61 protein-coding genes, 2 tRNA genes and 2 pseudogenes (2 of these 65 only partly in view) are annotated in these 57,671 nt (G+C 39.4%); 49 read left to right on the top strand and 16 right to left on the bottom strand.

The window, feature by feature from the left end:
• The 3 genes in view from mnmE to rsmG are tightly spaced (at most 24 nt apart) and all read left to right on the top strand, a layout consistent with a single transcriptional unit that may run on beyond the window.
• Window positions 1-927: the 3' portion of a tRNA uridine-5-carboxymethylaminomethyl(34) synthesis GTPase MnmE gene (gene mnmE / locus C805_RS23390; RefSeq protein WP_016216521.1), read on the top strand. The gene continues 465 nt to the left of window position 1, outside the view; the window shows 927 of its 1,392 coding nt (coding positions 466-1,392); its start codon lies beyond the left edge, outside the window; the stop codon is at window positions 925-927.
• Window positions 928-951: 24 nt separating this feature from the next.
• A complete protein-coding gene (mnmG, locus tag C805_RS23385; protein WP_016216520.1) occupies window positions 952-2,868 on the top strand; it encodes a tRNA uridine-5-carboxymethylaminomethyl(34) synthesis enzyme MnmG in 1,917 nt (638 codons plus the stop codon).
• Window positions 2,843-3,565, top strand: coding sequence for a 16S rRNA (guanine(527)-N(7))-methyltransferase RsmG (rsmG, locus tag C805_RS23380; protein ID WP_016216519.1), 723 nt, complete (start codon window positions 2,843-2,845; stop codon window positions 3,563-3,565). The genes mnmG and rsmG overlap by 26 nt, the downstream gene beginning before the upstream one ends.
• Window positions 3,566-3,616: 51 nt before the next feature.
• Here the strand turns inward: rsmG and C805_RS23375 are convergent, their stop codons facing one another.
• Entirely contained in the window at window positions 3,617-4,573 is a 957-nt protein-coding gene (locus C805_RS23375) for an alpha/beta fold hydrolase (RefSeq protein WP_016216518.1), read from the bottom strand.
• 281 nt (window positions 4,574-4,854) lie between these two features.
• Here C805_RS23375 and C805_RS23370 point away from each other — a divergent pair, with 281 nt between their 5' ends.
• The 8 genes from C805_RS23370 (at window position 4,855) to C805_RS23335 (ending at window position 11,361) form a co-directional block, all read left to right on the top strand.
• Entirely contained in the window at window positions 4,855-5,868 is a 1,014-nt protein-coding gene (locus C805_RS23370) for a sensor histidine kinase (RefSeq protein ID WP_016216517.1), read from the top strand.
• Window positions 5,869-5,883: 15 nt separating this feature from the next.
• Complete coding sequence (locus C805_RS23365; protein ID WP_016216516.1) at window positions 5,884-6,528, top strand: response regulator; 645 nt, start codon at window positions 5,884-5,886, stop codon at window positions 6,526-6,528.
• Window positions 6,529-6,774: 246 nt separating this feature from the next.
• A complete protein-coding gene (locus C805_RS23360) occupies window positions 6,775-7,542 on the top strand; it encodes a ParA family protein (RefSeq protein WP_016216515.1) in 768 nt (255 codons plus the stop codon).
• The gene (locus C805_RS23355; RefSeq protein WP_016216514.1) at window positions 7,543-8,454 is read left to right on the top strand and encodes a ParB/RepB/Spo0J family partition protein; all 912 of its coding nucleotides are present in this window, start codon (window positions 7,543-7,545) and stop codon (window positions 8,452-8,454) included.
• Window positions 8,455-8,542: 88 nt separating this feature from the next.
• Entirely contained in the window at window positions 8,543-9,076 is a 534-nt protein-coding gene (locus C805_RS23350; RefSeq protein WP_016216513.1) for a DUF4446 family protein, read from the top strand.
• A gap of 78 nt (window positions 9,077-9,154) precedes the next feature.
• Window positions 9,155-10,183, top strand: coding sequence for an HD-GYP domain-containing protein (locus tag C805_RS23345; protein WP_016216512.1), 1,029 nt, complete (start codon window positions 9,155-9,157; stop codon window positions 10,181-10,183).
• Window positions 10,184-10,354: 171 nt separating this feature from the next.
• Entirely contained in the window at window positions 10,355-11,233 is an 879-nt protein-coding gene (locus tag C805_RS23340) for a DUF3881 family protein (protein ID WP_016216511.1), read from the top strand.
• Between the two features lie 54 nt (window positions 11,234-11,287).
• Window positions 11,288-11,361, top strand: a tRNA-Arg gene (locus C805_RS23335).
• 341 nt (window positions 11,362-11,702) lie between these two features.
• On the opposite strand, the gene C805_RS0106865 is transcribed toward C805_RS23335, so the two are convergent.
• Window positions 11,703-12,065 carry a hypothetical protein gene (locus C805_RS0106865; RefSeq protein ID WP_051135853.1) on the bottom strand — a complete coding sequence of 121 codons (363 nt, stop codon included), beginning with the start codon at window positions 12,063-12,065 and terminating at the stop codon, window positions 11,703-11,705.
• Window positions 12,066-12,371: 306 nt separating this feature from the next.
• On the opposite strand from C805_RS0106865, the gene C805_RS26575 reads away from it, so the two are divergent.
• The 5 genes from C805_RS26575 (at window position 12,372) to C805_RS27390 (ending at window position 17,785) form a co-directional block, all read left to right on the top strand.
• On the top strand, window positions 12,372-14,312 hold the full coding sequence (locus tag C805_RS26575) for a hypothetical protein (protein WP_016216510.1): 1,941 nt from the start codon (window positions 12,372-12,374) through the stop codon (window positions 14,310-14,312).
• Window positions 14,313-14,479: 167 nt separating this feature from the next.
• The gene (locus tag C805_RS25550) at window positions 14,480-15,484 is read left to right on the top strand and encodes an adenine nucleotide alpha hydrolase family protein (protein WP_016216509.1); all 1,005 of its coding nucleotides are present in this window, start codon (window positions 14,480-14,482) and stop codon (window positions 15,482-15,484) included.
• Window positions 15,481-16,170: a response regulator transcription factor gene (locus C805_RS23320; RefSeq protein ID WP_016216508.1), complete on the top strand. Its 690-nt coding sequence runs from the start codon at window positions 15,481-15,483 to the stop codon at window positions 16,168-16,170. Before C805_RS25550 ends, C805_RS23320 begins: the two co-directional genes overlap by 4 nt.
• Complete coding sequence (locus tag C805_RS23315) at window positions 16,154-17,605, top strand: sensor histidine kinase (RefSeq protein ID WP_016216507.1); 1,452 nt, start codon at window positions 16,154-16,156, stop codon at window positions 17,603-17,605. Before C805_RS23320 ends, C805_RS23315 begins: the two co-directional genes overlap by 17 nt.
• 48 nt (window positions 17,606-17,653) lie before the next feature.
• Window positions 17,654-17,785 carry a hypothetical protein gene (locus C805_RS27390; protein WP_016216506.1) on the top strand — a complete coding sequence of 44 codons (132 nt, stop codon included), beginning with the start codon at window positions 17,654-17,656 and terminating at the stop codon, window positions 17,783-17,785.
• A 116-nt stretch (window positions 17,786-17,901) separates the two neighbouring features.
• On the opposite strand, the gene C805_RS26090 is transcribed toward C805_RS27390, so the two are convergent.
• The 5 genes from C805_RS26090 to C805_RS23295 form a co-directional block, all read right to left on the bottom strand.
• Window positions 17,902-18,945 carry a helix-turn-helix domain-containing protein gene (locus C805_RS26090; RefSeq protein WP_016216505.1) on the bottom strand — a complete coding sequence of 348 codons (1,044 nt, stop codon included), beginning with the start codon at window positions 18,943-18,945 and terminating at the stop codon, window positions 17,902-17,904.
• A 521-nt stretch (window positions 18,946-19,466) separates the two neighbouring features.
• The gene (locus C805_RS23305; protein ID WP_016216504.1) at window positions 19,467-19,835 is read right to left on the bottom strand and encodes a hypothetical protein; all 369 of its coding nucleotides are present in this window, start codon (window positions 19,833-19,835) and stop codon (window positions 19,467-19,469) included.
• A 246-nt stretch (window positions 19,836-20,081) separates the two neighbouring features.
• Window positions 20,082-21,080 carry a DUF6630 family protein gene (locus tag C805_RS23300; RefSeq protein WP_155957671.1) on the bottom strand — a complete coding sequence of 333 codons (999 nt, stop codon included), beginning with the start codon at window positions 21,078-21,080 and terminating at the stop codon, window positions 20,082-20,084.
• A gap of 47 nt (window positions 21,081-21,127) precedes the next feature.
• A complete protein-coding gene (locus C805_RS0106855) occupies window positions 21,128-21,349 on the bottom strand; it encodes a DUF1643 domain-containing protein (protein WP_022751459.1) in 222 nt (73 codons plus the stop codon).
• A gap of 184 nt (window positions 21,350-21,533) precedes the next feature.
• Window positions 21,534-21,830, bottom strand: a complete 297-nt coding sequence (locus tag C805_RS23295; RefSeq protein WP_016216502.1) for a hypothetical protein — start codon at window positions 21,828-21,830, stop codon at window positions 21,534-21,536.
• Window positions 21,831-21,987: 157 nt separating this feature from the next.
• Between C805_RS23295 and C805_RS26085 the strand changes: the two are divergent.
• The 4 genes and pseudogenes from C805_RS26085 (at window position 21,988) to C805_RS23280 (ending at window position 25,113) form a co-directional block, all read left to right on the top strand.
• Window positions 21,988-22,359 (top strand): annotated as a pseudogene (locus C805_RS26085) (TnpV protein).
• A 167-nt stretch (window positions 22,360-22,526) separates the two neighbouring features.
• Window positions 22,527-23,294 (top strand): DUF6414 family protein, encoded by a 768-nt coding sequence (locus tag C805_RS23290; RefSeq protein WP_016216501.1) that lies wholly within the window; start codon window positions 22,527-22,529, stop codon window positions 23,292-23,294.
• Window positions 23,287-24,438 carry an AAA family ATPase gene (locus tag C805_RS23285; RefSeq protein ID WP_016216500.1) on the top strand — a complete coding sequence of 384 codons (1,152 nt, stop codon included), beginning with the start codon at window positions 23,287-23,289 and terminating at the stop codon, window positions 24,436-24,438. Before C805_RS23290 ends, C805_RS23285 begins: the two co-directional genes overlap by 8 nt.
• A gap of 30 nt (window positions 24,439-24,468) precedes the next feature.
• Window positions 24,469-25,113 carry a hypothetical protein gene (locus C805_RS23280; protein WP_016216499.1) on the top strand — a complete coding sequence of 215 codons (645 nt, stop codon included), beginning with the start codon at window positions 24,469-24,471 and terminating at the stop codon, window positions 25,111-25,113.
• Between the two features lie 182 nt (window positions 25,114-25,295).
• Here C805_RS23280 and C805_RS23275 read toward each other — a convergent pair whose 3' ends face one another.
• Complete coding sequence (locus C805_RS23275) at window positions 25,296-25,832, bottom strand: PadR family transcriptional regulator (protein ID WP_016216498.1); 537 nt, start codon at window positions 25,830-25,832, stop codon at window positions 25,296-25,298.
• A gap of 120 nt (window positions 25,833-25,952) precedes the next feature.
• Between C805_RS23275 and C805_RS23270 the strand changes: the two genes are divergently transcribed.
• From C805_RS23270 to C805_RS23235, 8 genes are all read left to right on the top strand, one after another.
• Window positions 25,953-26,420, top strand: coding sequence for a hypothetical protein (locus tag C805_RS23270; protein ID WP_016216497.1), 468 nt, complete (start codon window positions 25,953-25,955; stop codon window positions 26,418-26,420).
• Window positions 26,421-26,432: 12 nt separating this feature from the next.
• Entirely contained in the window at window positions 26,433-27,071 is a 639-nt protein-coding gene (locus C805_RS23265) for a DUF998 domain-containing protein (RefSeq protein ID WP_016216496.1), read from the top strand.
• 20 nt (window positions 27,072-27,091) lie between these two features.
• On the top strand, window positions 27,092-27,286 hold the full coding sequence (locus tag C805_RS23260; protein ID WP_016216495.1) for a cysteine-rich KTR domain-containing protein: 195 nt from the start codon (window positions 27,092-27,094) through the stop codon (window positions 27,284-27,286).
• Window positions 27,283-28,002 (top strand): CPBP family intramembrane glutamic endopeptidase, encoded by a 720-nt coding sequence (locus C805_RS23255; RefSeq protein WP_016216494.1) that lies wholly within the window; start codon window positions 27,283-27,285, stop codon window positions 28,000-28,002. The genes C805_RS23260 and C805_RS23255 overlap by 4 nt, the downstream gene beginning before the upstream one ends.
• Before the next feature lie 11 nt (window positions 28,003-28,013).
• Window positions 28,014-28,652 carry a HEAT repeat domain-containing protein gene (locus C805_RS23250; RefSeq protein WP_016216493.1) on the top strand — a complete coding sequence of 213 codons (639 nt, stop codon included), beginning with the start codon at window positions 28,014-28,016 and terminating at the stop codon, window positions 28,650-28,652.
• Between the two features lie 450 nt (window positions 28,653-29,102).
• On the top strand, window positions 29,103-29,531 hold the full coding sequence (locus tag C805_RS23245; protein WP_016216492.1) for an RNA polymerase sigma factor: 429 nt from the start codon (window positions 29,103-29,105) through the stop codon (window positions 29,529-29,531).
• 82 nt (window positions 29,532-29,613) lie between these two features.
• Window positions 29,614-29,880 carry a hypothetical protein gene (locus C805_RS23240; protein ID WP_016216491.1) on the top strand — a complete coding sequence of 89 codons (267 nt, stop codon included), beginning with the start codon at window positions 29,614-29,616 and terminating at the stop codon, window positions 29,878-29,880.
• A 103-nt stretch (window positions 29,881-29,983) separates the two neighbouring features.
• Window positions 29,984-31,657 carry a recombinase family protein gene (locus C805_RS23235; protein ID WP_016216490.1) on the top strand — a complete coding sequence of 558 codons (1,674 nt, stop codon included), beginning with the start codon at window positions 29,984-29,986 and terminating at the stop codon, window positions 31,655-31,657.
• Between the two features lie 1,398 nt (window positions 31,658-33,055).
• Here C805_RS23235 and C805_RS23230 read toward each other — a convergent pair.
• Both C805_RS23230 and C805_RS27630 read right to left on the bottom strand, forming a co-directional pair.
• The gene (locus C805_RS23230; protein ID WP_016216489.1) at window positions 33,056-33,919 is read right to left on the bottom strand and encodes a hypothetical protein; all 864 of its coding nucleotides are present in this window, start codon (window positions 33,917-33,919) and stop codon (window positions 33,056-33,058) included.
• Window positions 33,920-34,238: 319 nt separating this feature from the next.
• Complete coding sequence (locus C805_RS27630; protein ID WP_081640374.1) at window positions 34,239-34,508, bottom strand: tyrosine-type recombinase/integrase; 270 nt, start codon at window positions 34,506-34,508, stop codon at window positions 34,239-34,241.
• Between the two features lie 345 nt (window positions 34,509-34,853).
• Here C805_RS27630 and C805_RS23225 point away from each other — a divergent pair, with 345 nt between their 5' ends.
• The 9 genes from C805_RS23225 to C805_RS23185 all read left to right on the top strand — a co-directional run bounded on the left by C805_RS23225 (window position 34,854) and on the right by C805_RS23185 (window position 42,370).
• Window positions 34,854-35,231 (top strand): TnpV protein, encoded by a 378-nt coding sequence (locus tag C805_RS23225; protein ID WP_016216487.1) that lies wholly within the window; start codon window positions 34,854-34,856, stop codon window positions 35,229-35,231.
• 20 nt (window positions 35,232-35,251) lie between these two features.
• The gene (locus C805_RS23220; RefSeq protein ID WP_016216486.1) at window positions 35,252-35,620 is read left to right on the top strand and encodes a hypothetical protein; all 369 of its coding nucleotides are present in this window, start codon (window positions 35,252-35,254) and stop codon (window positions 35,618-35,620) included.
• A gap of 423 nt (window positions 35,621-36,043) precedes the next feature.
• A complete protein-coding gene (locus tag C805_RS23215) occupies window positions 36,044-36,850 on the top strand; it encodes a phosphate ABC transporter substrate-binding protein (RefSeq protein ID WP_016216485.1) in 807 nt (268 codons plus the stop codon).
• Window positions 36,851-36,872: 22 nt separating this feature from the next.
• On the top strand, window positions 36,873-37,745 hold the full coding sequence (gene pstC, locus C805_RS23210; RefSeq protein WP_016216484.1) for a phosphate ABC transporter permease subunit PstC: 873 nt from the start codon (window positions 36,873-36,875) through the stop codon (window positions 37,743-37,745).
• A 6-nt stretch (window positions 37,746-37,751) separates the two neighbouring features.
• Window positions 37,752-38,615: a phosphate ABC transporter permease PstA gene (gene pstA / locus C805_RS23205; RefSeq protein WP_016216483.1), complete on the top strand. Its 864-nt coding sequence runs from the start codon at window positions 37,752-37,754 to the stop codon at window positions 38,613-38,615.
• The gene (gene pstB / locus C805_RS23200) at window positions 38,612-39,367 is read left to right on the top strand and encodes a phosphate ABC transporter ATP-binding protein PstB (RefSeq protein WP_016216482.1); all 756 of its coding nucleotides are present in this window, start codon (window positions 38,612-38,614) and stop codon (window positions 39,365-39,367) included. Before pstA ends, pstB begins: the two co-directional genes overlap by 4 nt.
• Window positions 39,367-40,020 carry a phosphate signaling complex protein PhoU gene (gene phoU, locus C805_RS23195; RefSeq protein WP_016216481.1) on the top strand — a complete coding sequence of 218 codons (654 nt, stop codon included), beginning with the start codon at window positions 39,367-39,369 and terminating at the stop codon, window positions 40,018-40,020. Before pstB ends, phoU begins: the two co-directional genes overlap by 1 nt.
• Window positions 40,017-40,694, top strand: coding sequence for a winged helix-turn-helix domain-containing protein (locus C805_RS23190; RefSeq protein ID WP_016216480.1), 678 nt, complete (start codon window positions 40,017-40,019; stop codon window positions 40,692-40,694). The genes phoU and C805_RS23190 overlap by 4 nt, the downstream gene beginning before the upstream one ends.
• Complete coding sequence (locus C805_RS23185; RefSeq protein ID WP_016216479.1) at window positions 40,691-42,370, top strand: sensor histidine kinase; 1,680 nt, start codon at window positions 40,691-40,693, stop codon at window positions 42,368-42,370. Before C805_RS23190 ends, C805_RS23185 begins: the two co-directional genes overlap by 4 nt.
• A 425-nt stretch (window positions 42,371-42,795) precedes the next feature.
• On the opposite strand, the gene mobC is transcribed toward C805_RS23185, so the two are convergent.
• Window positions 42,796-43,137 carry a plasmid mobilization protein gene (mobC, locus tag C805_RS23180; protein WP_016216478.1) on the bottom strand — a complete coding sequence of 114 codons (342 nt, stop codon included), beginning with the start codon at window positions 43,135-43,137 and terminating at the stop codon, window positions 42,796-42,798.
• 424 nt (window positions 43,138-43,561) lie between these two features.
• Between mobC and C805_RS23175 the strand changes: the two genes are divergently transcribed.
• The 8 genes from C805_RS23175 to C805_RS23145 all read left to right on the top strand — a co-directional run bounded on the left by C805_RS23175 (window position 43,562) and on the right by C805_RS23145 (window position 49,647).
• A complete protein-coding gene (locus C805_RS23175) occupies window positions 43,562-43,900 on the top strand; it encodes an HTH domain-containing protein (RefSeq protein WP_016216477.1) in 339 nt (112 codons plus the stop codon).
• Window positions 43,901-43,920: 20 nt separating this feature from the next.
• Window positions 43,921-44,250, top strand: coding sequence for a helix-turn-helix transcriptional regulator (locus C805_RS23170; RefSeq protein ID WP_016216476.1), 330 nt, complete (start codon window positions 43,921-43,923; stop codon window positions 44,248-44,250).
• Between the two features lie 189 nt (window positions 44,251-44,439).
• Complete coding sequence (locus C805_RS26570; protein WP_016216475.1) at window positions 44,440-44,697, top strand: phage replisome organizer N-terminal domain-containing protein; 258 nt, start codon at window positions 44,440-44,442, stop codon at window positions 44,695-44,697.
• A 38-nt stretch (window positions 44,698-44,735) separates the two neighbouring features.
• On the top strand, window positions 44,736-45,218 hold the full coding sequence (locus C805_RS26565) for a hypothetical protein (RefSeq protein ID WP_016216474.1): 483 nt from the start codon (window positions 44,736-44,738) through the stop codon (window positions 45,216-45,218).
• Entirely contained in the window at window positions 45,215-46,084 is an 870-nt protein-coding gene (locus tag C805_RS23160; protein ID WP_016216473.1) for an ATP-binding protein, read from the top strand. Before C805_RS26565 ends, C805_RS23160 begins: the two co-directional genes overlap by 4 nt.
• Window positions 46,081-46,284 (top strand): hypothetical protein, encoded by a 204-nt coding sequence (locus tag C805_RS23155; RefSeq protein ID WP_016216472.1) that lies wholly within the window; start codon window positions 46,081-46,083, stop codon window positions 46,282-46,284. The genes C805_RS23160 and C805_RS23155 overlap by 4 nt, the downstream gene beginning before the upstream one ends.
• A 62-nt stretch (window positions 46,285-46,346) precedes the next feature.
• Window positions 46,347-47,993 (top strand): recombinase family protein, encoded by a 1,647-nt coding sequence (locus C805_RS23150; RefSeq protein WP_016216471.1) that lies wholly within the window; start codon window positions 46,347-46,349, stop codon window positions 47,991-47,993.
• 511 nt (window positions 47,994-48,504) lie between these two features.
• Window positions 48,505-49,647, top strand: a complete 1,143-nt coding sequence (locus C805_RS23145) for an ATP-binding response regulator (RefSeq protein ID WP_196811099.1) — start codon at window positions 48,505-48,507, stop codon at window positions 49,645-49,647.
• A gap of 486 nt (window positions 49,648-50,133) precedes the next feature.
• Here C805_RS23145 and C805_RS23140 read toward each other — a convergent pair.
• Window positions 50,134-51,340, bottom strand: a pseudogene (locus C805_RS23140) (IS110 family transposase).
• A gap of 540 nt (window positions 51,341-51,880) precedes the next feature.
• Window positions 51,881-51,953 (bottom strand) — tRNA-Lys (locus tag C805_RS23135).
• Between the two features lie 276 nt (window positions 51,954-52,229).
• Here C805_RS23135 and C805_RS23130 point away from each other — a divergent pair.
• The 4 genes from C805_RS23130 to C805_RS23115 all read left to right on the top strand — a co-directional run bounded on the left by C805_RS23130 (window position 52,230) and on the right by C805_RS23115 (window position 56,916).
• Complete coding sequence (locus C805_RS23130) at window positions 52,230-53,867, top strand: hypothetical protein (protein ID WP_016216467.1); 1,638 nt, start codon at window positions 52,230-52,232, stop codon at window positions 53,865-53,867.
• A gap of 19 nt (window positions 53,868-53,886) precedes the next feature.
• A complete protein-coding gene (locus C805_RS23125; RefSeq protein ID WP_016216466.1) occupies window positions 53,887-54,534 on the top strand; it encodes an HAD family hydrolase in 648 nt (215 codons plus the stop codon).
• Between the two features lie 32 nt (window positions 54,535-54,566).
• Entirely contained in the window at window positions 54,567-55,793 is a 1,227-nt protein-coding gene (gene pepT / locus C805_RS23120) for a peptidase T (RefSeq protein ID WP_016216465.1), read from the top strand.
• Window positions 55,794-55,863: 70 nt separating this feature from the next.
• On the top strand, window positions 55,864-56,916 hold the full coding sequence (locus tag C805_RS23115) for a S66 family peptidase (protein WP_016216464.1): 1,053 nt from the start codon (window positions 55,864-55,866) through the stop codon (window positions 56,914-56,916).
• Window positions 56,917-57,032: 116 nt separating this feature from the next.
• Here C805_RS23115 and C805_RS23110 read toward each other — a convergent pair whose 3' ends face one another.
• The 3 genes in view from C805_RS23110 to trmB are tightly spaced (at most 35 nt apart) and all read right to left on the bottom strand, a layout consistent with a single transcriptional unit that may run on beyond the window.
• Complete coding sequence (locus tag C805_RS23110) at window positions 57,033-57,347, bottom strand: YbjQ family protein (protein ID WP_016216463.1); 315 nt, start codon at window positions 57,345-57,347, stop codon at window positions 57,033-57,035.
• On the bottom strand, window positions 57,328-57,552 hold the full coding sequence (locus tag C805_RS23105) for a hypothetical protein (RefSeq protein ID WP_034775842.1): 225 nt from the start codon (window positions 57,550-57,552) through the stop codon (window positions 57,328-57,330). The genes C805_RS23110 and C805_RS23105 overlap by 20 nt, the downstream gene beginning before the upstream one ends.
• A 35-nt stretch (window positions 57,553-57,587) precedes the next feature.
• Window positions 57,588-57,671: the 3' end of a tRNA (guanosine(46)-N7)-methyltransferase TrmB gene (gene trmB, locus C805_RS23100; RefSeq protein WP_016216461.1), read on the bottom strand. 555 nt of this gene lie beyond the right edge of the window; the window shows 84 of its 639 coding nt (coding positions 556-639); its start codon lies beyond the right edge, outside the window — the gene reads right to left on this strand; it ends in the stop codon at window positions 57,588-57,590.

The raw sequence follows: 57,671 nt of genomic DNA, 5'->3' as shown, positions 1-57,671 counted from the left end.
AGTCTGAAGGAAAAAATACAGCGTATCCGTCAGACTATTCTCCATGAAATTGCTTTTATTGAATCAGCTCTGGATGATCCGGAACATATTTCTGTTGATGGATATGGAGAGCAGTTATATAAAATAGTTGTTCAGATGCAGGAGCAGTTAAGGGAACTGCTTCTTACTTATGATAACGGAGTTCTTCTGAAAGAAGGAATTAATACGGTAATTGCAGGAAAACCTAATGCAGGAAAATCTTCTCTGATGAATGTTCTTGTTGGAAAAGATCGTGCCATTGTGACAGATATTGCAGGAACCACCCGTGATATTCTGGAAGAACAGATTAATCTGGATGGGATTATTTTGAATGTGACAGATACGGCAGGAGTCCGTGAAACTCAGGATATTGTGGAAAAAATCGGCGTTGACAGAACAAAAGAACACTTATTAAATGCAGATTTAATTATATATGTAGTAGATTCTTCCACTGATTTTGATGAAAATGACAGGGAAATTCTGTCTTTTCTCAGGGAAAAGAGGGCGATTATTCTTTTAAACAAATCGGATTTGCCTCAGAATATCTCAGAACAGGAGCTGTATGGAATTTTGCAGGGTGAAAAATTAAATCATCCTATAATTTCTGTATCAACAAAGGAAAAGAAAGGAATTGAAAAGTTAGAAGATAAAATTAAAGAGATGTTCTTTACAGGAGATATTTCTTTTAACAATGAAATATTCATAACAAATGTACGGCAGAAATCTTCTCTGCAGTCTGCATTTGACAGCCTTTCCATGGTGGGAAAAAGCATTGAGGACGGGATGCCGGAGGATTTTTATTCCATAGATCTGATGAATGCTTATGAAGAGCTGGGGACTATCACAGGAGAAACAGCAGGAGAGGATCTGATTAATGAGATTTTTTCCAGTTTCTGTATGGGAAAATAAAGTTAATTTTGAAAGGAGAATTTTATGCCTTATATTACGGAAGAATATGATGTCTGCGTGGTTGGAGCAGGACATGCAGGCTGTGAAGCAGCTCTTGCCTGTGCCAGACTTGGGATGGAAACGATTCTGTTTACGGTCAGCGTGGAGAGTATTGCACTTATGCCCTGTAATCCAAATATCGGCGGAAGTTCAAAGGGACATCTGGTAAGGGAAATTGATGCTCTGGGAGGGCAGATGGGTATCAATATAGATAAAACTTTTATTCAGTCAAAAATGCTGAATGTTTCCAAAGGGCCGGCAGTTCATTCTCTTCGTGCTCAGGCAGATAAAGCCAGATACAGTGCCCTTATGCGGGCTACTCTGGAAAATACAGATCATCTTACCATCCGTCAGGCAGAAGTGACCGAGCTGATAGTGGAAGAGGGAACGGTGAAAGGTGTGAAAACTTTTTCCGGTGCTTCTTATAACAGTAAGGCTGTGATACTCTGTACCGGAACTTATCTGAAAGCCAGATGCCTTTATGGCGATGTGGTAAATCATACGGGACCCAACGGCCTTCAGGCTGCCGGTTATCTTTCGGAATCTTTGCAGAAAAACGGCATAGAGCTGTTTCGCTTTAAAACGGGAACCCCGGCCAGAATAGACAGAAGATCTGTGGATTTCAGTAAAATGCAGGAACAGAAAGGGGATGAACAGGTTGTTCCTTTTTCTTTTACCACCAGTCCGGAGGAGGTACAGATTGATCAGGTTTCCTGCTGGCTGACTTATACCAATGAGGAGACCCATGAAATTATCCGGGATAATCTGGACCGTTCTCCTCTATATTCCGGCATGATTGAAGGAACAGGCCCAAGGTACTGTCCTTCCATTGAAGATAAAGTGGTAAAATTTGCGGACAAAGAGCGACATCAGGTTTTTATTGAGCCGGAGGGACTCTATACTAATGAAATGTATGTGGGCGGCATGTCCAGCTCACTTCCGGAAGATGTTCAGTACAGAATGTACCGCAGTGTGACAGGGCTGGAACATGTCAAAATTGTACGGAATGCCTATGCCATTGAGTACGACTGTATCAATCCCAGACAGCTTTTTCCTTCACTGGAATTTAAAAATATAAAAGGGCTTTTTTCAGGGGGGCAGTTTAACGGAAGTTCCGGTTATGAGGAAGCGGCAGCACAGGGCCTGGTGGCCGGAATTAATGGAGCAAGATTCTGTATGGGCAAAGAGCCTCTGATTCTGGACCGTGCTTCTTCCTATATTGGAGTGCTGATTGATGATCTTGTGACGAAAGATAATCGTGAACCTTACCGGATGATGACTTCCAGGGCGGAATACCGTCTGTTGCTGCGTCAGGATAATGCAGATTTGCGCCTTACTCCCATTGGGTTTCAGTATGGGTTGATAAGTCAGGAAAGATATGACCGGGTTGTGGAAAAGCAGCGTCTGATTGAGCAGGAAGTGGAGCGCGTCCATCATGTGAATCTGGGAGCAGGAGCAGCAGTTCAGAAACTTCTGGAAAAGCATGGCAGTACCCCCTTAAAGACAGGAACCACCCTTGCGGAATTGATACGCCGGCCGGAACTTTCCTATGAAGTTCTGGCAGAACTTGATGAGGAACGTCCGGTTCTGGCAGCAGATGTGGTGGAACAGGTAAATATCAATATCAAGTATGACGGATATATCAGAAGACAGTTAAAGCAGGTAAAGGAGTTCAAAAGGCTGGAAAAAAAGAAGCTGCCGGAAAATTTTGATTATAATCAGATTAAGAGTCTCAGAATTGAGGCAAAACAGAAGCTGAATCTATACCAGCCGGTAAATGTGGGACAGGCATCCAGAATATCCGGTGTGTCACCGGCAGATATATCTGTATTGCTGGTTTATCTGGAACAGATGTACCGCAGAAAGGAAGAAACAGATGTCATATCAACTGGAAAAGTTTAAACTTGGTCTGGAACAACTGAAAATTCCATATTCAGATGAAAAAATAAATCAGTATTTAATTTATTATGAAATGCTGACAGAGAAAAATAAGGTAATGAATCTCACTGCCATTACAGAATTTGAAGATGTGGTGGAAAAGCATTTTCTGGATTCTCTCAGCCTGATAAAATGTGTGGATTTAAACAGGAAAATGCAGGTTCTGGATTTGGGCACCGGCGCAGGATTTCCTGGAATTCCTCTTAAGATAGCATTTCCTGAGTTGGAAATTGTGCTGATGGATTCTTTAAATAAGCGTGTGCTCTTTTTACAGGAAGTTATATCAGAATTAAATTTATCCGGAATTACTGCGGTTCATGGGAGAGCAGAAGAAATGGCTGTAAAAAAAGAATATCGGGAACAGTTTGATTTGTGTGTTTCCAGAGCAGTGGCAAATTTGTCTTCCCTGAGTGAATACTGTCTTCCATTTGTCAGGGTCGGAGGGAATTTTGTTTCCTATAAATCAGGAGAGGTGGAGGAAGAAGTAAAGCAGGCCGGAAAGGCAATTTCAGTTTTGGGCGGAAAAATGGTAAAAGTACAAAAATTTGTTTTGCCTCAGACAGATGTTTCCAGATCTTTTGTTCTGATTGAAAAGAAAAAAAGGACACCGAAATCATATCCGAGAAAAGCAGGAACTCCTTCCAGAACACCCATTCAATGATATAAAAAACTGCAGGAAAAGAATTATCTTTTTCTGCAGTTTTTTCTTTTTTTATTTTGCGGGATTCAGATATAAATTCAAAAGTTCGATCAGCTTTTCCGGAACCTCCAACTGAGGAAGATATTTCGACTCTGATACGAAAGAGAATTCAATGGAAGGATTATAGGAAACGTAGGAATTGATGATGGGTTCGCTATGATCGTTACCTTTGCTTCCAATCAGGAAAATACTGTTGTTTATTTTTTTCAGAGCATGAACAATATTGATATTGGTGTAATTCGATTTGATACTGGACAGCAGGTATTTACCATAACTGTTTGCAGTATGTGCACTTTCGTAATAAGTATCTGTCAGACGGCCAGGAACCAGATGACTTTTATAATAATAATCATGATAAAACATTTTATCAATATTTTTCTTTGAAAATGCCAGATTGTAAATCATAGTACCAAAAACAGGAAGATCTATCAGGAATTTCAGCGCATTTTTTCTTTTATTGGGTGTTTTGTTCAGGCTCACCAGGTTTGCAGGATTGATGATAATCATTCGGTTAAAATATTCCGGCTCCATATTGCAGGCCATAAGGACAAAAGAAACAGATTCTCCGGTGGCAATAATATCCGGTTTGGAACCAATTACATTTTTAATAAAATCGGTGATTAGCTGAACAAACAGATAGTTGCTGTAAGTCATATTGGGTTTATCGCTTCTGCCGCATCCCAGTAAATCCAGACAGTAAACAGTATGGTGTTTTGCCAGATGTTTTGAAATTTTATCCCATTCGCAGGAAGAAGAAGCAGGATTCAGGTCATGTATCAGAAGTAAAGGACTTCCTTTTCCCTGTTTGGTATAAAAAATATTTCCATATCTCCAGTTAAAAAAATTTCCTTTATCTGTTTTCAGTAAGTTGTTGGCTGTGGATGAAATGCTGATTGCCTTGTTGATGCCGTAAATGCTGATACCTGTGATGGAACTTAAAAGTAAAAGATTACGAATCTGTTTTTTCATGATAGCCGCCTCCTTTATCTTCTTTCTGTTTTTCTTATATTATAGACGAAATGGTGCTGATATACAAGTAAAAACATGCTTTAAATAAGTAATTGCCGGAGGATTAAGTTTCTGCAAAAATGTGCAAATAATGACAAAATATTTAAAATACATCTTTTCATTTTTTTGAATTTATATTAAAATAAATATGATTATCGTTAATTTATTTTTCAGTTATGTGACTATTCTGAATCTCTCAGTGAAAGTATCAGAATACAAACATATGTTCTAAAGGCAAGGTTATGATAGTAGTATATTTAGAAAATTTACATCATCAGATGTACGAGGAAAAATTAAATCTGGAAAGAGAGTACCAGAAAAAAGACATTCTTATTAAAGACAATATTAAATTTGTTCAGGCGTTGGTAAATACTCTGGATGAAAATTTTGAATCTTTTTCTCCAAGAGAAGTAGACCAGGAGAATCATTTAAAGATTGAGGCTTTACAGGAAGAGCAGGAAAGATTAAAGACAGAAGCAGATGGACTGAAAGAAAAAATAGCAGATTTGGATCATTCTCTGACGGAGCTGGAAACTGCTTTAAAGGCTGCCCGTGAGAGTAAAAATTCTTATTCGGAAGAGGAAGATCTGCAGGAAAAGTATAAGGTTTATAAACAGAAAATCCTGGAAATACAGGAAACAGAACAGCAGCATATTGCGAAAAATCTTCATGATAGTGTACTTCAGAATCTTACAAATACGATTCATAAAATTGAAATCTGTTCCAAAATAATGGATGTAGATACGGTCCGTTGTCGTCTGGAATTTCAGGCAATTTTAAAAAGTGTCCGTGATATCATTCAGAATGTAAGAGGTGTAATTCATGAATTACATCCTGTGTATATGGATGAAATCGGACTGGACGCTGCAATGAAAAAGGAAGTTTCCAGACTTCGTAAAAGTGAAATTTTGAATGTTTCATATGAAACATTGGGTGAATCCATAGAGCTTTCTCCAATTGTGTCCCTGGGTATTTTACGAATTGTGAGTGAAGCATGTGACAATATTTTGGAACATGCCAGAGCAAAGCACGTATTTATACGGGTAAAATACCTGGAAGAAAAAGTTGTGATTGAGATTAAGGACGATGGAGTTGGGTTCACTATAAATAATATTCAAAATTTAGAAATGAATGATGGTTCAGAATTTGGTATTTTCATGATGAGAGAACGTGCATATCTCCTGTCGGGAAAATTGGAAATTATTTCTGATCCAGGAAAGGGGACAAAAGTTATTGCTGAATTACCAATTAGATAAGGAGGAGGTGCAAATATGCCAGCAAAAATTGTGATTGTAGATGATCATTCTATTGTCAGAGAAGGGTTGAAACAATTACTTGAATTGGATGGTGATGTAGAAGTAATTGGTGAAGCGAGTGATGGAGTTGAATGTTTGAATCTTCTGAAGAAGATAGTTCCGCAGGTATTGTTGTTGGATATTAATATGCCAAATATGAATGGATTGGAGGTTTTGGAAAGGTTAAAAGAAAATAATGTGGATGTAAAAGTTGTAATATTGACAGTGCATAATGAAATAGAATTTTTATTGAAAGCAGTGGAAATGGGAATTGACGGTTATTTATTGAAAGAGTCTGATTCTGCTGAGTTGAAAAAGGCAATTTTCCATGTGATTGAAGGAGAAACCTATATACAACCGAGTATGATACCTTTACTTAATTCAAAAATGGTAGAAAGGAATGTTGATAAAGAAAAGATTGCTTTGCTGACTAAACGGGAAATGGAAGTATTAAAATTATTATCGGTTGGACTTTATAATAAAGAAATAGGTGAAAAGTTAAATATAAGTGAGCGCACTGTGAAAAATCACATTTCCAGTATTTTTAAAAAAATAGAAGTGACAGATCGGACACAGGCTGCAGTTTTTTCAATTCGTAATAAGTTGATAGATATATTTTAAGCACAGTCAGTTATTATATTTTATTTTATAAATCTTTCAGGAGAATGTTTCACGTGAAACATTCTCCTTTTTTCTGTGTGAAACATAAGAATTTTTATAGTAATGAATGAAATAATCTTGCTTATAAATCGGATTCGTTACGTCAAAAAAATGTTTCACGTGAAACATTTTTTGAACGAATTGACTATGGTAATGAAAAGAAAAAGGTGCTATAATAGGATTAACATAAGAGGAAAGGAAAAAAATATGGGAAGAGTTATCGCAATAGCCAACCAAAAAGGCGGGGTAGGAAAAACCACAACAGCAATTAACTTATCATCCTGTCTTGTGGAAGAAGGTAAAAAAGTATTAACCATTGATATGGACCCTCAGGGAAATACAACCAGTGGCTTTGGCGTAGAAAAAACAGAATTGAGTAATACAGTATATGAACTTATGCTGGGAGAGTGTACCATTCGTGAAAGTATGGTGAAGACAGAAATTGATAAACTTTTTCTGATACCATCCAATGTAAATCTCGCAGGAGCAGAAATTGAATTACTGGGTATCAATGAAAAAGAGTATATCTTAAAGAATGAAGTTGACTATATAAAAGATGATTATGATTTTATTATCATTGATTGTCCTCCTTCCTTGAATATGCTTACTATCAATGCCATGACTACCGCAGATACAATTCTGGTTCCAATTCAGTGTGAATATTATGCATTGGAAGGACTGAGCCAGTTAATACACACTATTAATCTGGTACAGGAAAGATTAAATCCAAACCTTCAGATGGAAGGGGTAGTATTTACCATGTATGATGCCAGGACAAACCTGTCATTACAGGTTGTGGAAAATGTAAAAAGTAACTTAAATACTACCATTTATAAAACGATTATTCCAAGAAATATTCGATTAGCAGAAGCCCCCAGTCATGGCCTGCCGATAAATTTATATGACGCCAAATCTGCCGGTGCAGAAAGCTATCGTCTGTTAGCAAAAGAAGTGATAGAAAGAGAGGAAATATAAATGGCGGCAGCAAAAAAGAGTGGGTTGGGAAAAGGTCTGGACAGTCTTATCACAAACAAAGTCGGAACTGCAGCAACCACAGAAGCGGTCAGAGCTCCGGAACCGGATAAAGATGTAACCTTTGTAAAAATAGCAAAGATAGAACCAAACCGTGAACAACCCAGAAAAAGTTTTGATGAAGACTCCCTGTTGGAACTTTCAGAATCATTAAAACAGTATGGAATTTTACAGCCATTGCTGGTGCAGGATAAAAAAGATTATTTTGAAATTATTGCGGGTGAGAGAAGATGGAGAGCTGCAAAAATCGCAGGCTTAAAAGAAATCCCGGTTATTATTAAAAATCTGACGGAACAGGAAATGGTGGAGATTTCTCTGATTGAAAATATACAGAGAGAAAATCTGAATCCCATTGAAGAAGCTCTTGCCTATAAGAAATTGTTAAATGAGTTTCATTTAAAACAGGATGAAGTAGCAGAACGGGTATCCAAATCCAGAACAGCAGTAACCAATTCCATGCGTCTGCTGAAACTGGATGAAAGGGTACAGCAGATGGTAATTGATGATTTGATTTCAACGGGACATGCCAGAGCTCTTCTGGCAATTCCGGACAATGAAGATCAGTACAATCTTGCACAGCAGATTTTCGATGAAAAATTAAGTGTGCGGGAAACAGAGAAACTGGTGAAAAAGTTTCAGAAACAGAAATCAGAACTTCCGAAAAAGCAGGAAGATGATGGCATGTCTGTTTTTTATGAAGATATGGAACAGAAGCTGAAAGCTATTATGGGTACAAAAGTAGCTATTCATTATAAGAACAAAGATAAAGGAAAAATTGAAATCGAATATTATTCCAACAATGAACTGGAAAGAATTCTGGAATTATTTCAGTCAATTCATCAGATAGATACATAATAAACATACGTTCTTGAAAATAAAGATATAACAACCATATATTTATTGAAATTCATGTATTTCATAAATATGCGGAATGGAGGAAACTATGCATTCAGATTTATTAGGATTATCCTTTACAGCAGATGACTTTTTGCTGACATTTGCAATAATGTCCGGGGTCATGTTAATCCTGTTTATTTTATTGATTGTCAATATTATAAAAACAGGAAGACTCAGGAAAAAATATGAAGCATTTATGATGGGAAAAAATGCGGAATCATTGGAAGATACTCTGGTGAAACGGATTCAGCAAGTGGACGAGCTTTTGACTTATGAGGCAGAAAACAGAGAAAACATTCAGAAGATTTTCGACAGCCTGAAATTTACGTTCCAAAAGGTTGGAATGGTAAAATACGATGCTTTTCATGAAATGGGCGGAAAATTAAGTTTTTCCCTGGCATTACTTGATCAGAAAAATGATGGATTTATTATCAATGCAATGCACAGCAGGGAAGGATGTTATACTTATATCAAAGAAATCGTTAATGGTAATTCCATTATTGTACTTGCGGACGAAGAAAAAGAGGCACTGGATATTGCAATGGGGTTAAAGAAATTAACTGCACCGGTAGAAGATTAGGGAGTATAGCTCTTTTCAGTCCGAACCGATGCCCTGGGTGGATAAAAACCCAGGGCGGAATTATATAAGAGGTACAATATGAGAGAATATCAGGTATCGGAATTAATGGGAAATGAAGTGCTGGCGAAGAATGTATGTCTGGAAAATGGAAAGGTGATTCTCGAAGCCGGAACCGTTTTGAAAGCATGTTATAAAGAGGCTTTGACTGCTTTAAATATACGGACGGTATTTGTAAATGACCCCTTTGAAAAATACGAGAAGGCAAATTTCTATTTTGACAAAAATATGTTCCTGAAATTTGAAAATGACCTGAGAGAAATATTGTCTCATCATATTTACCGAAAAGGCAACAGTTTGAGAAAACTGGAGAGCCTTGGAAAAGATATTGTAACAGTTTTTGAAAAGACAAAAGAAAAACGTGCGTTGGACGTGTGGAACCGTACGCCTGATTTGTATGAACATACCATGTTTATTACAATTATGGTTATGATACTTGGTAAAGAATATGGATTTTCCAGAAAGAGAATGGAAGATGCAGTTATGGGATGCCTTCTTCATGATCTGGGATATCAGTATCTGAATGTAGATTATCGGAAATGTTCTTATCAGCTTATGAATCAGGAAGAAATACATGGGATGAAAAAACATACTATTTTGGGATATACAGCTCTTCAGGAGGAAGAATGGGTTCCTGAGATTTCAAAAATGATGGTACTTTCTCATCACGAACGGCTGGATGGAAGCGGCTATCCGCTGAAACAGAAAAACAGTCAGAAAGAATGCCGGATGATACAGATCTGTGATGCTTTTGACTGCGCGGTATCCGGAGTAGAGAGTACCAGAAAATCTGTCTATCAGGCTTTTGAAATTATTTCAGATCATCAGAAATTTGAAAACCGTATGGAAAAAATACTGAAAAGAAAAATAGGTATTTATCCTGCAGGTACTTTTGTGAGAACCGAGAATGGAAAGAATGCTGTGGTAATATCTCAGACAGAAAATTCTCAGGCGCCTGTTGTTTTATACACGGGTGAGCTGGAACAGAGTAAAATTGTGACAGAAAATCTCAATACGAAAGAAGCGCCGAAAATTATAACCTCTGTATAGCTGAAAGAAATGAACAGAACAGATTGGGATTTTATGGGTTTTTAAATAATTTTCAGCAGAAGTAAACAAAAAAAATTGCAAAATTTTATTTTATATTATATAATGAAAAAAAGAAGCATTTAGATTCCAGAAAGTGAAATTTGTTTTTATCCCAGGAGGGAGGGGAAAAACTTGCATAGTTATTTGAGAAGTATCGGATTCAAGAATTTAAAAAATAAAAGTGAACTCGATTTGTTAATCGGAGAGATTATAGAACATCCGGATCAGAAGATTGTGACAGAGGATGAGGAAGGAAATGTTTTTGCAGAGTTAAGCAGAGAATTTGGAGAATTTACAGGAATTGCAGTTCGAGGATTTTATGTGGAGGACAAATTTCATGCAGAATACTATTATCCCTATTTTAAAGGAAGCGGAATCAGTACAGAAGAGAGAGTGGAAATTGAAAAGCGTTCTGACCGTGAGGCTTATGCAGGTGTCTGCGATGAAATGAGAATTGGTGTAACTCTGATATTTTATCTGCAGAATGCAGTGGAATATCTCCAGGAATGCCGGACGAAAAATGCAAGAAGAATGCCTGTAAATACTACCATTTCCGCTTTGTCTACCGGTGGAAAAATTATCCTTCCTGTGTATAAAAATGAAAATCAGATTAAAAGCGGTGAAAAATATACCAATAACAGGAATCATCTGATGGCGGCTGCAAGGGAAGGCGATGAGGAAGCCATGGAAAGCCTGACTCTGGAAGACATAGACACTTATTCCATGATTTCCAGGCGGGTTATGACGGAGGATATTCTCTCTATTGTAGATACTTATTTTATGCCTTACGGAATTGAGAGCGATCAGTACAGTATTATGGGAGAAATTCTTGATTTCTATACAGCAGAAAATAAGGAGACAAAGGAAAAATCTTATGTTCTGACTCTGAACAGTAATCATCTGGTATTTGACGTCTGTGTGAATCAGGAAGATTTAATGGGTGAACCTGCAGTGGGCCGGAGATTTAAAGGTACTATCTGGATGCAGGGGAAGGTGCATTATCAGATGTAAAAAGTTATTGACAAAACAGTTGGAAACTATTAAAATATAATAGATTCTGTAATTGTCGCTATAGCTCAGCTGGATAGAGCGACCGCCTCCTAAGCGGTAGGCCGGAGGTTCAAATCCTCTTAGCGACGTCTATAAAAATGCCGGGAATCTGGGGTTCCAGAGTTTCCGGTATTTTACTATATCTGAGTTTACTAATCAAAATAGCGGTTCTGCTAATTGTCCGAAAAATTTTGCTGAAAATCTTGCTAATTGAAAAGGCGAGAGTTTTTAGTTCAAGACTATAACTTTGTCACATGTTGAGACGAAGTTATAGATTATCATACAGGAATATTTATTTAAAAGATATAGATAAACTTTTTTTATTAAAAAGAGAACCGGACGCATCCGATTCTCTCAAGTACGCTCCGTAGAGACGCACCGCTATTCACATTTATAGTATACAGGAAAGGCGTAAAAAATGCAAGGATTTTTACGATTTAACAAAATTTTTTAATTTGGTGAGTTTAGCATTATTATCAGTATGGATAATCTGGTTAAAAATACTTATTGGAACACTATTGCGTAATTTTTCTACTATATCTTCAAATCCCGATATAATATGTTTCATTTCTGTTTTTGATATATGAAGAAGTTTCAATTGGTAAATTACTAAAACTAAATAGTCTGTAATAGTTTCAAAAGTTAATCCCCTTACTCCAGTAGCATTGAAAATAGCATTTCCTACCTGTTTATCAATGCTTCCAGTTCGGAAACGTGTATCGAAAACTACATCGTTATGTGCTATAGCATTTCGAAAGTCTTTCGTGGCATAAATAAGACGTTGAGGCATCATGGAATTTGAATCATCAGAAGGTCGTATTCCAAGTTTTTTGGAAATATCTGCCCTGCAATTTTGATTCAAACCTGTATATGAAAGGTGGAACAGAGCTGTTTTTCGATTTATTTTTACAGAAATAATGACGGTATGATATATGTAAGGATGACAGGCAAAAGATAGAAAAGTATCAGTAAGAAGGTTTGCAAAGCAATAAATTTTGTGTTATAATACCAAAAGATTATTATGTATGCCGCACCGGCATAATTTACCATACTGTATTTGTGATTTTGAATATTTCATTTGTACGACGGAGGAAAATAAATGGAAAATGACAGTTCACGAAAGATAAAAGTACAGGCCATATCGGTTATTACCTTATTTGTATTTTTATTTGATATTTATATTATTGTCAATATGCAGAATAATTACCAGATCCTGGGGATTGCTGCAATTGTAACGTTAGTCTGTGTCAGCCTGACAATCAGCAGATGGCTGAAACTGGGAGAAAGGGAAAGCCAGCGTTCAGAAGAACAGTATGTGGATATTATGAAAGCGGAGAAGTCCACACATCTGGTTTCACAGAAAAAATTCCAGGAACTGGATGAAAAGCTGAATTTTATCGGTCAGAAAATTATGCCTCTGGAAAAGGCAAATTCTGTAAATCAGAAGAAAATTGCCAATATGCTGGAATCTCTGATGGATGGTCAGAAAAAAGTTGCTAAAATCACAATCAGCCGCAGTAAGGAAAATGCCAATGCTCTGATGAATTCCAACGACCAGTTGTTAAAACAGATGGAAGAATTTCAACAGTCCATTTATGAAATGAAGGATGAGGTTTTATCCAAACAGGATGAAATATATCAGAAGAAGATACAGAAAATGGATGATGATCAGAAGGAGTTAATAGAGAAGATTCAGCAGTCTTCCAGTCTGATAAAAGATATTATTGATGTGATACCTGAAAAAATTGACCAGATTCCTCAGTCTGTGATGGATCAGGTTTCCATCATAAAAGAAAGTTCCTATGTTGAACCGGTGCCAATGCCGGAACAGGTAATAGCGTCAGAACCGGAACCGGTTATGATTCAGGAGCCAGAACCTGTTATAATACCGGAGATGCCAGCAGAATCGGAAGCGACAGAGCCAGTAGAAATACCGGAAATGTCAGCAGAACCGGAACCGATAACAGCGGAAGAGCCAATGCCGGAATCGGTGGTAATGGAAGAGCCGGTTTCTGAGGTTGCAGTATCAGAAGAATCACAGCCGGCTGTAATACCAGAAACAGTGGAAATACCGGAACTGATAACAGCGGAAGAGCCAATGCCGGAACCGGTGGTAATGGAAGAAGCAGTTTCTGAACCAGAGCCAGTGGAAATATCAGAGCCGGAGCCAATTATGATGGAAGAACCGGCAGAAACACCGGAACCAACCCTGGAACCGGTAATAGCGTCAGAACCGGAACCGACTGTAATGGAAGAACTGATTTCAGAACCGGAACCGATGATAATGGAAGAATCAGTTTCTGAACCAGAGTCAGTAGAAATGCCAGAACCGGAACCAACCATAATGGAAGAAGCAATACCAGAACCAGTGGAAGTCCCGGAACCGATGGCAGCAGAAGAACCCATACCGGAACCAGTGGTAATGGAAGAACCGATACCAGAAGTGACAGCAGAACCGGAGTCAGTGGAGATGCCAGAACCGGAACCAATTGCAATGGAAGAGTCAATGCCGGAATTGGTGGAAATCCCTGAATCAGAGCCAATTGCGGCGGAAGAAGCGGTATCTGAATCAGTGATAACAGAAGAACCAATGCCGGAACCAATTGCAATGGAAGAACCGGCAGAAATACAGGAACCAATGATAACAGCAGAACCGGAAGCATCAGAAATGCCGGAGCCAATAGAAATGCCGGAAATCAATAATATGCTGACGCCGGAAGAAATCATGGCTTTACTGGCCAGTGCTGATGAGGAACCTGTTGAAGAGTCAGAACCCATACCGGAACCAGTCATTGAGCCAACATTAATGCCGGAGCTGAATGTTGAGCCTAAGATGATACCTGTGCCAAAACCAGGAGCATCGGCCGGTATTCTGAGACCGGAAGAAATCGCAGCTTTAATTGCAAATGCTGCAACAGAAGAATTGCCGGATACAACTGTTGGAATTATGGAAGATATAAAGCCTCCGTTACCGGATTTATCTGATCCAAACAGGGCTATGAGTCCGGAGGATATTGCAGCTTTGATAGCTAATATGTAAAAAATCTGAACCTCGCATGAAAATGCGGGGTTCCTTTTATGCGCATTCTTTGTTTTCTTACAGGAAAGATCTGTTATTAAATACTGTTTTATACGTTCTCAAATTTCTATCAAAATTCATAATTATAATGGGACACAGTATCAGATAACAGAAAGGCGGTAATAAAATTGGACAAAAGATGTGTGATTTGCGGACTTCCGGACCATTACAGAAAAATTAAATTTGATGAAAAAGGAGTTTGTAATTACTGTAATTTCTATCAGGAAAATCGGGATTTTCTGGAAGATTCGCCAGGGCTGGAAAAAATCTTTCGTGAAAAAACAGAGTATGCAAAAAAGAAAGCAAAAGAAAATGGCAGTAAATATGACTGTCTCGTGGGATTCAGCGGCGGAAAAGACAGTACATATGTGATTCATCAGTTAAAGAAAAAATATGGCATGCGGGTGTTGGCTTTTACCTTTCAGAATGGTTTTTCTACAGAATACGGAAGAAAAAATATTGAAAATGCCCTGCAGAAAATGCCTGTGGACCATATTACATTTTCCATGGATGATGAAGAGTTGAGGAAAACATACAGCCTGTGTGTAAAATTTCTCCATAATTTCTGTTCTGTCTGTTTTCATTATATGCACTATTACAGTTTTCTGCTTGCAGAGCAGTATGGAATTCCTCTGATTGTAAACGGACGAACCAGAGGCCAGATTTTACAGACAGCATTGAAAAAAAAGCATCTGGAGCCTTTTGAAACTTCCCATTCCCTTCTGGATTTTGAATATCAGATGTTCCATGGACTGGAAAAGAAACTCAGGAAAGCGGGAAAAACGGATTATCTGGATGATATTGAAGTAGAAGCCTTGTCTTATTTTGCCTATCATGATATAAAAGAAGAAGATGTTATGCGTACACTGGAAAAGAGTATCGGATGGACCAGGCCGGAAAAGAAAGCAGGAGGTCATCCTGATTGTTTTGCTCACGCCATGGCAGAGCATATGAGTATCAAGAAACGGGGAATGCCCATTCGTCAGGGAGAATTGTCCGTGGAAGTACGGAGAGGAAAAATGACGCTGGAAGAAATGGACCGGATTCTGGAACGGGATACAAAACACTATACAACGATATCGAAACAGGAAAAACGAAGATTTGAGGACAGAATACAAATAAAGGAAAAATGAAAAAAACAAGTATTTTAGTCATTGAAGATGAAAAAAAATTATTAAAAGCGCTGACAGATTTTTTTACCATCCATGAATACCAGGTCTATAAAGCAGAAAATGGACTGGAAGGGATCCGGCAGTTTAAAGCCCACAGAGAAGAGATAAGCTGTGTACTTCTGGATATTATGCTGCCTTTTATGGATGGAAACGAAGTATTAAAACAGATTCGCTTAACTTCAAATGTACCGATTATTATGCTGACAGCCAAAGAAGAAGTGGAAGACCAGCTGGAGAGTCTTTCTCATGGCGCAGATAATTACATTGTAAAACCTTATTCCCTGGCTGTGGTAAAAATGCATGTGGAAGCATTGATCAAACGGTTTCGCCAGGAAGAAGATTTTCTTATATCAGGAGATGTCCGAATAGAGGTTGGAGCACATAAGCTGTATGTAAAAGATGTATTTGTGGAAACAACACCAAAGGAATTTGAACTGATTCTTTTCTTTATGAAAAATGAAGGAGTTGTACTGACAAGGGATCATATTCTCGACAGTATATGGGGATACCATTATGTGGGAGATACCAGAACCATTGATACTATTGTAAAACAGCTCCGTAAAAAGCTGGGGAGCGTATCTTATATCCGAACTGTGTATGGAATAGGATATTGTTTTGAGGGAAAAGGCAATGAAAAGGAAACTTAATTCAGATATATTTTTAGTGCAGTGTGTATTTTTGCTTGCCATAACGGGAATCAGTATTCTGCTGTATACAATTTTTATGCCTGTTTATTATGAATATGTCAAAGATAAACAGATTATACAGGCATACAGTGATATTGGAGAAATAGATCTGGCGGAGCTGGAAGAAAAAGATTATGTAATGTTTGCAAATTATGAAAATGAGAATCTGAGTTTTTATATTGCAGACGAAGATATGAATCCTGTTTATGTTACGAAAAATAGTGACAGTGAAAAACATGCTATTACTCGAAATATAGTCAGAAAACTGGACGCCTTTTCCAGAAAACCGGAAATTATCCGAAGCAATGGAAAATTGCTGGAAACAGCCAAATATCGGGGAATCATGAATCAGAGTGAGAAAGATTATTATATCGTGATTAAAGATATTGCCGCAGGCAGAAAAAGTATTACCATGGCAGAAATATTTTATCTGTCCATGTTCGTTTTAATGATGATACCCGGAAGTATTTTTATGATATTTTTCTGGAAACAGCGTCTGAAATCTTTAGAGCAGCTGATTTCCGTTTCAGAACAGATAACAGATGGTAATTTTTCTGTTCAGGTACAGGAAAAGGGAAGGTATGAAGAATTCAATCAGCTGTCTGCCTGTATAAATGAAATGTCCCGGCGGCTTCAGGAACAGACGGGAAGACTGGAAGAAAATAAAAAGCAGATGCTTCACCACAATGTGCGGCAGGACCAGATGGAAAAAAGACGCAAAGATTTAATCGCCAATATTTCCCATGAGCTGAAAACACCTCTGGCAGTAATTTCCAGCCAGGCGGAAATGCTGGAATATACCCAGGATGAACGGGAATATTATATTGCTTCCATTCAGGAAGAAGTAACAAAAATGTCTGATATGGTCAGCCGCCTTCTGGATCATTCCATACTGGAACATCAGATGGAAAATATGATTCAGAAAAAATTTGATATGAAAGAAGTTATGGATTATATTATTGGAAAATACGAAGGTATGATTAAGAAGAAAAGAATCCATATGGAATCTTTTTTATCGGAAAAATGCTATGTGGAAGGTGACCGGGAATATATTGAACAGATTGTCAGCAATTATATGTCAAATGCACTGGAACACACAGAAATCGGCGGGAATATCCGCTTAACATTAAAAAATCAGGATCATACGGTTCGTGTAAGCGTTTATAATGAGGGAAGGCCCATTCCGAAAGAAGATATGGAACATATCTGGAGTGGTTTTTATCGGAACAGAAAAGAACCCAGATATGAAAAAAATGGATTTGCCCATGCCGGGCTGGGGCTGTATATTGTCCAGAGTGTGGTTACCATGCACAATGGAAATTATGGTGTGGATAATCTTGCATCCGGGGTGGAATTCTGGTTTACACTTCCGGAAGCCTCTGACATGGTGGAATGATATACTGCTTTGCGCATATAATATTAAGAAAATTCGGAGTGTATTTCTGTGAAACGAAAAAAAAGTATGAAACAGAAGATTGCAGAAACAGCATACAAAAAACCGGCCCTTGCCAAAAAAATCACCATTATGGAGAAATCCATGAAAGAAGTGAGCAAGATTTTAAATGATGGAAAATAAGCATGAAATCAGAGAACGAATCCCCCGACCGTGCCGCGGACACAGTTGAGGGATTCTTCTTTTTGTCTGTACCGGAAAAGCTCCTGCCAGGATAAATGAAGCCGGAATTGTTTGGTTTAACTGTTATAAACTCCTCTTTTCAGTTTTTCCCAGTATTCATTTCCCTGCATATAAGAAAAGGATTCATCTGTGAACGATTCCAGCAGTTTTTGTTTTAATCCAGTTGAAAATTCAGAGCCAACAGTTTTCAGTGTCATATGTTGATAAAGTCTGGATTTCGCAAAATCACCGATTGTCTCAATATTTTCCAAAATATCCTGCATAAGCTGTGCTGTCCATGCAACGTCCTTTTCCCATGCGGCAACTTCCAATCCGAAACAAACCTCATTATATTTTCCCATTTCAAAGGTGGACGCAGCAGAAGAAGAAACCTCAGCAAGTTTTTTTGCCATCTCATGATTGTTATCTTCCATATAAAGCATACGCAAACCATTTAATGTCATTTGAATGTGCTGATACCCGGTAAAAATTAATTCTTCGTATTCACGGCAGGCTTCCATCTTTTTTCCTGTTTTACTGTTCACGAGTGCTTTCCTGCGTTTTCGTTCCGGATTTTCCGAAGAGAAATAATCCAGATATTGATTTGCCTTTTCATAATCCTCTTTTCGAAAATACCCATGAAACAGCGAATCCGCCGCCTGGTTATGAATTTGTTCATTTTTTGAGTGCAAACACCTCTCGAACCATCCGAATATGGTATCATCGTAATTTTCTTTATTCGGAAGGTTCATTGTAATTCGGTTCGCATCAAGGATGACTGCTGCCTGCCAGATTAGTTTTTCACAGTTTGGATATTCCTGAATTTTTTCTTTTACAGAAATAAACACTTCATGGAAGCTCTTATTCTCCAGGTCTTTTTGCACATTTGACAGATATTGGTTAATTTCTTCATCTGTTAATTCATCCTTAAAGGATAAGAGTTCGTCTGTGGTAATATCAAGCAGCCGCGCAATAGGTGCAAGTAAAGTGATATCAGGCAGTGTGTTACCTCTTTCCCATTTGTTGACCGCAGGGGTAGTTATGCCAAGCCAGGCGGCCATTTCCTCCTGTGTCATTCCTTTATTTTTTCTGTATTTTCTGATGACATCTCCTATTGCCATGTTTCACTGTCTCCTTCACAATTTTCTGAATCAATCCTATGGATAGTATAGCTGATGGGAATTCAAAAAACAATTGAATGTGAGTTAAAGGGCAGGAACTATTTTTTACTGTTGCTTAACTTTATGCCATAATTTTCGTTTTTAATAACAGTGTATGGCGAGGAAAAAAGAACAGGAACTGTTCATAGATGAGATGGAAGAAATTATCTGCATATGATACAATGCCACCAGGCAAAGAGATATGAGTATAACATGAATCAAAGAATGAATCCCTCAACCGTGATACGACCATAGTTGAGGGATTCTTCTTTCGTTGGTATATAATATACATCCCTTTGGTATAAAAGCAGAGGTAAAGAATACCGGAAAATCCATCAGGGGAATTACGCCACTGCCAGGACTTTATTGAGTTACTGGCCAGACTGGAGCCATCCCCTACAAGCGGTTCATTAAATCATGGACAAACAGCCTGACGTAATCTTGTTTGAGTTCTCGGAAAGGTTCATTGACACGCAGGAAAGTTATTTAATAGCTTTTCCAATATGTTTGTCCAATCTCCATTCAGGTGCAGTACCGTCATCTGCCCAATATTCGTCAACTGCTACAATTTTGTCATTAATAACCTTAAGGAAAGATGTAACGTGAAATGACAGAGTTTTATCTTTGGAATACACATGAGTTACTGTAATAAATAAATCATTTATTTTTTCAATTCTTTCCACTTCACCGTCCCAGTCACCGGGATATTCGCAATTTGCAATAATAAATTCATTTACGTTAAAATGCTCATTCGTGCAATGCCAGTTTATATAAGCGTTTTCATCAAAATAATCTTTGATAGCATCTGCATTTTGCTCTAAAACATTTTTCCAAAATTTGTATATATCCATAAATCCTCGTCTTTCTTAAATACTGATTTGCCGTTACGCTTCGTCTGGCACATTGGTATGATATCTGCGAGATTCCATGCAGAAAAGACAAAAATGAAGTCTTCGTTTGAGGCAAGATTTGATCAGGCATACTGTAGCAGGCACATAATTAAATATGGAATTTTCCAAACACTATGAATAAATACGTTTGACCATATAATGTCGCTCCCATGTGCAAATTTACAAAGCCACGCATTCCGCTCTTTCTCAATCTTTGCCGGACCATTCCTTCTCACGTTCCCTGTCCAACAGGAAATATTTATAATCATATCTTTCACTATGTACATGCCTTTTCTGGCATTCTTGAAAATGCAGATATTGCGGTGCTTCCGGCAGAACCTCATACGCGATCCGTTCTTTCTCCAATTCATTTATTGCCAACAATGTATCCTGTAAATATGCCTTAACATACACATCTTTTCCCAACGTGAGCCGCTGCCGCATCTCCATTGCCCCCATACGCATATGTTTGCTTGCAACTACTATTTGTCTGGGTGTCAGTTTCTGTGTATTTATCACTATCTGATATTGTTTCCCTCCCTCACAATTACAGGGAATAACAGGATATACAATACTGCCGTCTGCAAAGCATTTCTCACACGATGCCGGCGCAGGACTCCGATGAGCAGATAGTGTATAAGGATGTCTTTGCAGGAAATTGTAAAGTACTTCGGAAGAGTCCTCTGGATTTTCCACATCTGGCAGAATGATTCTTTGTCCAAGCTCTTTTGCAAGCCTCCGTGCAAGTTCATATTGATCAGACAAAATCGGCAGAAGTGTATATGAGTCACTGCACATATCAAGCTGCACAAAATACACTCCAGCCGACTGCCATTTTACATTCAGGACTGTGCACCATTCTTCTATAGATTCTTCCTCATCAAACCATGCTGTGCGAAATGTAAGTTTATATTTGCGCTTTCCTGCCAAACCTTTTACAAAATACGCAAAATTCTCCAGTTCACACTTCCAGTCCAACATGGCTGCAATATTGTACCTGACCAGACACTCTGCCAAAATGAGCCATTGTATACATCCATAGTCCTCCTCAGCGATCACTCCGCCAGGGCAGCCTAATGTTTCATATTCCTGTTGATGCTCTTTACAGTACTTTTCCGTGTCCGCGACACAAGTTTCCAATTCTTTCCTTACTGTAGAGTGCCCCATTGACAACAACTCCGCAAGCTGCAAAATATAATTATTCATTCTATCACCCTTAAAAGCATAACATATGAAATACATAATTGACACTGTTATTTATATATTAAATTGAAATATTCCATGTTATCTGCATTATCTTCTGCTTTTGCAGGTTTTAGCTTATTTGTAATTTCTGCAAACAGGTTACATAAAGTAATGGTGCTGTATCCCATGGCAAAGAGGTTGTTCATCAGGTAGTTTGTTGTTGTATCAACTGCCAGAAGATTGGATGAAGCAGGGGTTGTGCAGATTACAAGGATTTTTTTGGTATCCACTCCTTTACATGTTATGGTATATTAGTATCTTCTGCTTAAAGATTTACTGAATATTCCTGTTTTTTCCAATAATATTGTCTGCTTTATTTTTTCCGGTAATGCTGTTTGCGTTTCTTTTTCTGAATTTGTTTGCATTTCTTTTTCTGAGATTCAGTCTTTGGAATATAAAGTTTATATTATAAAACTATTCTTTACTTTTGATTTTTCCAGATTCTATGTTTCTGACTTTTATACATTCAAGGTCTGCAGTAAATTCGAGTTTCAATGGGTATACGTTTGCACCGTCTTCAATCTCGCGGATGTCGTCTTTTACAGGAGCCAGCAATATGAGTAAAAATCCCTGTTTTCCAAGGTGTTCTTCTTCCAGTATGTAATCTATTCTTTTTAATACTTTTTTTGGCAGTCTGTACCGCCTTAAAAATGGATTGATATTCCGTAAAAGAATAAGCTGGCTTTTCGTATAGATTTTTATGGTTTTCACTTTGTTTTCTCCTCCTTAAACAGGCATGAAAAAAAAACAGGTCATAAGGGACACTTCACATAAGGAAGTGTCCCTTGCGGCGTTTTAGAAAATTTGTAATGACGGTTGGATATGATGAATTTGTAGGAATAGCTAAATATAATTGGAGGAAACCACAATGAAATCATTATTTGAGTAATTCGGTGGTACATACCGAAAAGAAAGCGATTATGCAGTTCCTAATCTTGAAACACCAGACACAGGAAACTTTGAAGTCGGTATTTATGGACAGCTACATTTATATTTTCTACAACATTACTTTAGAATAACTTACATAAACCTACTTACAAGCGGAAAACTTAATGAGTATCTTGTTGAAATTGATAGTCAAGCACAAAGACGTGTCTTTCGGATTGTAGAGCAGATGAAACAAGCCCAAGGCATTACCGAACAATTAAAAGAGAATAATCCTATAAAATGGACAAGAATTATGAATTGCGTTAGGCAACAGGCGGAAGAAATCTTTTTAAAAGAAATGATATATGGCTAATTAGGGCCGGCATCGGCGTGAAGCTGATGCCGCCTTTAATCTTATGAGAGTAGAAATTTTAATGCGTTTGTTGTATAATTAATTTGTAAAATTTATGGTTTTTATATCGAATCCAAGAAAAATCATTTTGCATAGTCTTAATAAATTTGTTATGAAAGGAAAAACATATGAAAAAGAAAACAAAAAGTGACTCTTTGCCAATATTCATAAAGGTTATATATTTTGATGAGCCTACAGCGCAAGACTATATTGACATCGTTAATGGAGGTAGGTTGGATTGGAGTAAAGAAGAAAATAAAGAAAGAGCAGCAAAAATTCTTACAGAAATAGAGGCACAGGCAGAAAGTGGATTTAATATTCTAAATTTTATTAAAGCCTCTTTCTCTGGTGGCGTGTGTAGTAATATTTCTGGTGAGATTTCTAAAATGCTAGACACAACTTTAAAAAACACTTTATTGACAGATTACATATCCGAAGCATTTAAAGATAATAATGTAAGAAAATTTGAAAATGACGGTGTGTATGCTCCAGAAAATTCTGTTTCCATGTATAAAATGTATAGCTCTTATTTGACAATAGTCCCCAAAGAGCAGCTACCTATTGATATGGAAAAGTTAAATGAGGCTTTATTAGGAGAACGTGGATATTATGCAATGTTACTGGCAAGTGAAAAAACACCTACATGCGTTTTGAGATTTAATATAAAAGCATTCAAAAATAACTACAATCTTGCTGATTTATCCAAAATGGAATTAACTTATTATGGTGTAAAAGTGGGGATATGCAAGAAAGAACAATTATCTATTGAGAAAGAATTTGAATTAAAATCTGAGAATGCAAAGTCGAAACCAGAAGATATTTTGGATGGAACGACGCCCGAAAACGATTTTCTGGAAGCATATGATATAGTATTGGCAGGTGTTGTGAGTGAATAAAATCATTATTTTTTATGGTTCAAATAGAGAATTTAACAAAATAATCCCAAGGGATAGTCGTAATCTTACTGATGTAGTAATGGAATTAGATAGTGACAATAAAAATATGATTGTACATATTCCAGAGCTTCAGAAAGAAAATAATGATACAAAAACTGAAAAAGAAAAATTGAAAGTTGCTAATTTTGTGATAAATTCGGATGAATATTCTGGAGTTAGAGAACACGTAATAATAAATTTTGCTAATTTTATAGCAAAAATGGATATTCAAAATATGTATATCCAAAATCCCCCGATACAAATTAGCGAGCAATTACATCGGATTTATGACGATAAGAACATAATACAAGAAATCAAACAACCTTATAACGGAATAACTAAAACTATTATTCAACAGTTTTATAACGGGTATGACGATAAAATTATAGGACAAGAAATGGCAAAAATGAAAGTTCTTCAAGCCCTATATCCACTAATGGATAATAAACAGAAAAAGCCTATGGTTATCCTGTTTTATGGAGATTCTGGGATTGGTAAAACGGAAACAGCCCATTATCTTGCTGAGTTGCTTGATGGAAAATTGATGAGAAAACAATTCTCTATGTATCAAAACAACCAGTTTGGAACGTATTTGTTTGGCGGAAGTTATGGAGAAGGTAGTTTTGCAAAAGACTTATTAGACAGAGATTCTAATGTCATTCTGTTAGATGAATTTGATAAAGCAAACCCTGTTTTTCATAGTGCTTTTTATCAATTATTTGATGAAGGCGTTTATGAAGACCAGAATTATAAGGTCAATCTGGATCATGCTATTATTATTTGTACTTCAAATTACAAAACAGAAAGCGAAATAAAGGAACAATTAGGTACTCCTATCTTTAACCGCTTTGATGCCGTTATCCATTTTGAGGATTTGTCTGATGAAGCAAAAGAAAAAATAGCGAGAAATTTTATCCAAGAAACTATTGAGAAATATAAAGAAGATACTATCGAAATGGATGAAAATATTTTACTGCGTTTACAAAAATCAGCGATTGAGTATTCAAATGCACGAGAGATTAAACATCTGATTCAAAATACTTTTTCACTATATGCTATAAGGAAACTATGTCTGAACGACAAAATTAATGAATCAGAGCTTTAAATATTATTTGGGTAAACTGGGGGAACTACAATGGATTGCACTGAAATTATATTTAAAATCATTGACATAGCTATAGCTGTAATTGGTCTTATACTTGTCATATTTGGTTGGATTATACCATATCGACATTCAATAAAAGCTGAAAAGTTACGTATTGATAATGAAAAAGAGTTAGAACGAATACGTTGGAAAAAGGATTTAATTGACAGACAAATTTCAGAACTTTATGGACCGATTTATGCATTAATTATTGAAGGTGATGTTAGTTTTTCGAGAATATTATATCAACTTGGACGAAATTGTGTAATTCCAAAGGATAAAAGCTTTTCTGATTTGCCAGAGGAAGAACAAAAGATATGGAAGCATTATGTTGACACATATAAAATAAAAAATCAAATGAAAATGGTTGAAATAATGAGAAATAATTTGCATTTAATTTATAATTCTGAGTTGCCGACTTGTTATAAAGAGTTTCTTGATTATTCATTAGGATGGGAACTTCTGGATAATCAAAAACGTCAGGGTGTACCTAACTATTATGAATATCATTACGTTTTCAATTATCCTACCGAATTTAATCATTATATTCGGACAACATTAGAACATCTTTTAAATGAACAGGCAAAGTTGATTAAACAATCTGAACAGTCAATCGCATCTGTAGCTATAAGATAATTTTTGAAGTTAGATAATAATGATATTCGAAAAACATAATATGTTATGTCTTACCAAGCACTGAATTTGGTTATCCAAATTCGCTTGTTAGGGGCTTTTGCCCCTAAGACCCTATTAAAATGTAAAGAGCCGATGAACTTGTGAGGTAACTCACAACTCATCGGCTCTTTCATGCACTTATACTAATCGTTTTTATTACAGCTTTCAAGCAAACGTTTTGTTCCTGTTATTTCAGCGTCTACTAAATCAATCATTCGTTTCACATTTGCAGAATGGGTAGCGGAAACCTCGTTTTCCCATAAGGGATTTACTTGCTTTTCAATGCCTGCACGGTATTTTTGTAGTACAGTAAGGCGTTCCCGTAAAAGCTCCCGTTGTTCCTCTGGCGTAAATGTATTTAGGAAAAATGCGGCAATGGAAAAGATATTTGTATCATAATTGAATTGTAGGATGGATGCTTTTAGCGTAGCTATAAATTCCTCTTTTCCTTTGTCAGAAAGACTATAAACGGTGCGGTCTGGCATATTTCCGACTTTCTCGGCTGCACCTAATATGTACTCCTTTTTTTCAAGGGTTTTCAGCGTAGAATAAACGGTTGAATCAGCGATATTAAACCACCATTTTACATTCATATAGTTTAAGAGCTTTATTATCTCATATGCGTTAAGCGGTTTTTCGTAAATAAGCCCCAAAAGCATTGTGGCAGGTTTTGATAACATACAGTTTCCTCCTTGACATTCTGTTGCATTTGTAGTACTATATATATAAAGTAGTTTTTATAGGCACTACTATTATACCACAGCCAAACTGAAAATGGAATAGCCAAAAAGGAGGTTTTTATGCCACAGTTAAATAAAGGCGGTAAATTTGTATTTGGGCTTTCAGTCGTACACCCAGATTTAACAATCCATATTCCACCACAAGCATTGTTGGAATACGACGCAACACGAGATGGAAAAGTTATTATCTTTACAGGAAGCAAAATAACAGGAGGTTTTTGTGTTACTACATATTCTTTGCTGTCAAATTCAAAGTTAAAGCATATTTTAGAGGATTGTCCTGCATTAAGGGATTGCTTGCTTTCAGAGGGTGAGTTTATACAATATAAAGGGCGTAAATATGCTTGGCTCGATATTGATAAAAATGGTGTGATTAAATTGCCGCACAGTACCTTGGCGGTCTTAGACCTACAATCTGGAATGGAGTTGTTATCTATTCGCAGCAGTGATATTGCCTTTACAATGGGGGCAAAAGGACCGCTGCTTCAAAAAGCCCATAACTTTCAAGGAAGTATAGAGAAATATTAGGAGAATAACGAAATGAAAAACATAGCAGGCAATAGGTTCTTTAATATGATTTTGTTATTCACAATCATAGGCGAGTTTATTGTTCCGTGGATACTGGAACGATTTTATTCTGAATATAACGGCAAGATAATGGTTATGAGTGTTTTAGGTAGTCCGAAAAGTCCTGTCCGACTTGTTTATAATATATGGCTTATCTGGCTTGGCGGTTTCTTAGCATATACAGCAGGCGTATATTTTCTGTCATTAAGAGCAAAGTTTCCTGTTCTGGCGGTTTTCATGCTTCTTTCGATTGGAATTTTTGCTGTTGGTGCAGGACTTATTTCTGGATTTTTTAGTGTGAACGAGAGCAAAGACATAGTTACTACAGCTTCAAAGATACATGGAGTAGGTGCTGCAATCGGTTTTATGGCGTTACTGTTTTTTCCGTTGCTAAATGGAATTGTAGCTTTTAAGCAAAATGGCATGGTTGAGGGCATCATCAGTATAAGCTCATTTATTTTATCGCTTATTTTCTTTGCCTGTTTTGTTATGGGAGATAAGGAGCAATTTCAAAATACCCTTTTGAAGTATGAGGGATTATGGGAACGCCTTGCTTTGTTTTGTATGTATATTCCGTTTGTTTATAAGTCTATGAACAACTTGTTCTTTTAGAGCGATAGTGAGGTATTGAAATGACAAAAATAGAATGGATACTCTGTCCCGTTTGCGGCAATAAAACCCGTAATCAAATCAGAGAAGATACGGTTCTTTTGAATTTTCCCTTATACTGTCCGAAGTGTAAACAAGAGACATTGATTGAAGCAAAAAAACTTCAAGTAACGGTCATTGAAGATATTGATAAAAAGCGGAGGAATAAAGGGGAATGAATAAGATAAAAACAATCTTTATGGCATTGTCATTAGAAGTACTATTAGTGCTTTGTGTTGGCATTGCAAATTTGCTTCTTAAACCGATATACTATTTCTGCTTCTATAATGTCCTGTATGGTATATTGTTTAGCTTTTTAATCCCCCTTTTCTTATTGCGGAAAGAGAAAAATGTATTTGACTTCCTTGGGATTAAAGCACTTGGCAAAAAGCAAGTTTTCATTTTAATAGTATTTATTGTTTTTTCGGTTGGCGGACAGATTATTCCCATAGTAGCTAAAGGTGGAATTATTCCTTGGAACTTGCTTCCTATGGGGATTGTGCCGCTGATTATGACAACCTTTTTTGAAGAGTTTGTATTCCGTGGATTTTTTCAAAATAAGTTCGAGAAAGAATTTGGCACTATAACCGCAATTCTGGTCTCTGGATTGATGTTTTCGCTTTACCATGTGGGCTATCCGAGATTTCGTACCTTTGAGGATATTCTTTTGCTGTTCGCCGTTGGAATTGGGTTTGCTGTTGCTTATAAACTTTCTGGAAACAATTTGATTGTTGCATATTTTGTGAATCTCCCCAATGCCTTTGTAACCTATATGTTGAAATTTGAACAATTTCCAAAAATGACAATAGCTTCAACAATGGCAGGCATCGTTACATTGTGCATAATTGTTGTAGTATTTATTGTGCTTGTGAGAGCGAATAGAAAAGAAAGGTAAAAACAACGCTTATGGATGAAAAATTATATCGTGAACTTGCTCAACTGACAAAAAATAAAACTATTTGGAAACAAAATATCCCCTATGTAGCTTCTTTGCTTAAAAATCAATCTCCTAAAATAACGGCTAAAGCAATGTGGCTGCTTGGAGAGATGGGATTGATATATCCGCAGGAGGTCGCACCATATACAAAAGAAATTGCTTCTTTTATCGTTTCGGAAAATGACTTATTAAGAGAGCGTACCGCTAATGCTTTAGGACGAATTGGCAGAGCAGATTACAAGCTTGTTGCCCCTTATTTTGAGGAACTATTGACCTTGGCAGGAGATAAAAGCCCTAATGTACGGTTAAGTTTTATATGGGCTTCTGAAAACATTGCGACAAATACATGGGCGGTGTATGAGAATTGTTTGCCGATATTTGCAGAGCTTCTTAACGATGAAAACGAAAGAGTTCGAATGGAAGCACCAGAGATGTTTCGGGTGTTAGGAAAACGAACGCCCGAATTTGTGCGACCATACTTAGAAAAATTAGAATATATAGCAACGCACGATGAGGTTAGCGTAGTCCGTATTCACGCTAAAGGAGCAATTAGAGCCACATTATCCAAAACCATCAAAGAGCCAGACGCTATGACGCAGAGCCGATAAACTTGTGAGCAATCGCAGTTTGTCGGCTCTTTCTTTTATATATATTCATAGGTAGGACAAGCCCACCGAATAAAAAAACGATGTTTCGGTGAGCTGCTTTGCTATACTCTAAACACTCTCCGACTTCGCTTTTGAAGTTTGGAGGGATTTTTTATTATCTGCAAGCAGCAGCTTCTACTTACATATACCATACCGAGGATGGTTGGATAACCTGTTAAAAAAATCCTCGCTACTGCATGGGGGCTTTGCACCTCAAAAGTAGAAGTCAAATCTCTACACAATAGAAATAAACTCTCCTTAAACCGTAAAGGTATGACAGCCTTTGCGGTTTTTCTTTTGTCGTTTTTTACAGAAATACGGCGCAAAGCGATTTCTGGCGTGGGATGTCGTTCGCCGCCTTTTCAATCTGGATTTTAACGATTTTCAAAATTCAGACTGGAGGAAATTAAAATGGCATATAACCACGGACGGGAAGAACGCAAATGGCGTATCTGGAAAGAAGCTGAGGAAACGATTTTACGGAAATGCGGTGTTGACGAGGATACCATCGAAAAAATCCGTATCTATGACAGGGCGGATTTTAATGCAACCAGACGGTTTTACCGATATCTGAACGATATCGGGGAATACCTTGAGGGAATGGCAGACGCTGAGCAACCGATAGAGATACATTCTGTTGCGGATTTATTGGACGAGATTGAAAACGAAAATCTGTATCGGGCATTGCTTGCGGTGGACAAGCGTACCCTGCAAATCGTTCTGCTGAAAATACAGGGCTATTCCATAAAGGAGATTGCGCCACTTGTCGGTCTGACAACAGGAGCTATCTACGCAAGATTAGACCATCTGCGGAAAAAGCTGAAGCAATTTAAGCGTTAGAGGGTAATTTTCAGCTTTTTCAAGGACTATAGAGTGAGGGGAATTTTCTCTCACTCTATTCTTTATAGGAGGATTATTGCATATGAACAGCTATATAGATGAAACAACAAAGGAGCAATTTACCGAAGATACCACTATCCGAGAAGCAATCAACAGCATTTATGATATGCTTGCGGAATTGCCAAAAGAGAAACGCCTTGCTTTCTTTGAGCAAATTTCAAAACCAAAAGATTTGGATTTTGTAAAGGAGATTGATGGTATTTATTATGTCGCCTGTGCTCATTTCGACAGGGAACAAAAGGAAGATATGATAACCAAAGTCAATCGGGTATTAGGTGCAGAGGTGTAAAAACATTTCAAATTAGGGCTTTAAAGTATTGAAGTAAGGCGGTGGATATGGTAAAATAACATCACTACAAACATCATATCCGACTGTCGGAAAGGAGTTTATTTTGAACAGACAGTCAGAAAAAATTACTGCCCTCTATTGCAGGCTTAGCCGTGACGATATGCTGCAAGGGGAGAGCAACAGCATTACTAATCAAAAATCAATTGTCAGCAAGTACGCAAAGGATAACGGATTTCATAATCCCCAATTTTTCGTGGATGACGGATACTCAGGTGTAAGCTTCACAAGACCGTCTTTTATGGAACTGATGGAGCTTGCCGAGGCGGGAGAAATTGGGACGATTATTGTCAAAGACCATTCAAGGCTTGGCAGAAATCGTCTTGTTGTCGGTCAGCTATTGGAAGAAGATTTTGTTCGTCTGGGAATCCGCTATATTGCCATTATGGACAATATCGACACAAAGGATGGATTAAGCGATTTTCTTCCTGTGCAGGACTGGTTCAATGAGATGCATGCTAGGAATACTTCAAAGAAAGTGCGGGCGGTATTCCAGAACAAAGGTATGTCGGGGAAACCTCTTACAACGGTTATCCCCTATGGTTACAAGAAGAACGAAGCCGAGCCTGCCCATTGGTTAATTGACGAAGAAGCCGCCGAAGTTGTACGCAGGATATTCCGCCTATGCGTTGAGGGATACGGACCGACACAAATAGCAAATATCCTTTTTTCGGAGGGTATAAAAACGCCAACGGAGCATTGGCAGGCACAAGGGCGAAAGACATCTGTACTTCCTGCTGTTCCACATAAATGGGCGGCAAGGACAGTTGCGGATATTTTGGAACGGCTTGAATACTGCGGACATACGGTCAATTTCCGTTCTACCACACGCTCATTCAAGGACAAAACCATGATACGCAGACCGAAAGAAGAATGGAAAATTTTTGAGAATACCCATGAAGCTATTATTGACAGCGAAACTTGGGAACTTGTGCAGGAGCTTAGAAGCCATAAACGCAGACCAAACCGCACAGGCGAAATCAGTATTTTTTCTGGATTACTCTATTGTGCCGACTGCGGGGAAAAGTTGTATTATAGTGTGACGAACAATTATAGCAGGGAGCAGGCATATTTCTTCTGTTCCAATTACCGCAAGAGTACGGCAAACTGTACCGCTCACTATATCCGTGAAAAGGTTGTTTATGCCTTGGTTCTTGAAAGTTTGCGGCGTGTCCTATTCTATGTACAGGCGTTTGAAAAACAGTTTGTGCAGGAGCAGCTTGACAAATCAAGCGAGGAACAGCGGAAAGAAATTGCCAAGAAGCGGCGTGAATTAGCCAAATCCGAAAAACGTATTGCGGAACTTGACATATTGTTTCAGCGGATTTATGAGGATAACGTATCGGGCAAACTGAACAATGAGCGTTTTGCAACAATGTCGGCAAACTACGAATCAGAGCAAAAAGCCTTAAAAGAATCTCTTGTCCAGTTAAAAGCAGACATTGAAATGCAGAATGACAAAGCCGCAAATGTGTCAGAATTTGTGGAGAAAGTCAGACGATATACGGAAATCAAGGAACTTACGCCTGCCATCGTCAATGAGTTTATCGACTGCATTATGGTATCTAAGAAACAGATGATAGACGGAAAGACCGTATACCCGATTGATATTTATTATAGTGGTATCGGTATAATTGATGCTCCATCTGCTGAAGAATATGAAGATATGTTTCAAGAACGCTTAAAACAGAAGCATTCAGATAAAGAAAAAACGGTATAGTTACTAAAACTATACCGTAATTTGATGCAGAGATGCCCATTCGTACCCTTCACTTCCTTATGTGAGGGGTACGAAAAACCTGCTTTTTTATACTGTTACAATATTTTTTTATTCACAAATATAATATATATTTAGTTCCATTTTAGAGTATAGTATCCGTAAGATGACTCTCTATCTTTGCAAATCATTATGCAAATAAGCGATAGAACTGTAGAAGAAAAACAGATAATTTTACAGGTTATTAAAGATGTAATGAAATTATGTGATGTATCAAAGAAGCATGAACCGGAAAAAACAAAAGAAATTTAAAAAGAGCAGGCAGGGATTTCCCTGCTTTTGTACTTGTATAGGAAGATTCCTCCAGATTTCCTATACAAGTACAGATGATTATGCGCAGCTTGCGGAGATGATGTTTATTGCTACGCAACCCGCTCGCGCGCGGAGAATGCGTATAACGCATTCTTTTTTATATTAATATTTATTGAATTGTAAAGATTTGATAAGGCATACTATTTATATATCCGCGACGAATTCGCGACCACTTCGCGCCGGATTTCGCGCCAAACTTATTATACCATAATCGCTTTGCGATATGGTATGGTGACCTATGCCACTCCGCTTTGCTCCGGGCAGTATCATGTCGACAGACATGATACTTTGTTTACACTTTAATTAATCAAAAAGGCACAAAAAAAACACCGTCCCCGATGCTCACAGTCATCAAAAACAGTGCTTTCAGTGCGCCTCCAGGGGCTCGAACCCTGGACACCCTGATTAAGAGACGCTAAAAGGGGACAAACTGCGCCAAAAATTATCAGGTATCTTAAAGCACCTAATCTGCAATTTCAAAGAAAATCAGAAGAAGCGGTTCGCGCCCAGATTCGCGCCCAATATGTTCAGGAAAATTTAATAAAAAGTATATTGAAGAAATTATCTGCATATGATATAATGCCACTAGGCAAAAAGATATGAGTATAACATGAAATCAAAGAACGAATCCCTCAACCGTGATGCGACCATAGTTGAGGGATTCTTCTTTTTGTTTATACTGGAAAAGAATCCAGTAGGCTATTTGTTGCCCTTATCATTACTGTCTAACCATTTGATGATGTAGTGGCAAGCCACACCAGCCGCGACAGTAACTAAAAATGATATGAGTATTGACATGAAATCACCTCCTCCCGTTGCCGGGTATCGGTGAGCAACACAGAAATTATAACATACTATTCCATGTGTTTCTATGCTTTTCAAAAAAGCATTTCGTTTTTAAATTGAAAACTTTTTGCCCAAAATCCCGTTAAAATTTTAAGCATATAAAAATTTTAACGGGATTTCGGGCATTTTATATTATTCATTATGTTACATTCCAGAGCATACTTATTTGCCAAACGATTCGGCTTACGGATATAACTGCATAATCTCAGCTTCAAGTTGCTTTAGTTCGTCCATAGATAAAGATGGTATATAACGTGCAATTTTTTCCAGTGAGAGTTCCCCGTCCTTAATCATTCTTTCTGCTGTTTCTCTTGCTTCATCATGTATTTCACTCTCAATAAACGACTTCAAAATCTCTTCTTCATTAAATAAACTCATCATAATCGTCACAACCTCCTTTTCTCTCTCAAGCAAATATTCCTTTAAAACATTCCTGTCTTTGCAAATGCGGATTGTTTCTGACACTGCTTTTTGTGTCATTCCATGCTGCCCAGTCTGTTCATTAAAAACTTTACAGAAAATAATGTACTGGTTAATGATGTTATCCTGGTCGCTTTCATAGATAACTTTTGCTTTTACTTCAATGTCAATATCTGCACCTTCAAAAAATTCTTTTGATAAAGATATTTTATCTGGCTTTCTTCCTTTATTGCCTGTAAAAATAACATAAAGTTCGGGTTTTGGCATTTTTACTTTTTTGCTTTTGTAATAGTTTTGTCCGGTATGTTGAAAGTATTCATGATAGCTTTGTGCCAGATATAGCAAAGCTCTTACTAAAATATTAATTGTCCATGTAGATTGTGCTTCTATAAGTATCATCAGCTTATTGTCAACAATAAAGCCTAAATCATTATAAAAATTGTCAGTCAGCACATTTTTTATTGTTATATCGGTCAATGAATCTTCTGTTGCTGTGATATCTTCCGGATGAAGCGTTTTATACAGCTTTAAGAGATAATTCTTATTCTGAAAAAGGTCAAGGAATACGCTGTTTTTTGCGGTACGTTTTGCCATGGCCTCTGTTATATTTTTTGTTTTTTCCTTCACCTCATCACCTCGGTTTGATAAATTTGTAAAATGAAATAATAAAACTTAATTCTGTTATATCATAATTATACTGAAAAATTTTTATGTTTACAATGAAAACTTTTTGCCCGAAATCCCGCTAAAATTTTAATCACATAAAAATTTATCTTTCTGAAATAATTGTTTTTCAGTAAAGTATATATCTGAACTGTTGATTTTCAGAGAAAAGAAACAGAGTTTTTCCTAAAATTTTTTATAATTGTTTTTTCTACGGGATTTCGGGCATTTTTTGTTTACAGGATGGTACTGCCTTTGTATCTGAATGGTAATCAGGTAATTTTTATTCATTGACTGCTGAAAATATCAGGTTATCCAGTTTTTCAGCCACTATATTCTGTTTATCTTTTGCAACATGGGAATAGACTGCCAATGTAATCTGAGGGTCTTTGTGTCCAGCCCTTTGCTGTACGATATGCAGGGGTATTCCTTCCGATAATAAGAGAGAGATTGCACTATGTCTTGTACCATGAAGTTTGATATGGCGCAGTCCATGTATTTCTAAAGTTCTTGCCCATTTTCTTGTAAAACTTTCAGGAAGAAGATTCTTTATCTCTGCAGATTGTTGCGCAGATAAATGACAGAACCAGAGAAGAAAAACAGATAATTTTACAGGTTATTAAAGATGTAATGAAATTATGTGATGTATCAAAAAAGCATGAACCAGAAAAAACAAAAGAAATTTAAAAAGAGCAGGCAGGGATATGCCATACTTATTCGTGAAGAGTTGGCTGCCCAAAACAAAAATAAACAGAACAGGGACACGATCAGCCGACAATTCAGCTAATCATGTCTTTTTTATTTCTTTTTATCTGGTACAATTCTGTACGTCTGAAAAAGTATATAAGGGAATAATGGGTTGAATCAACCAAAACGAAAGTATGTCAGGAGGAAAAGTATGAGTGAATTAAAGGAACGGATAACGGAAAATGGTATTGATTATATACTGGCAGGGGATTATTATATCCCTGATTTGAAACTGCCGGAAGAAAACCGTCCGATTGGATATTTTGGTCGGCTACATCGGGATTATCTGAAGCAGGAACATTCAGCACGTTACACAGCATTATTACTGACTTGTGAATTGTGGACATATCTTGCCGATTTGAATGAGCAGGCAGAGAAACGGTTAGATATTATCATGGAACAGATGAAGATTGTCGAAGGAGTGACGGAGGAATTAAAAGCAAAAAATCAATGGGAATGGGTTCAGAAGATGAACAGTATCCGATATCGGGCAGAGGAAATAGTTAAAAATGAGATGGTTTATATCTAAATCATGGAGGCAAAAGTAATATGGAAAAACAAGTTTATATTACAGAGGAAGAACGTGCAAAGTGCCAAAAAGTAACTGATGCGTTTGCGGAACTGTACGAGATGGAGAAAATCGTGGTGCTTGATGCGGGCAGATACGGCTTTGTGGAGCTGAAATATTACAAGCCGCCGCATGGCTTTGAAGAAGATGCAACTTTCACGGACGGCAGAGCATTGTTTGATGCTCTTTGGCAGGCATGGTTCGATACAACACTGTATCTGACAGCAAAGAAAATGCAGTTAGATAATATCATCTATGAGGAAGTATTCAACTGCCTTTCAAAAGAAAAACAATCGTCAATTATTGCGAAAAAAGCCGACTTTGCAAGAAAGGCGGGTATAACTCTGTAAAATCAGTTTTACGGAAAGTCAATGCCCTATATAGAGGGAAAAAGATTAGAATGGCTCTGTGTATGATATGCAGGGCTTTTCACTTTTGGACATATTGTCTAAAAGTTATAAAAGAGGAACGAATGAGATGGATTCCGCAGGCGTAGGCATTGTGGGAAAGTGTATAACTGCCTGTTTTATGGAGTTGTGGGTAACTGTGTTTACAGGATGTGGGAAAGCTGCACTTTGCTTTTCCATGTGCTGTGAACACAGTTATCCATGACGGAATAGCCAGTTATGCACTTTTCCATAATGCGGTCTTTAATGATAAGTCTGCAAATTTTACAAATATTTGACAAAAGTTGTGTTTTTGATTTTACAGACAGCACTTATCATAATAATCACAGAGCAAAAAATATCAGATAGAAAAGGAGAAAATGTATCATGAAAAAATTTGTCACACTTATTGCGATTGTATCACTTATGCTTACTGCTATGACAGGATGTGGGAAAACAGTCAGTGGATCGGTATCTACGGACGGTTCAACTTCTATGGAAAAAGTCATTGGCGCTTTGGGAGAAGCCTTTGAGGGAAACAATTCCGGCGTAACCTTTACATATAATCCTACCGGCTCCGGTTCTGGAGTTACAGCGGTTGCAGAGGGACGTTGTGATATTGGTCTTTCCAGCCGTAACTTAAAGGATGAAGAAAAGGCACAGGGGTTGACTGAAACGATACTGGCTCTTGATGGCATTGCCGTTATTGTAAATACTGATAATCCGGTAAATGACCTTGACCTTGAAACGATTGGCAGAATTTATAGGGGCGAAATAACGAATTGGAAGGAGATAGGCGGTAATGATTTGGAAATTGTACTGATTGGCCGTGAAGCGGGAAGTGGTACAAGAGATGGCTTTGAATCCATTACAGATACGGAAGATGTCTGCAAATACCGTCAGGAACTTACATCTACCGGAGATGTGATCACAACGGTGGCAGGCAATCCTGCGGCAATCGGTTATGCTTCCCTTGCGTCCGTAAAGGAAACTGTAAAAGCACTTTCTGTCAGCGGCATTATGCCTACGGAGGAAACAGTCAAAGATGGAAGTTATGTAGTGCAGCGCCCTTTTGTATTAGTTACAAGGAGCAATGTAGAACTTTCGGAGGCTGCACAGAAATTCTTTGACTATATTACATCATCTGAAGCAAATGAGATTATCTCATCTGCGGGTGCTGTGCCGGTAAACTAAAGGCTTTGAAAGGTGGAGTCAAATGAAAAACAGAAAACGGCTTATGGAGAATGCCATACATGGCATTTTCCTGATACTTGGTCTGATTACGGTTGGCTGTGTGCTTTTAATTACAATTTATCTTGTCATATCCGGTATTCCTGCTATCCGTAAAATAGGTGTTTTGAAATTCCTTTTTGGGAAAAAGTGGGCTTCTACGGCAGCACAGCCGCAATATGGCATTTTGCCTTTTATCCTCACAAGTATTTACGGTACGGCTGGTGCAATTGTAATCGGAGTGCCGGTTGGCTTTCTGGCAGCAGTTTACCTCTCTAAAATTGCGCCGCCAAAAGTAAAAACTGTTATAGAAACGGCGGTCAGTCTGCTGGCGGGCATTCCGTCAGTGGTTTATGGACTTGTAGGAATGATGGTGCTTGTTCCGGGGATACGGACCCTCTTTCATATTCCGGACGGGGCAAGTCTGTTTGCTGCCATTATAGTGCTTGCCATTATGATTTTACCATCAATTATCAAAGTATCGCTTACGGCGTTAGAAGCAGTTCCAAAGGAATATGAGGATGCTTCCCTTGCACTTGGAGCAACGCCGGTTGAAACATATTTCCGTGTATCTGTTCCGGCAGCAAAAAGCGGTATCGCAGCGGCTGTCGTGTTAGGAGTTGGCAGGGCTATCGGAGAGGCAATGGCTATTATGATGGTGGCAGGGAACGCACCTAATATGCCGGGGATGTTTCAAAGTGTACGTTTCCTTACAACCGCCGTGGCAAGTGAAATGTCCTATGCGGCTGACGGGAGTTTACAAAAACAGGCATTGTTTTCCATTGCGTTGGTGCTGTTCCTCTTTATCATGCTGATAAATGCCGTGTTGAATTTCTTTTTGAAACATAGTAAGGAGTAAATGAAAATGCAAAAACAATCTATTTCAACTAAAAGGAAAGCATACATTACCGTCATGCGTGTGCTGATGGGAATTTCCGTGAGCGTTACCTGTGCATTGGTATTATTTTTAATCGGCTATGTATTGTGGAAAGGACTGCCGAATGTATCATGGGAACTGCTTACTACAAAACCGAGTTATCTGTCGAACCGCATAGGGATTCTGCCGGATATTCTCAATACGGTCTATATTGTGCTGGCAACTTTGGTATTGGTTCTTCCTCTTGGGGTAGGTGCTGCAATTTATCTGACGGAATATGCCAAAAATAAAAAGCTGGTAGAAATGATTGAATACACTGCTGAAACATTATCGGGGATTCCGTCTATTATTTATGGTCTTGTGGGGATGCTGTTTTTCTGTCAGTTTTTTGGTATGAAAACTTCCCTCTTAGCAGGGGCATTTACACTGGTAATCATGAATCTGCCCACGGTCATGCGTACCACTCAGGAGAGCCTGAAAACGGTGCCGCAAAGTTACCGTGAAGGTGCTTTCGGACTTGGGGCTGGAAAATGGCGTGTGATTTATACCGTTGTACTTCCCGGCTGTATTGAAGGTGTCATAACGGGCTGTATCCTGTCTGTCGGGCGTATTCTTGGGGAATCGGCGGCACTTCTTTTTACGGCTGGTTTTGCCCACGCTCTGAATGGAATCTTTGAGGGGCTTGGCAGTGCAGGGGCAACACTGACAGTTGCATTATATGTCTATGCAAAGGAAAACGGAGAATTTGGAATTGCTTTTGCTATTGCCGCTATCCTGATGATTTTGACTATGTTCATCAATTTGTCGGCGGCATTGGTGGGCAGATATTTCCAAAGAAGGAGAATTGTATGAGTAATGTTATGACAGTGAAAGACCTGTGTCTTTGGTATGGCAGTGCGCAGGCTTTGAAAGATATAAATATTGAAATTGAGGAACGGAGCATTACAGCTCTGATTGGTCCCTCCGGGTGTGGAAAATCTACTTTTCTTAAATCTTTAAATCGAATGAATGACCTTATTACTGGTGTAAGGATTACGGGAGAAGTGTGTTATAGGAATTATAATATTTTTGATGCAGATATTGATGTCAATGAGCTTCGCCGCAGCATTGGCATGGTCTTTCAAAAGCCTAATCCGTTTCCGATGAGTATTTATGATAATATTGCTTATGGACCAAGGACACATGGCATAAAAAATAAAGCAAAACTGGACGATATCGTAGAACACTCCCTGCGTGGAGCTGCAATCTGGGAGGAAGTAAAGGACAGGCTGAAAAAATCGGCATTAGGATTGTCGGGAGGTCAGCAGCAGCGGCTCTGCATTGCCCGTGCATTAGCGGTTGAACCGGATGTGCTTCTGATGGATGAGCCCACAAGCGCCCTTGATCCGATTTCCACATCTAAAATTGAGGAACTTGCAATGGAACTGAAAGATAAGTATACTATTATCATCGTTACGCACAATATGCAGCAGGCTGTACGGATTTCCGATAATACTGCATTCTTTCTCCTCGGTAGTTTAATTGAATATGGAAATACGGAAAAGATGTTTGAGCAGCCAAAAGACAAGCGGACAGAGGATTATATTACGGGGAGGTTTGGATAATGAGAAGTCGTTTTGATGAACAGCTTGCTACGCTTAATAATGAGCTTACGAGGATGGGGGCAATGTGTGAGGAAGCGATTGCAATTGCTTCAAGGGCGCTCTCTGCGGGCGATGTGAAGCTGACAGATAAGGTTATATCCCTTGACGGGGAAATTAACCATATGGAGCGCACAATAGAAACGCTGTGCCTGAAACTGTTGTTACAGCAACAGCCGGTGGCAGGGGATTTGCGGCAGATTTCCGCAGCCCTTAAAATGATTACCGATATGGAGCGTATTGGAACGCAGGCGGCGGACATTGCAGAAATTATTACATTTCTTGACGGGCGGACAGGCGGGGAATGTGAACATATCCGTTTTATGGCTGATGCGGTGAGCCAAATGGTCACAGAAAGCATTGATGCCTTTGTAAAGCAGGATGTTGCGCTGGCTGATGCGGCGATTGACCGTGACGATGTGGTTGACGATTTATTCCTGCAGGTCAAATCATCATTGATTGAACTGATAGCAGAAAAGCCGACAAATGGAGGATACGCATTAGATTTACTGATGATTGCCAAATACTTTGAACGTATTGGGGATCATGCGGTAAATATTGCAGAGTGGGTGGCTTTTTCTGTAACAGGAAAACACAAAGGAGCAGAAAATTTATGAAAATATGGTGCGTAGAGGACGATGAAAGTATCAGGGATATTGAGGTATACACGCTTAATTCTACAGATTTTGAAGCAACAGGCTTTTCGGATGCGGCGGCTTTTCGTGATGCGCTGGCCACGGATAAGCCGGATTTGATTATCCTTGATATTATGCTGCCCGGAGAGGACGGCGTGGAATTGTTGAAATTTCTGAAAGACAGTCCCGACACTTGCAGGATTCCCGTTATCATGGCAACGGCTAAGGGCATGGAGTACGATAAAATTCAGAGCCTTGATTTAGGTGCGGACGATTATCTTGTAAAGCCTTTTGGAATGATGGAAATGGTTTCCCGTGTGAAAGCTGTACTTCGCCGATGCAATCCCACAGAAGTGGAACATCTTTTGAAGGCAGGCGACCTTGTTGTCAATTTAGACGAGCATACTGTTACCGTTGACAGAGAAAGGATACAGCTTACTTTAAAAGAGTTTGAACTTCTCCGTCTGTTCCTCTCTCATCCGGGAATTGCATTTACCCGTGACCAGCTTTTTAATGATGTATGGGGTGCGGATTATATCAGTGAAACAAGGACGGTTGATATGCATATCCGTACATTGCGTGTGAAGCTGGGGGATTATGGGAAAATGATTGAAACAGTGCGTGGCGTTGGATATAGATTAGAGGTGCAGGCATGACAAAGAAAATTTTTAAGTCTATTATGATTGTGGCGGCGGCTGTCCTGATGGCGAGCCTTGTTATCATCATGGGGTGTCTTTACCGCTATTTCAGTGATGTTCAGGGGAAACAGTTAGAAGATGAGTTGTCTTTGGCAGCCGCAGCCGTTGAGAAGAACGGGCAGGAATATCTTGAGGAATTACAATCAAATCAGTACCGTCTGACATGGGTTGCCGGGAACGGCGATGTGATATATGATACACAGTCCGACGAGGAAAGTATGGAAAACCATGCGGACAGGGAGGAAATCAGGCAGGCATTACAGAACAGCGAAGGAAAAAGCCTGCGCTATTCCACGACACTCCTGGAAAAAACGCTTTACTGTGCCAGAAGGCTTAACGATGGTTCTGTCCTTAGAATTTCGGTTAGCAGTGCTACTGTTTGGTTGCTTGTATTGGGAATGATACAGCCGATTTTAATTGTGCTTGCCGTGGCCCTTGTGTTGTCGGGAGTGTTGGCAAGCCGGATTTCCAAACATATCATGGAGCCATTAAACAGCCTTGATTTGGAAAAACCGCTGGAAAATGATACCTATGAAGAATTAGCGCCCTTATTAAACCGTATCAATAAACAGCATAGGCAGATAGATGTACAGTTGTCGGAACTTCAGAGAAAGAATGATGAGTTTACACAGATTACGCAGGGCATGACGGAAGGACTTGTGCTTTTAAATGAAAAAAACATCATTCTGAACATCAATCCCGCAGCATTGAAACTGTTCCATACAAAAAAATCCTGCATAGGTAAAGATTTTCTGACAGTGGAGCGGAACCATGATGTGAGCCATGCTATACAGGACGCATTTTCAAACGGACACAGCGAAATCCGCATAGAACGTGAGGGAAAAGAGTATCAGCTCCATGTCAACCGCATTGAATCTAATGGTACTGTAATCGGGGCGGTTGTCCTTGCCTTTGATATAACAGAAGAAGCTTTCGCAGAAAGGAACAGGCGGGAGTTTACTGCCAATGTATCACATGAACTGAAAACGCCGCTGCAATCAATCATGGGAAGTGCGGAGTTAATGGAGAATGGTCTTGTAAAACCGGAGGATATGGCACGTTTTGTAGGGCATATCCGCACAGAGGCAGGGCGGCTTGTAACATTGATTGATGATATTATCCGTTTATCCCAATTAGACGAGGGGTGCGATATGCCTTTTGAAAATGTTGACTTATATGAGGTTGCAACGGATGTGGCTGCGGGGCTGGCGGATATAGCAGCGATAAAGGATATTGAAATTGCTGTGACAGGGGAAACAGTCAGGATAAAAAGTGTCCGGCGGTTATTGACGGAAATTATATTTAATCTTTGCGATAATGCTGTCAAATATAATAAAGATGGCGGTATGGTGGAGGTTTCTGTAAGCAGGGAGGAAAATCAGGCTGTGATCTCTGTAAAGGATTCAGGAATTGGCATTCCGGCGGAACATCAGGCAAGGATATTTGAGAGGTTTTACAGAGTGGATAAGAGCCGTTCTAAAGAGTCGGGTGGAACGGGGCTGGGACTTTCTATTGTAAAACACGCCGTACAGTATTTGAATGGTCAGATTGACTTACAGAGCAGCCCTGGAGAAGGAACAATCATACAGATTTTTTTGCAAGAGGATAAAAATGATGTGATGCAGATTTCCTAAAAAATTCAAATTTTACATAAATTATACAAAACATAGCTTTTAGATTTTACAAAGAAGTCATAAGATTAGTTTTATATATTCAATACAAACGCTAATGGTGGTTGATAATGCAATCTTTATGACATAAATATGTAATTCATAAATTAGGGAATAGTGGTTTTATTTGAGTATAAAACGCTGTTCTCTTTTTTTGTAAAAGATGGCAGAGAGGGACAGGTCATGTTTAGAAAAAAACAAAAACTGTATATATGCAAAAAACGAAAAATACGGAATGGTTATACACATCAAGGTGTACTGCAAGGAAGGTTGAAACTTACCTGCGGTACACCTTTTTTGTTGGTGTGAAATTTGTCTGATTTTAGATGTTATTGCAGTTTCGCTTTGACTGCTGCTGTTCCGTTTTGTGGCAGAAATTTTGATACGGTTTACTGTTTCATGTATGGCTGTTTTGAGAGCATGGCTTTTTGTGTATCCCACACTTTTTTCATCAGTTCCTTTACCTCTTTTACATCAGCGGCATAGATGTTTCCTGTGGCGTTCATGCGCTTTGCTATCTGGTTCAGATTGCCGCCGATTTTTCCGAGTGCGGCATTGTATTCCCGAAGTTCGGAATAGTCAATGTCATAAACAAAACCATACAAAATCTGGCGGCGCAGGAAAGCGGATTTGCTTTTCATGCCGGAGGCTTTTACTTTCTGCTCAAGGATATACTGCTCATCGTCACTCAGATAGATTTTTAACTCGTTTTTGCGTTCTCTGTTTGCCATTTTTAGTGTCCTTTCTGTAATGGATTGATGAAAGTATTTTACACAATCTTCTATCCCGTTATGGGGGATATTTGTGCAGAAAAATGAGTGAAAAAATGAGAAATTCCAGCAGGGCATTTCATGGATTTTTGAGCGCAGAGGGGGCTAGGGGGAAACTTCCCCCTACAAGCATTTTTTCCAAGTTTCCGTCATTTGGAAAATTGGAAAAAATCAGTCTGTGAGGGAACACAGGCAGTGCTTGCTATGACGTTATACCGACTTTTTCGGCAACGCTGATAAATACGGGATTTGTTCAAAAAAAGTCGGTATAACTTTTACCATTTTTGAAAAAATAATCAAACTTTTTTGAAGAATGTAGCCATAGAGGGAATATTACTTTTTTTATAATAACCACAGGGAATTAAACAGAGGGAGGAGGTGAAACATGAAGGACAATACATTCCAGCGGCGGCGTGAGATTGAGTATATGCTGCTGTCGGGGAAAAAGCTGACTACAACGGAATTAATGAAGATATACCATGTCGGCAGGAAAGCAATCCGCAGGGATTTTGACATCATCGGCGAAGAACTGCCCGTGGTTACACGGCAGGGATATGACGGCGGTTATTACCTTGCGGGCGGTGTGTCGCAGCACCAGAACTCGCTCACGCAGGAACAGTTGGAATGTTTGGAAAAAGTTGCTGTGACCTGTGGTTCAGATGACAGGAAGATTGTCCTGTCAATCATACATGAATTTGGACCGTACTGCGGAAGTTTTACATAGAAAATGACGGGAGGTGCGGCATGGACACTGCACACCGGAGAATGGAAATCATCAGCATTTTATCCGCCAGGGGGCATACGACAATGAGGGAGCTTGCATGGGAACTGGATGTTTCAAGGCGCACGATAATGAATGACGTTATCGCACTGTCTTTTGATTACCCTGTCTACACAAAGCCGGGCGAGGGCGGCGGGGTTTTCATCACGGAAAATTACAAGCCTTATACCAATACCCTCACGCTGACGGAACAGAAAACCTTATGCGGCTTATATGATAAAGCAGAGGGGAAAGAGAAAGAAATTCTTTTCCGTATCATTCGCAAATATGGTGCGGACAAGCTGAAAATTTAAGGCGGCATTTGAACGCTGACACTAAAAACTGAATACATAATCCAATATATATTTCTGCAATCTTTCCCGATTGTTTGCAGAAAGTTTTCAAGGGATTTTGAATTATTTTTCATTAACACAGCGCAAGGGCAGTCACAGACTTATGGGAAAAGTCTGGGCTGTCCTTTTTGTGCGTTTAAGGAGGTATTTATGGCAAAGAGATATTACTGGCTGAAACTGAAAGCGGACTGGTTTTCAGACAAGCGCATCAAGAAGCTGCGCTCCATAGCGGGCGGTGATACGCACACAATTATCTATCTGAAAATGATGCTGCTGTCGTTAAAGGACGAGGGGAAACTTTACTTTGAGGGTGTGGAGGACAACTTCGCTTCAGAGATTGCCCTTGCGCTTGACGAGGACGCAGAAAAGGTGAAGCTGACGCTGCATTTTTACAGCGGCACGGGCTGATAGAGATTGGTGATGATGACGAGTACCAGCTCACAGAAGTGACGACAATCATCGGCTCGGAAACAGCGTCAACCATACGTTCAAGGGAGTGCAGGGAACGGAAAAAACAGCTTGCGCTTGGACAGAAAGTGTTGCAATGCAACACAAATGAAACAGGCTGCAACAACCTGAAACAGATTTGCCGCGTAGAGAGAGAGTTAGAGATAGAGAGAGATAAAGAGATAGAGAAAGAGGGAGAGGGAGAGAAAGACACGCCCGCCCCCGCCGCTTATGGGAGATTCCATAATATTTTCCTCTCTGATGCGGAACTTGATGCTTTGAAAACAGAACTGCCCGGCAAATGGGAATATTACATTGACCGCTTATCCGTACATATTGCTTCAAGCGGGAAACAGTACCATAACCATGCCGCCACGATTTATAAATGGGCGCAGGAGGACACTGAAAAGGCAGCAACCACAGGAAATGCACTGAAAAAGGGAATGCCCGATTATTCATACAGTGAGGAGGACAGCTTATGAACGGTTTGACCGACACAATTTTACAGATGATGGACACCACGCCGGAGCCAGAGGATTACATGGGGGAGGACGGGCTGCTGCACTGTGGGAAATGCCACAAGCCTAAAGAAGCATATTTTCCTAAAGGCAAGGCTCTGTTTGGTCGTGACCGGCACCCGTCTGAATGCGACTGCCGCAGGGCAGAGCGTGAAAAGCTGGAAAAGAGGGATGCGGACGAAAAGCACAATGCCGAAGTGGAGCGTCTGAAACGGGAAGGTTTTTCCAATCCGGCGATGCGGAACTGGACTTTTCAAAACGACAACGGGAAATGCCCGCAGATGGAAAAAGCACACTCTTATGTGGAGCTGTGGGAGCAGATGAAAGCGGAGAACCACGGGCTGGTCTTGTGGGGGAATGTCGGATCGGGGAAAAGTTATTTTGCAGGCTGTATCGCAAATGCCCTTATGGAGAGGGAAATACCTGTCTGTATGACGAACTTTGCAACGATACTCAACAACCTTTTTTATGGCTCGGAAAACAGAAATGAGTACATTGTAAGGCTCTGCTCCTATCCCCTGCTTATCCTTGATGATTTCGGCATGGAGAGGGGTACGGAATACGGGCTGGAACAGGTATACAACGTGATTGACAGCAGGTATATCAGCAAAAAACCGTTAATTGCAACGACGAACCTCACGCCGGAGCAGCTAAAAAACCCGGAGGACGTTCCCCACGCACGCATTTATGGCAGGCTGCTTGAGATGTGTACGCCTGTCCGCTTTATGGGAGATGATTTCCGCAGGGCAGCGGCACAGCAGAAAAAGGAACGCCTTAAAGAACTGATGATGGAGAATAAGACGGTGCAGGCTGAGGGGGCAGATTTATGATTATGGACAGGGAAATGAAAACGGACAAAAAAGGGAAAAAGGCGCAGACAAGGTTTGTTGTGACGAGGGAGTTTGGCGGCACGCAGACCATGCAGGAAGCCTTTGAACATCTTATAGAGAAAAAGACGGAGGAACACATTTCAAGGAATGCGGCGCATTTTTTGAATAAGGGGCAGGCAAGTCCTGGAAAAATATGTTGAAATTAAAACGGGGGCATGGTAATATAATGGTATCGTGTCCCTGTTCATAAAGGAGAGAACCTATGAACAGGAAAAACAATTCTAAGATTACCGGTCCATTACTTACTGCCCTTTACTGCCGCTTATCCCTTGAAGACGGCAAAGACAACGAGAGCATGAGTATCAGCAATCAAAAATTACTGCTGAAAGATTATGCAGAAAAGAACGGCATGTTCAACTGCGAGTATTATGTGGACGATGGTTTCACAGGGCGGAACTTCAACCGTCCAGCATTCCGGCGTATGATAAGTGATATTGAAGCAGGAAAGATAAGCTGCGTGATTACCAAAGACCTTTCAAGGCTTGGGCGCAACTATATTGAGTCCGGCAGCTACATGGAAGTGTTCTTTCCAAAACACAATGTACGTTACATAGCCATTACGGACAATTATGACAGCGTGAACAAGCAGGAAATGGATATTGCGCCGTTTAAGAATATCCTGAACGATATGTACAGCCGGGATATTTCAAAAAAGGTGCTTGCGGGGCGCATGACACGCTCAAGGCAGGGGAAATTCTGCGGAGGGCAGCCGCCGCTTGGTCTGATGCGTGATCCGGACGATAACGGACACCTTATCATTGATCCGGAAACTGCGTCGATTATCAGGCGGATATATGACCTTGCGCTTGACGGGTTTGGGAACATGAAAATATGCAAGGTTTTGATGGAGGAACGAATACCGATTACAAGAATGCAGACGGGAACGGACTGTGATGTGAATTATTACGCTTGGAGTGGCTCACGCATATCAACCATTTTGAGAAATCCATTTTACAAGGGCGCACATGTTGTCTGCAAGACGCACCAGAAGGGCATACGCTCCAATACCTACAATATCATTCCGAGGGAGCAGAGGGAAGTCATAGAGGACTGCCACGAAGCCATTATCCCCAAAGCGGAGTGGGAAAAGGTACAGCAGCCCATAGACCGCAGACTGCCGATTATGAAGGGTAATAACTGCCCATATTATAATATTTTTCATGGCATTGTCTACTGTGCTACCTGTGGGAAGTCCATGCAGGTACGTTATGAAAAAATCGGGAGGACGGACAAAGACCGCAGGACGGGGAAAGAACGTGAGCCGATAGACAAGGCATACTATATCTGCCAGACATATAACCGTTTGGGTAAAAATGCCTGCACAAGCCATAAAATCGAAGCGAGGGATTTATACAATCTTGTGCTTGCCGACATACAGGAAGTTGCGGCAATGGCGTTAAAGGACAGGGAAGCGTTTTACGGGCGTTTAAGCCGAAGGATGGAAAAACAGTACCTTGCCGACACTGACAGCCTTAAAAGGGAATATGAGAGCCTTGCAGGGCGCAATCAGGAGATAGATGATACTTTTATCAGCCTTTATGCGGACAAGGCAAAGGGGATACTTACGGAAAAGCGTTTCCTGAAGCTGACGGACGCAATGGAGAAAGAGCAGGAAAACAACCAGAACCGTATGCAGGAGATAGCGGCGCTTATCAGTAAGGAAGAACATTCGGAGGGTGATGTGCGGACGTTCGTGGAGGAAATAAAGCGGTATGCCGCCATTACGGAACTTGACGAAACGGTGTTAAACAGGCTGATTAACCGCATACTGATAGGCAAGCCGGAGAAGATTGACGGGGTAAGGACACAGGAAGTGCGGATTGCATATAACTTTATCGGGGAACTGTAAATAATAGGATATTTACTATATAACTAAAAAACAATTTGGAAAGCGGAGGTTCGAGAGAATCTCTGTTTTTTCATTTTTGTAGACTTATTATTGGTAATCGTATGAAAAAGGTGCGACAAAGGAGGATAGAATTATCCAACTGTTTTGAATCTGGTCTGCAAAAATGATGTTATGCTGGCATATAAGTTGGTTCAAAAATATACAGAAATGAGGAAATTTACATAGATTTAACATATATGGGATAGCAGATTTTACATTGGTAAGTCTACAATAAATAATGAAGTATGAAAGCAAAATTTCTATAGAACAGTTAAAGGAATTGTATGACGGCAGTTATGAAAGATGGAGTGACATAAAGTAGATATTAGATCGTTACTCTATTGTCAGGAAGATAAATATTTTTGGAGGAATGAACATGAAGCGAAAAAAATTGAAACGAAAGATTGCTGACTTAAGGAAAGAAAATCAGGAATTAAAAAGGTCTGTTTTGCGGGAAAAGGAAGCTAATCAGATGAAAAGTGTTTTTTTATCCCATATATCCCATGATATACGAACACCAATCAATGGAATTGATGGTATGACAAATATTGCTATCAGGCATTTTGACGATAAGGACAGGGTGCTTGACTGCCTGAATAAAATAGACAGTTCTTCCCAGTATTTGTTGTCGCTGCTGAATGATGTTTTAGATATAAACCGAATTGAAAGTGGCAAAATGATCATCAGTTATGAACCTATGGATATACGCAGTTTAATAAATAATTGTGCAGACATTGTTGACAGTCTGCTGATAGAAAAGAATGTGGAATTTGTTAAAAGTTTTGGAATGTTCCGCCATCCTGTGCTGTTGGGAGATGAACTGCATTTACGTCGGATACTCATCAATATACTGAGCAATGCTGCAAAATTTACACCAGATGGAGGAGAAATATTTTTTCATGTGAGGGAAATTTCTGCCGATAGTGGAAAGGCAGTATATTGTTTTGAAATTGAAGATAATGGAATCGGTATGAAACCAGAGTTTTTGGAACGGATATGGGAATCATTTTCACAGGAAAACAGCAGAAATTACAGTGGGTTTAAGGGTAGCGGTCTTGGTATGGCTATCACAAAGAAACTGGTGGATTTGATGAACGGGAACATTTATGTCGAAAGCGAGCAGGGTGTCGGAAGTAAATTCAGGGTGGAAATTGCATTTGATGTCGGAGTGATGCCTGATTTTTTGGAAATACAGAAGAAAAAAGAAGAGAGGCACAAACAGGAAATTTGCCTGAAAGGAAAAAAGGTTTTATTGGTGGAAGACCAGCCGCTGAATATGGAAATTACGAAAAGCGTGTTAGATGATGTGGGAATGGATGTAGTGACAGCAGAAAATGGGCAAGTAGCAGTCAATATTTTCAATAATTGTGCGGATGGAACATATGATGCCATTATAATGGATGTGCGGATGCCAGTCATGGATGGTTTATCCGCTGCGAAGAAAATTCGTACATTGCCGAAAAATGATGCACCAACAATTCCAATTATAGCTATGACAGCGGATACTTTTGAAGAGGATATTAAAAGAACGGAAGAAGCTGGTATGAATGCTCATTTATCAAAGCCTATTAATTTGGAAGAAGTGATTCGGACTTTAAATAGATGTCTATCTTGAAAAGAAATCACGAGCATGCTTGACAGTAAAGTGTTTATTAAAATTTAAACATAGTAATTATATCGTTAATCTGAAATAGTTATAGATAAGGTAAAAGACGTTGTACCATGAAATTGAAAACATCAGTTAGGGAAGCAGAGATTCGAGAGAGTCCCTGCTTTTTTGTGTGCAAAATTAAATTCATCACTTGACAATGTTGCATAGATTTCCCTGCTTTTGTGCTTGTATAGGAAGATTCCTCCAGATTTCCTATACAAGTACAGATGATTATGCGCAGCTTGCGGAGATGATGTTTATTGCTACGCAACCCGCTCGCGCGCGGAGAATGCGTATAACACATTCTTTTTTATATTAATATTGATAGCCTGCAAATAAAAAGTCAATAGTAAATTGATGATTTTAGGCAAAAAGTTTTACGCGAGATTTTGAATATTGAAATAAGACCACCGATATTCGCTGGTCTAAAATAAGGGTAAGTATAGCTGGTTATTCTGAAAGAGTTGAAAGGTATTCTTTCACTCTGCCATAGTAGATGCGCAGGAACTTGTTTGCGCCAGCGGCCATATAGACGTAGTAAGGTTTTCCTTGTGCCCGTTTTTTATCCATAAACAGGTAGACTGGGTCATCCTGTGGTTTTGTCTTGATAAGAGCATCCATGACCTGAAACAGGGTCTTTCGGAGTGCGCCCGAGCCTCTCTTAGAGGCATGAACACTTTTTTGTTCATAAGAACCGGATTCATTGACTCCAGGATCAACGCCTGCAAAAGCTGTGATGGCTCCTTTATGGGTAAAGCGGGAAACATCCCCAATCTCAGCCATGAGCTGTGGACCAAGGGACTTACCAACCCCTTTCATAGCCATTACTACAGGATATTCCGGCAGCTTGGAAGCGGCTTCATTCATCATGGTTCGAAGCTGCTCAACAGTCTGGGAGGCGGTATTTAACTGGTCAATCGCCTGTTTGATGATAAGCTTTGTTAAATCATCCTTAGGAAGTACAGAAACAAGCTCCTTTGCTTTTCCATAGATTTCTTCGGCCTTCGACTGGCTGAAGTTGTACTTCTTTCTTTTGCACCACTTCTGATAGTGGTCTACAAAGACTTTTAGAGAAATTTTGCGAACACAATCTACATGCCAGAAAGTAGCTGCGAAATCCACCCATTTTTGGCTTCCGTCTTCGCGGGCGGGACTGTCAAAATAGGTGTTTGCACCCGGATACGTCTGATCAAGGATGCTGATGAGGTTGTTTTTCATGGCGGTTTTGTGTTTTAAAAGAAAAATCAAACTGGCGGTTCATGGTCTTTAATTGATTATGTATTTCGTCCATAAGGCCATACTGTTTCAATTCCGTCCAGCTGTCAAGAGTATAGCGGGCGATTTTTACCGCATCTGCCTTATCAGATTTAACCTTGCGAAGGGAATTGTCGCTGAAGTCTTTGATAAGTTTGGGATTTACGGCACTGACAAAAAGCCCGGATTTAGAAAGTTCATGGATGAGAGGTTCATAGTAACGTCCCGTGTGCTCCATGACAATACGGGATTCTCCGTCAATGGATTTGATGTGCTCAATTAGAGAATAGATACCACTGGCTGTGTGCCTGACTTCAAATGGCTTTGAAACAATCTCGCCATATGGGCGAAGGATAGCCACCATGCTTTTACCTTTGGAAACATCAATACCTACTGCGTTCATAAACTTGCCACCCCTTAAAATTTGATAATGCAATGGATAAATACCAGTTTTACTCATTGCCTATTCCATCTACTGTGGCGTGACACGAACGTACCGGTAGGCAGTTCAACCTGCATAAAACGAACGCTGCGAATGAGGAGCTGGTTATCAGTCTATCAAACGGACGCGAAGTCCAAGATTGGAAGCCGATATACCGATTGCTCCATCATTATAACAGCTTAAGCAACAAGATGGATAATTCCTTACTGGCTGTAAGGGGTATTAACCATAAATACATTGTAGTAGAATTGTAAAGCTCCAATCAGGCATACTATTTATATATCCGCGACGAATTCGCGACCACTTCGCGCCGGATTTCGCGTTAAACTTATTATACCATAATCGCTTTGCGATATGGTATGGTGACCTATGCCACTCCGCTTTGCTCCGGGCAGTATCATGTCGACAGACATGATACTTTGTTTACACTTTAATTAATCAAAAAGCCACAAAAAAAACACCGTCCCCGATGCTCACAGTCATCAAAAACAGTGCTTTCAGTGCGCCTCCAGGGGCTCGAACCCTGGACACCCTGATTAAGAGTCAGGTGCTCTTCCAACTGAGCTAGAAGCGCATATCTACATCTTTAACACGAAATATATTATATAATAAAAATTTTAGAAATGCAAGAACTTTTTTAATTATTTTTTAATATTTCATAATGATTTGGTTACAGGTATTTACCGTGAATCTCAGAGTCTGAAGGAATATATCTTGACACAGGAACAGGAAAAGAGTAGAATTGTACTAATCAAATAATACAATGAGCAGTTCAAAATTCTGTGAATGAGTCACAGGTCTGCAGTATGGGATACTGAATTGCTCCAGTATAATATAAGGAGAATAATCTATGAAAAAAGCAACAAAAAATGTACTGATTGCAGTTGTTCTGTTATTGGCAGCTTTTCTGTATTACTATATTACAATTCCGGCAATTAATATCCATTCTGTGGGAACCTGGTGGTTTATTATTATAGGAACCGTAGTGATAACACTGCTGCTTTCTGCAAAAAAAGCATGGAAAGATAACAATAAAGTGAAAATTGGAAAGGGAATTGTTCTGGTAGATATTAAGTCTACCGGAATAGCAAAAATTGGTTTTCTTATCACAGGTGTGCTTCTGATCATTCTGGCTGTGGGAGCTTTTCTTTCCTCTCCGATTATCAATGCCAGGAAATATCAGAAACTGATGACAGTGGAAGAACGGGATTTCGCGGAAGATATCAGTCAGGTGGATTACAATACAATTCCAATTCTGGATAAGGATTCCGCAGCTCTCCTGGGAGACCGGAAAATGGGAAGTATGGTGGACATGGTATCTCAGTTTGAGGTGGCCAATGATTACAGCCAGATTAACGTAAATAACAAACCTGTTCGGGTATCGCCTATGGTTTACGCCAGCCCGGTGAAATGGTTTACCAATCAGAAAGAAGGAATTCCGGCTTATATTAAAATTGATATGGCAACCCAGGATACGGAATGTGTGAAATTAAGTGAAGGAATTAAATATTCCAAATCAGAATATTTTAACCGAAATATTTACCGTCACCTGCGGTTCCGTTATCCGACTTATATTTTCGGAGAACAGATTTTCTTTGAAATTGATGATGAAGGAACGCCTTTCTGGATTTGTCCTGTGAAAAAATTCAATATCGGACTTTTTGGAGGAGAGACCATTGGAAATGTGGTTCTCTGTAATGCCATTACCGGAGAGTGTACCGATTATAAAATTGAGGATGTTCCTCAGTGGGTGGACAAAGTATTTCAGGCAGAGCTTCTGATGGAGCTTTATGACTATAACGGGACTCTGAAACATGGATTTTTCAACAGTGTACTGGGACAGAAGGACTGTCTGAAAACGACGGACGGATACAACTATATTGCACTGGAAGATGATGTATGGGTATATTCCGGTGTAACCAGTGTCAGCGGAGATCAGTCCAACGTGGGATTTGTGCTGATGAATCAGCGTACCATGGAAACACGTTTTTATAAAATTGAGGGCGCAACTGAAAAATCAGCCATGTCCTCCGCACAGGGACAGGTACAGAATCTCGGCTATCAGGCCACATTTCCGCTGCTTTTGAATATTTCCGGTGAGCCTACCTATTTTATGGCATTAAAAGATGATGCAGGACTGGTAAAAATGTATGCCATGGTAAATATTCAGAAATATCAGTGGGTGGCTACGGGAGATTCTATCAGAGAATGTGAAAAAGCCTACAGTCAGTTACTGAAAACAAACGGAATTACTGCAGGGGCCGGTACGGAAGGAAAAACCATGTCCGGGAAGATTGCAAATCTTATGCCGGTAAATATAGAAGGAACCACTCATATTTATATGGCTCTGGAAAGAAAAGAGGAAATATTCGATATAGATTTGTCTAATACGGATTTGCTTGATATTATAAAATATAAAGAAGGAGATACCATTCAGATTACTTATCTGGAAGGTGATAATCCTGCAAAGGTTACAGAAATCAAATGATAAAACAGGGAGGAAAACAATGTATCAGACAGTGTTGTTTGATTTGGACGGTACTTTAACAGATCCAGGTGTGGGAATTACCAATTCTGTAATGTATGCATTGAAAAAGTACGGAATTGAAGTCTCGGACAGAAGAGAATTATATAAGTTTATCGGGCCGCCCCTGCAGGAATCCTTTGAGAGTTTTTATGATTTTTCAGAAGAAAAAGCCAGGGAAGCAGTCAGTTATTACCGTGAACATTACAGTAAAACCGGAATTTTTGAAAATAAAGTTTATGAAGGGATGGAAGAAACTCTGAAAAAACTGAAAAATTCCGGTAAGAATCTGGTAGTTGCCACCGCAAAACCGGAACTATTTGCAAATCAGATTCTGGAACATTTCCATCTGAGCCGGTATTTTTCTTTTGTGGCCGGTGCAAATATGGATGGAACCAGAACCAGGAAAGAAGAAGTGATTGATTATGCACTGAAATCCTGCGGAATTTCGGAACATTCACAGACAGTTATGGTGGGGGACCGGAAGCATGATGTTCTGGGAGCAGCCAGGTTTGGAATTGATACCATAGGGGTGCTCTATGGTTATGGAACCAGAGAAGAACTGGAACAGGCCGGGGCCGCTTATTTCGCAGAACGCCCGGAAGATATCTGCCAGTTTGTTATTCCGTAATATTCAGATGTGAAATCAGATTGGAGGAAATGATGAATATAAAAGACAGATTTTTAAAATATGTGTCTTTCTGGACCACGTCGGAAGATGGAAAAGATGTGATTCCCAGTACCGACAGGCAGTTTCTGCTGGCAGATGAACTGGCAGCAGAATTGAAAGATCTTGGCCTTGAGAAGGTAATAAGAGATGAGCATTGTTATGTGTACGGCCTGCTTCCGGCAACGGAAGGATTTGAAAATATGAAAGCCATGGGATTTATTGCCCATATGGATACCGCACCTTCTTTTTCCGGAAAGGAGATCAAACCTCAGATTATTCCCGGTTACGACGGGAAAGATGTGGTTTTGCCGGGAACCGGAGATGTAATCAGAGTCAGTGATTTTCCCCATCTTTCCTCATTAAAGGGAAGGACATTGATTACCACAGACGGTACAACTCTTCTGGGGGCAGATGATAAAGCCGGAATTGCAGCGATTATCACATTGGCAGAAGAAATCATGGAGGAAAACATCCCTCATGGAGATATCTGGATTGGTTTTACTCCGGATGAAGAGGTGGGGGCCGGAGCTGACCTCTTTGATCTGGATTATTTTAAGGCAGATTATGCCTATACGGTAGACGGAGATTACGAAGGAGAAGTGGCATATGAGAATTTTAATGCATCTTCCGCTCATTTTACAGTAAAAGGTGTGAACGTTCATCCGGGTTCTGCTAAAAATATTATGGTAAATGCAGCTGCCATTGCCTGTGAGATACAGGGAATGCTGCCGGGGCAGGAAACGCCGGAACATACGGAAGGCCGGGAAGGATTTTACCATCTGGAAGATATGAGGGGAGATGTAAATGAGGCTCACCTGGAGTATATTGTTCGGGATCATGATGGGGAACTGTTTGAAAAACGTCAGCAGGTTCTCCGTGATATAGAAGCAAAAATGAATGAAAAATACGGTGCAGGAACGGTTTCTCTGAGCCTGAAGGAAAGTTACCGGAATATGCTGGAAGTCCTTAAGAAGAATTTCTTTGTGGTGGAAAAAGCAAAGGAATCCATTGCAGCAGCCGGAATGGAGCCGGTTTCCCTTCCAATCCGGGGCGGTACAGATGGCGGAAGACTGAGCTTCATGGGACTTCCCTGTCCGAATCTTGGAACCGGAGGTTATGCTTTTCACGGGCCGAAAGAACATGTGACAGTGGAAGGAATGGAAGCTGTGGTGAAAGTAATGAAAGGAATTGTGGAACGGCCGGTGGAAAAGAAGGAATAAAGTGGATAGAAGAATGTCAGAAACAGACAAAACCTGGAATACTATCGCAGAAAATATAAGGAGCTAACCCATGATAACACCTGAATTATTAAAACCGGGAGATTCCGTGGCAATTGTAAGCCTTTCCAGTGGAATGCTGGGAGAGGAATTCTGCAGCCACAGTATTGAAATCGGCACAGAAAGGCTGAAGAAATTTGGGTTAAGGCCTGTATTTATGCCAAATTCCCTGAAAGGAATTGAAGCTCTGAAAGAGAATCCAAAGCTGCGGGCAGAGGATTTGAAACTTGCCTTTCTGGATGATTCTATTCAGGGGATTATCACTGCAATCGGCGGAGACGATACATACCGGTTACTGCCGTATCTGATGGAGGATAAAGCATTTGTCCGGGCTGTGAAAGAGACGCCGAAACTGTTTCTGGGATTTTCTGATACAACGGTAAACCATTTGATGTTCCACCGTTTAGGACTGCAGACTTTTTACGGACAGTCTTTCATCTGTGACATTGCCGAGCTGGCTCAGGAAATGCTTCCTTACACCAGAGAAGGATTTATGAGCTGTTTACGTGGTTTTCAGTGGGTAAAACCCAGTGAATTATGGTATGAAGAACGAAAGGATTTTTCCAGAGCAGCCATTGGAACAGACCGTATTACTCATAAAGAAATCCATGGGTATGAACTGCTTTGCGGAAGACCGTATTTTGAAGGGGCACTGCTGGGAGGATGTCTGGAGAGCATCTATGATATGCTGAAATCTTCCAGATATCCCGATGAAGGTGAGATATGCCGGAAATACCGTATTTTTCCGGAGCAGGCAGAATGGAAAGGAAAGATTATGTTTCTGGAAACCTGTGAGGAAAAGCCGGAACCGGAACTTCTGTACAGGGAATTAAAAGCGGTGGAAGAAACCGGAGCTTTTGAAGTGATAAACGGAATAATCTTCGGGAAACCTCAGGATGAACAGTATTATGAAGAATATAAAGAGATTTACCGTGAAATGTTTGAAAGACGCAGTATTTCTGTATTGTATAATGTGAATTTCGGACATGCCCTGCCCAGAGCCATACTGCCTTATGGGGCAAAAGTCCGGGCAGACAGCAAAAACCAGGAGATTGTATTTATATAAGAATTATCAACGGAATAATGGGCCGGAGTGTCTGGCCGGCCAGGCAAAAATGTGCAATCCCCTTAAAACCAGGAGATTGCACATTTTGTTCCCTTAGCGGACCTGTCCGCTTTGTTCTAATCAGTAAATTTTACTGCAGTGCCATAGGCGATTACTTCGGCAGCTCCCTGCATAATTGCAGAAGAAGCGTAACGGATATTTACAATAGCGTCAGCGCCGAGTGCCTCTGCTTCTTCCACCATACGTTTGGTGGCGAGGGCTCTTGCATCGTTCATCATATCATTGTAGGCTTTTAATTCACCGCCTACGAGAGTTTTAAAACTCTGGCTGATATCTCTTCCGATATTTTTGGACTGGATGGTGCTTCCCTTTACCAGGCCAAGCATTTCAAGTTCTTTTCCCGAAATATAATCAGTATTTACCAAGATCATCTTCTTCACCACTCCTTATTTCCTGTATTCTTTCCACTAAGTTATAAACTGAAACTCCCATGAGAGCCAGCAATGCCAGAAGGATTAAGACTTTTATAATACCGGGGACGGGCATAAAAGTACACAGGAAAAAGTAAGTCATCAGAATCATCACCAGGATAACAGTAATAAGAACCGGTGCAATTAATTTTGAACTTTTCATCATTTCCTCCCTTCTGTATATACAGTATACGCCTTTTTTTACCTGGATGCAATCAGTTTGCAGATGGGATTACCCATGGCGGAAAAACGTTCTTCATATTCGGTCATAATATTTCCCCTGTT

This window comes from Eubacterium sp. 14-2, assembly GCF_000403845.2.
GTDB lineage: Bacteria > Bacillota > Clostridia > Lachnospirales > Lachnospiraceae > Petralouisia.
The sequence above is the reverse complement of the archived record's forward strand: the minus strand, read 5'-3'. Positions and strand labels throughout refer to the sequence as shown.

Bases quoted from the DNA above. Each gene is read 5' to 3' on its own strand.
- mnmG (WP_016216520.1), top strand. From the start codon at position 952: ATGCCTTATATTACGGAAGAATATGATGTCTGCGTGGTTGGAGCAGGA.
- rsmG (WP_016216519.1), top strand. From the start codon at position 2,843: ATGTCATATCAACTGGAAAAGTTTAAACTTGGTCTGGAACAACTGAAA.
- C805_RS23375 (WP_016216518.1), bottom strand. From the start codon at position 4,573: ATGAAAAAACAGATTCGTAATCTTTTACTTTTAAGTTCCATCACAGGT.
- C805_RS23370 (WP_016216517.1), top strand. From the start codon at position 4,855: ATGATAGTAGTATATTTAGAAAATTTACATCATCAGATGTACGAGGAA.
- C805_RS23365 (WP_016216516.1), top strand. From the start codon at position 5,884: ATGCCAGCAAAAATTGTGATTGTAGATGATCATTCTATTGTCAGAGAA.
- C805_RS23360 (WP_016216515.1), top strand. From the start codon at position 6,775: ATGGGAAGAGTTATCGCAATAGCCAACCAAAAAGGCGGGGTAGGAAAA.
- C805_RS23355 (WP_016216514.1), top strand. From the start codon at position 7,543: ATGGCGGCAGCAAAAAAGAGTGGGTTGGGAAAAGGTCTGGACAGTCTT.
- C805_RS23350 (WP_016216513.1), top strand. From the start codon at position 8,543: ATGCATTCAGATTTATTAGGATTATCCTTTACAGCAGATGACTTTTTG.
- C805_RS23345 (WP_016216512.1), top strand. From the start codon at position 9,155: ATGAGAGAATATCAGGTATCGGAATTAATGGGAAATGAAGTGCTGGCG.
- C805_RS0106865 (WP_051135853.1), bottom strand. From the start codon at position 12,065: ATGATGCCTCAACGTCTTATTTATGCCACGAAAGACTTTCGAAATGCT.
- C805_RS26575 (WP_016216510.1), top strand. From the start codon at position 12,372: ATGGAAAATGACAGTTCACGAAAGATAAAAGTACAGGCCATATCGGTT.
- C805_RS23320 (WP_016216508.1), top strand. From the start codon at position 15,481: ATGAAAAAAACAAGTATTTTAGTCATTGAAGATGAAAAAAAATTATTA.
- C805_RS23315 (WP_016216507.1), top strand. From the start codon at position 16,154: ATGAAAAGGAAACTTAATTCAGATATATTTTTAGTGCAGTGTGTATTT.
- C805_RS26090 (WP_016216505.1), bottom strand. From the start codon at position 18,945: ATGGCAATAGGAGATGTCATCAGAAAATACAGAAAAAATAAAGGAATG.
- C805_RS23305 (WP_016216504.1), bottom strand. From the start codon at position 19,835: ATGGATATATACAAATTTTGGAAAAATGTTTTAGAGCAAAATGCAGAT.
- C805_RS23300 (WP_155957671.1), bottom strand. From the start codon at position 21,080: ATGAATAATTATATTTTGCAGCTTGCGGAGTTGTTGTCAATGGGGCAC.
- C805_RS23290 (WP_016216501.1), top strand. From the start codon at position 22,527: ATGAAAAAGAAAACAAAAAGTGACTCTTTGCCAATATTCATAAAGGTT.
- C805_RS23280 (WP_016216499.1), top strand. From the start codon at position 24,469: ATGGATTGCACTGAAATTATATTTAAAATCATTGACATAGCTATAGCT.
- C805_RS23275 (WP_016216498.1), bottom strand. From the start codon at position 25,832: ATGTTATCAAAACCTGCCACAATGCTTTTGGGGCTTATTTACGAAAAA.
- C805_RS23270 (WP_016216497.1), top strand. From the start codon at position 25,953: ATGCCACAGTTAAATAAAGGCGGTAAATTTGTATTTGGGCTTTCAGTC.
- C805_RS23265 (WP_016216496.1), top strand. From the start codon at position 26,433: ATGAAAAACATAGCAGGCAATAGGTTCTTTAATATGATTTTGTTATTC.
- C805_RS23260 (WP_016216495.1), top strand. From the start codon at position 27,092: ATGACAAAAATAGAATGGATACTCTGTCCCGTTTGCGGCAATAAAACC.
- C805_RS23255 (WP_016216494.1), top strand. From the start codon at position 27,283: ATGAATAAGATAAAAACAATCTTTATGGCATTGTCATTAGAAGTACTA.
- C805_RS23250 (WP_016216493.1), top strand. From the start codon at position 28,014: ATGGATGAAAAATTATATCGTGAACTTGCTCAACTGACAAAAAATAAA.
- C805_RS23245 (WP_016216492.1), top strand. From the start codon at position 29,103: ATGGCATATAACCACGGACGGGAAGAACGCAAATGGCGTATCTGGAAA.
- C805_RS23240 (WP_016216491.1), top strand. From the start codon at position 29,614: ATGAACAGCTATATAGATGAAACAACAAAGGAGCAATTTACCGAAGAT.
- C805_RS23225 (WP_016216487.1), top strand. From the start codon at position 34,854: ATGAGTGAATTAAAGGAACGGATAACGGAAAATGGTATTGATTATATA.
- C805_RS23220 (WP_016216486.1), top strand. From the start codon at position 35,252: ATGGAAAAACAAGTTTATATTACAGAGGAAGAACGTGCAAAGTGCCAA.
- C805_RS23215 (WP_016216485.1), top strand. From the start codon at position 36,044: ATGAAAAAATTTGTCACACTTATTGCGATTGTATCACTTATGCTTACT.
- pstC (WP_016216484.1), top strand. From the start codon at position 36,873: ATGAAAAACAGAAAACGGCTTATGGAGAATGCCATACATGGCATTTTC.
- pstA (WP_016216483.1), top strand. From the start codon at position 37,752: ATGCAAAAACAATCTATTTCAACTAAAAGGAAAGCATACATTACCGTC.
- pstB (WP_016216482.1), top strand. From the start codon at position 38,612: ATGAGTAATGTTATGACAGTGAAAGACCTGTGTCTTTGGTATGGCAGT.
- phoU (WP_016216481.1), top strand. From the start codon at position 39,367: ATGAGAAGTCGTTTTGATGAACAGCTTGCTACGCTTAATAATGAGCTT.
- C805_RS23190 (WP_016216480.1), top strand. From the start codon at position 40,017: ATGAAAATATGGTGCGTAGAGGACGATGAAAGTATCAGGGATATTGAG.
- C805_RS23185 (WP_016216479.1), top strand. From the start codon at position 40,691: ATGACAAAGAAAATTTTTAAGTCTATTATGATTGTGGCGGCGGCTGTC.
- mobC (WP_016216478.1), bottom strand. From the start codon at position 43,137: ATGGCAAACAGAGAACGCAAAAACGAGTTAAAAATCTATCTGAGTGAC.
- C805_RS23175 (WP_016216477.1), top strand. From the start codon at position 43,562: ATGAAGGACAATACATTCCAGCGGCGGCGTGAGATTGAGTATATGCTG.
- C805_RS23170 (WP_016216476.1), top strand. From the start codon at position 43,921: ATGGACACTGCACACCGGAGAATGGAAATCATCAGCATTTTATCCGCC.
- C805_RS26570 (WP_016216475.1), top strand. From the start codon at position 44,440: ATGGCAAAGAGATATTACTGGCTGAAACTGAAAGCGGACTGGTTTTCA.
- C805_RS23160 (WP_016216473.1), top strand. From the start codon at position 45,215: ATGAACGGTTTGACCGACACAATTTTACAGATGATGGACACCACGCCG.
- C805_RS23155 (WP_016216472.1), top strand. From the start codon at position 46,081: ATGATTATGGACAGGGAAATGAAAACGGACAAAAAAGGGAAAAAGGCG.
- C805_RS23150 (WP_016216471.1), top strand. From the start codon at position 46,347: ATGAACAGGAAAAACAATTCTAAGATTACCGGTCCATTACTTACTGCC.
- C805_RS23145 (WP_196811099.1), top strand. From the start codon at position 48,505: ATGAAAAGTGTTTTTTTATCCCATATATCCCATGATATACGAACACCA.
- C805_RS23130 (WP_016216467.1), top strand. From the start codon at position 52,230: ATGAAAAAAGCAACAAAAAATGTACTGATTGCAGTTGTTCTGTTATTG.
- C805_RS23125 (WP_016216466.1), top strand. From the start codon at position 53,887: ATGTATCAGACAGTGTTGTTTGATTTGGACGGTACTTTAACAGATCCA.
- pepT (WP_016216465.1), top strand. From the start codon at position 54,567: ATGAATATAAAAGACAGATTTTTAAAATATGTGTCTTTCTGGACCACG.
- C805_RS23115 (WP_016216464.1), top strand. From the start codon at position 55,864: ATGATAACACCTGAATTATTAAAACCGGGAGATTCCGTGGCAATTGTA.
- C805_RS23110 (WP_016216463.1), bottom strand. From the start codon at position 57,347: ATGATCTTGGTAAATACTGATTATATTTCGGGAAAAGAACTTGAAATG.
- C805_RS23105 (WP_034775842.1), bottom strand. From the start codon at position 57,552: ATGATGAAAAGTTCAAAATTAATTGCACCGGTTCTTATTACTGTTATC.